Source organism: Bradyrhizobium sp. 61, from assembly GCF_023073075.1.
Taxonomy (GTDB): Bacteria; Pseudomonadota; Alphaproteobacteria; order Rhizobiales; family Xanthobacteraceae; genus Bradyrhizobium; species Bradyrhizobium barranii.
On the sequence record NZ_JADPIU010000072.1, the window covers coordinates 1 to 55,005 of the forward strand.

56 protein-coding genes and 1 riboswitch (1 of these 57 only partly in view) are annotated in these 55,005 nt (G+C 65.4%); of the genes, 33 read left to right on the plus strand and 23 right to left on the minus strand.

The genetic code is table 11. The features are described from left to right. Window positions 1–147: 147 nt before the first annotated feature. Together IVB46_RS27315 and IVB46_RS27320 are read right to left on the minus strand one after the other, a co-directional pair. On the minus strand, window positions 148–1,350 hold the full coding sequence (locus IVB46_RS27315; protein WP_247343869.1) for an MHYT domain-containing protein: 1,203 nt from the start codon (window positions 1,348–1,350) through the stop codon (window positions 148–150). Window positions 1,351–1,450: 100 nt separating this feature from the next. Beyond that, the gene (locus IVB46_RS27320) at window positions 1,451–2,008 is read right to left on the minus strand and encodes a 6,7-dimethyl-8-ribityllumazine synthase (protein ID WP_071909551.1); all 558 of its coding nucleotides are present in this window, start codon (window positions 2,006–2,008) and stop codon (window positions 1,451–1,453) included. A gap of 74 nt (window positions 2,009–2,082) precedes the next feature. Continuing rightward, window positions 2,083–2,257: riboswitch (FMN riboswitch) on the minus strand. Window positions 2,258–2,644: 387 nt separating this feature from the next. Here IVB46_RS27320 and IVB46_RS27325 point away from each other — a divergent pair. Further along, the gene (locus IVB46_RS27325) at window positions 2,645–3,145 is read left to right on the plus strand and encodes a YbjN domain-containing protein (protein WP_028151553.1); all 501 of its coding nucleotides are present in this window, start codon (window positions 2,645–2,647) and stop codon (window positions 3,143–3,145) included. A 191-nt stretch (window positions 3,146–3,336) separates the two neighbouring features. Beyond that, a complete protein-coding gene (gene proC / locus IVB46_RS27330) occupies window positions 3,337–4,173 on the plus strand; it encodes a pyrroline-5-carboxylate reductase (protein ID WP_247315453.1) in 837 nt (278 codons plus the stop codon). A 150-nt stretch (window positions 4,174–4,323) separates the two neighbouring features. Here proC and IVB46_RS27335 read toward each other — a convergent pair whose 3' ends face one another. From IVB46_RS27335 to IVB46_RS27355, 5 genes are all read right to left on the minus strand, one after another. After that, window positions 4,324–4,716: a hotdog domain-containing protein gene (locus IVB46_RS27335; protein WP_247315456.1), complete on the minus strand. Its 393-nt coding sequence runs from the start codon at window positions 4,714–4,716 to the stop codon at window positions 4,324–4,326. A 200-nt stretch (window positions 4,717–4,916) separates the two neighbouring features. Next, a complete protein-coding gene (locus IVB46_RS27340) occupies window positions 4,917–5,165 on the minus strand; it encodes a tautomerase family protein (RefSeq protein ID WP_071909549.1) in 249 nt (82 codons plus the stop codon). 55 nt (window positions 5,166–5,220) lie between these two features. Then, window positions 5,221–6,741, minus strand: coding sequence for a histidine--tRNA ligase (gene hisS, locus IVB46_RS27345; protein WP_247315460.1), 1,521 nt, complete (start codon window positions 6,739–6,741; stop codon window positions 5,221–5,223). 76 nt (window positions 6,742–6,817) lie between these two features. Further along, window positions 6,818–7,342, minus strand: coding sequence for a DUF2314 domain-containing protein (locus IVB46_RS27350; protein ID WP_247315463.1), 525 nt, complete (start codon window positions 7,340–7,342; stop codon window positions 6,818–6,820). A gap of 138 nt (window positions 7,343–7,480) precedes the next feature. Continuing rightward, the gene (locus IVB46_RS27355) at window positions 7,481–8,563 is read right to left on the minus strand and encodes a branched-chain amino acid aminotransferase (RefSeq protein ID WP_247315466.1); all 1,083 of its coding nucleotides are present in this window, start codon (window positions 8,561–8,563) and stop codon (window positions 7,481–7,483) included. A 336-nt stretch (window positions 8,564–8,899) separates the two neighbouring features. Between IVB46_RS27355 and IVB46_RS27360 the strand changes: the two genes are divergently transcribed. From IVB46_RS27360 to IVB46_RS27370, 3 genes are read left to right on the plus strand one after another with little or no spacing between them, the layout of a single operon-like run. Then, a complete protein-coding gene (locus IVB46_RS27360; protein ID WP_063985573.1) occupies window positions 8,900–9,442 on the plus strand; it encodes a MarR family transcriptional regulator in 543 nt (180 codons plus the stop codon). Then, complete coding sequence (locus IVB46_RS27365) at window positions 9,439–10,170, plus strand: response regulator transcription factor (protein WP_028169830.1); 732 nt, start codon at window positions 9,439–9,441, stop codon at window positions 10,168–10,170. The genes IVB46_RS27360 and IVB46_RS27365 overlap by 4 nt, the downstream gene beginning before the upstream one ends. 18 nt (window positions 10,171–10,188) lie before the next feature. After that, complete coding sequence (locus IVB46_RS27370) at window positions 10,189–11,577, plus strand: ATP-binding protein (RefSeq protein WP_028151545.1); 1,389 nt, start codon at window positions 10,189–10,191, stop codon at window positions 11,575–11,577. A 165-nt stretch (window positions 11,578–11,742) separates the two neighbouring features. On the opposite strand, the gene IVB46_RS27375 is transcribed toward IVB46_RS27370, so the two are convergent. Both IVB46_RS27375 and IVB46_RS27380 read right to left on the minus strand, forming a co-directional pair. After that, the gene (locus IVB46_RS27375; protein WP_247315471.1) at window positions 11,743–12,273 is read right to left on the minus strand and encodes a DUF3617 family protein; all 531 of its coding nucleotides are present in this window, start codon (window positions 12,271–12,273) and stop codon (window positions 11,743–11,745) included. A gap of 30 nt (window positions 12,274–12,303) precedes the next feature. Continuing rightward, a complete protein-coding gene (locus IVB46_RS27380; protein ID WP_247315473.1) occupies window positions 12,304–12,609 on the minus strand; it encodes a hypothetical protein in 306 nt (101 codons plus the stop codon). A gap of 183 nt (window positions 12,610–12,792) precedes the next feature. Here IVB46_RS27380 and IVB46_RS27385 point away from each other — a divergent pair, with 183 nt between their 5' ends. From IVB46_RS27385 to IVB46_RS27400, 4 genes are all read left to right on the plus strand, one after another. After that, window positions 12,793–13,254, plus strand: coding sequence for a hypothetical protein (locus IVB46_RS27385; protein WP_063985577.1), 462 nt, complete (start codon window positions 12,793–12,795; stop codon window positions 13,252–13,254). 122 nt (window positions 13,255–13,376) lie between these two features. Continuing rightward, a complete protein-coding gene (locus IVB46_RS27390; RefSeq protein ID WP_247315474.1) occupies window positions 13,377–14,096 on the plus strand; it encodes a ribonuclease T2 in 720 nt (239 codons plus the stop codon). 121 nt (window positions 14,097–14,217) lie between these two features. Beyond that, window positions 14,218–15,078 (plus strand): 23S rRNA (adenine(2030)-N(6))-methyltransferase RlmJ, encoded by an 861-nt coding sequence (gene rlmJ / locus IVB46_RS27395; RefSeq protein ID WP_247315476.1) that lies wholly within the window; start codon window positions 14,218–14,220, stop codon window positions 15,076–15,078. A gap of 254 nt (window positions 15,079–15,332) precedes the next feature. Further along, window positions 15,333–15,548: a cold-shock protein gene (locus tag IVB46_RS27400; RefSeq protein WP_063986700.1), complete on the plus strand. Its 216-nt coding sequence runs from the start codon at window positions 15,333–15,335 to the stop codon at window positions 15,546–15,548. 85 nt (window positions 15,549–15,633) lie between these two features. Here the strand turns inward: IVB46_RS27400 and IVB46_RS27405 are convergent, their stop codons facing one another. After that, window positions 15,634–16,257: an outer membrane protein gene (locus tag IVB46_RS27405; protein ID WP_014491976.1), complete on the minus strand. Its 624-nt coding sequence runs from the start codon at window positions 16,255–16,257 to the stop codon at window positions 15,634–15,636. Window positions 16,258–16,506: 249 nt separating this feature from the next. On the opposite strand from IVB46_RS27405, the gene uvrC reads away from it, so the two are divergent. The 7 genes from uvrC (at window position 16,507) to IVB46_RS27440 (ending at window position 22,802) form a co-directional block, all read left to right on the plus strand. Further along, complete coding sequence (uvrC, locus tag IVB46_RS27410; RefSeq protein ID WP_085403343.1) at window positions 16,507–18,570, plus strand: excinuclease ABC subunit UvrC; 2,064 nt, start codon at window positions 16,507–16,509, stop codon at window positions 18,568–18,570. Window positions 18,571–18,666: 96 nt separating this feature from the next. Then, entirely contained in the window at window positions 18,667–19,284 is a 618-nt protein-coding gene (gene pgsA / locus IVB46_RS27415; RefSeq protein WP_014491974.1) for a CDP-diacylglycerol--glycerol-3-phosphate 3-phosphatidyltransferase, read from the plus strand. Next, entirely contained in the window at window positions 19,281–19,532 is a 252-nt protein-coding gene (gene moaD, locus IVB46_RS27420; RefSeq protein ID WP_247315479.1) for a molybdopterin converting factor subunit 1, read from the plus strand. The genes pgsA and moaD overlap by 4 nt, the downstream gene beginning before the upstream one ends. A 3-nt stretch (window positions 19,533–19,535) precedes the next feature. Then, complete coding sequence (locus tag IVB46_RS27425; RefSeq protein WP_247343854.1) at window positions 19,536–20,033, plus strand: molybdenum cofactor biosynthesis protein MoaE; 498 nt, start codon at window positions 19,536–19,538, stop codon at window positions 20,031–20,033. Beyond that, on the plus strand, window positions 20,033–20,992 hold the full coding sequence (prmB, locus tag IVB46_RS27430) for a 50S ribosomal protein L3 N(5)-glutamine methyltransferase (RefSeq protein WP_247315482.1): 960 nt from the start codon (window positions 20,033–20,035) through the stop codon (window positions 20,990–20,992). The genes IVB46_RS27425 and prmB overlap by 1 nt, the downstream gene beginning before the upstream one ends. A gap of 90 nt (window positions 20,993–21,082) precedes the next feature. Continuing rightward, window positions 21,083–21,670: a phage holin family protein gene (locus IVB46_RS27435; protein ID WP_247315483.1), complete on the plus strand. Its 588-nt coding sequence runs from the start codon at window positions 21,083–21,085 to the stop codon at window positions 21,668–21,670. Between the two features lies 1 nt (window position 21,671). Then, window positions 21,672–22,802, plus strand: coding sequence for a YihY/virulence factor BrkB family protein (locus IVB46_RS27440; protein WP_085403345.1), 1,131 nt, complete (start codon window positions 21,672–21,674; stop codon window positions 22,800–22,802). 49 nt (window positions 22,803–22,851) lie between these two features. Here the strand turns inward: IVB46_RS27440 and IVB46_RS27445 are convergent, their stop codons facing one another. Next, window positions 22,852–23,691, minus strand: a complete 840-nt coding sequence (locus tag IVB46_RS27445; RefSeq protein WP_063985583.1) for a class I SAM-dependent methyltransferase — start codon at window positions 23,689–23,691, stop codon at window positions 22,852–22,854. 120 nt (window positions 23,692–23,811) lie between these two features. On the opposite strand from IVB46_RS27445, the gene IVB46_RS27450 reads away from it, so the two are divergent. The 3 genes from IVB46_RS27450 to IVB46_RS27460 all read left to right on the plus strand — a co-directional run bounded on the left by IVB46_RS27450 (window position 23,812) and on the right by IVB46_RS27460 (window position 27,947). Further along, window positions 23,812–25,374 carry a winged helix-turn-helix domain-containing protein gene (locus tag IVB46_RS27450; RefSeq protein WP_247315485.1) on the plus strand — a complete coding sequence of 521 codons (1,563 nt, stop codon included), beginning with the start codon at window positions 23,812–23,814 and terminating at the stop codon, window positions 25,372–25,374. Window positions 25,375–25,604: 230 nt separating this feature from the next. After that, window positions 25,605–27,077, plus strand: coding sequence for an EAL domain-containing protein (locus IVB46_RS27455; protein ID WP_247315488.1), 1,473 nt, complete (start codon window positions 25,605–25,607; stop codon window positions 27,075–27,077). 15 nt (window positions 27,078–27,092) lie between these two features. Then, window positions 27,093–27,947, plus strand: coding sequence for a TIGR01459 family HAD-type hydrolase (locus IVB46_RS27460; protein WP_014491965.1), 855 nt, complete (start codon window positions 27,093–27,095; stop codon window positions 27,945–27,947). Between the two features lie 209 nt (window positions 27,948–28,156). On the opposite strand, the gene IVB46_RS27465 is transcribed toward IVB46_RS27460, so the two are convergent. Continuing rightward, complete coding sequence (locus IVB46_RS27465; protein WP_007596883.1) at window positions 28,157–28,552, minus strand: response regulator; 396 nt, start codon at window positions 28,550–28,552, stop codon at window positions 28,157–28,159. A 230-nt stretch (window positions 28,553–28,782) separates the two neighbouring features. Here IVB46_RS27465 and IVB46_RS27470 point away from each other — a divergent pair, with 230 nt between their 5' ends. The 7 genes from IVB46_RS27470 to arfB all read left to right on the plus strand — a co-directional run bounded on the left by IVB46_RS27470 (window position 28,783) and on the right by arfB (window position 37,804). After that, window positions 28,783–29,754 carry a bifunctional riboflavin kinase/FAD synthetase gene (locus IVB46_RS27470; protein WP_208084509.1) on the plus strand — a complete coding sequence of 324 codons (972 nt, stop codon included), beginning with the start codon at window positions 28,783–28,785 and terminating at the stop codon, window positions 29,752–29,754. A gap of 218 nt (window positions 29,755–29,972) precedes the next feature. Beyond that, a complete protein-coding gene (ileS, locus tag IVB46_RS27475; RefSeq protein ID WP_247315492.1) occupies window positions 29,973–32,972 on the plus strand; it encodes an isoleucine--tRNA ligase in 3,000 nt (999 codons plus the stop codon). Window positions 32,973–32,981: 9 nt separating this feature from the next. Continuing rightward, entirely contained in the window at window positions 32,982–33,476 is a 495-nt protein-coding gene (lspA, locus tag IVB46_RS27480; protein WP_247315494.1) for a signal peptidase II, read from the plus strand. Between the two features lie 106 nt (window positions 33,477–33,582). Further along, on the plus strand, window positions 33,583–34,305 hold the full coding sequence (locus IVB46_RS27485; RefSeq protein WP_247315884.1) for a hypothetical protein: 723 nt from the start codon (window positions 33,583–33,585) through the stop codon (window positions 34,303–34,305). 207 nt (window positions 34,306–34,512) lie between these two features. Continuing rightward, window positions 34,513–35,904 carry a pitrilysin family protein gene (locus IVB46_RS27490; protein WP_247315887.1) on the plus strand — a complete coding sequence of 464 codons (1,392 nt, stop codon included), beginning with the start codon at window positions 34,513–34,515 and terminating at the stop codon, window positions 35,902–35,904. Then, window positions 35,901–37,268 (plus strand): pitrilysin family protein, encoded by a 1,368-nt coding sequence (locus IVB46_RS27495; RefSeq protein WP_247315496.1) that lies wholly within the window; start codon window positions 35,901–35,903, stop codon window positions 37,266–37,268. Before IVB46_RS27490 ends, IVB46_RS27495 begins: the two co-directional genes overlap by 4 nt. A 116-nt stretch (window positions 37,269–37,384) precedes the next feature. Further along, the gene (gene arfB / locus IVB46_RS27500) at window positions 37,385–37,804 is read left to right on the plus strand and encodes an alternative ribosome rescue aminoacyl-tRNA hydrolase ArfB (RefSeq protein WP_063985592.1); all 420 of its coding nucleotides are present in this window, start codon (window positions 37,385–37,387) and stop codon (window positions 37,802–37,804) included. A gap of 69 nt (window positions 37,805–37,873) precedes the next feature. On the opposite strand, the gene IVB46_RS27505 is transcribed toward arfB, so the two are convergent. Continuing rightward, complete coding sequence (locus tag IVB46_RS27505) at window positions 37,874–38,179, minus strand: hypothetical protein (protein WP_247343858.1); 306 nt, start codon at window positions 38,177–38,179, stop codon at window positions 37,874–37,876. Between the two features lie 303 nt (window positions 38,180–38,482). Here IVB46_RS27505 and IVB46_RS27510 point away from each other — a divergent pair, with 303 nt between their 5' ends. From IVB46_RS27510 to IVB46_RS27525, 4 genes are read left to right on the plus strand one after another with little or no spacing between them, the layout of a single operon-like run. Further along, a complete protein-coding gene (locus tag IVB46_RS27510; protein WP_175618155.1) occupies window positions 38,483–38,869 on the plus strand; it encodes a c-type cytochrome in 387 nt (128 codons plus the stop codon). Then, window positions 38,870–39,265 carry a VOC family protein gene (locus IVB46_RS27515; RefSeq protein ID WP_166103618.1) on the plus strand — a complete coding sequence of 132 codons (396 nt, stop codon included), beginning with the start codon at window positions 38,870–38,872 and terminating at the stop codon, window positions 39,263–39,265. Window positions 39,266–39,310: 45 nt separating this feature from the next. Continuing rightward, window positions 39,311–39,859 (plus strand): hypothetical protein, encoded by a 549-nt coding sequence (locus tag IVB46_RS27520; protein ID WP_063985596.1) that lies wholly within the window; start codon window positions 39,311–39,313, stop codon window positions 39,857–39,859. A 29-nt stretch (window positions 39,860–39,888) separates the two neighbouring features. After that, window positions 39,889–41,457 carry a GMC family oxidoreductase gene (locus IVB46_RS27525; RefSeq protein WP_247315502.1) on the plus strand — a complete coding sequence of 523 codons (1,569 nt, stop codon included), beginning with the start codon at window positions 39,889–39,891 and terminating at the stop codon, window positions 41,455–41,457. Between the two features lie 229 nt (window positions 41,458–41,686). On the opposite strand, the gene IVB46_RS27530 is transcribed toward IVB46_RS27525, so the two are convergent. After that, window positions 41,687–42,004, minus strand: a complete 318-nt coding sequence (locus IVB46_RS27530) for a ribbon-helix-helix domain-containing protein (protein ID WP_247315504.1) — start codon at window positions 42,002–42,004, stop codon at window positions 41,687–41,689. Window positions 42,005–42,245: 241 nt separating this feature from the next. Between IVB46_RS27530 and mutL the strand changes: the two genes are divergently transcribed. After that, window positions 42,246–44,057 (plus strand): DNA mismatch repair endonuclease MutL, encoded by a 1,812-nt coding sequence (mutL, locus tag IVB46_RS27535; RefSeq protein ID WP_247315506.1) that lies wholly within the window; start codon window positions 42,246–42,248, stop codon window positions 44,055–44,057. 106 nt (window positions 44,058–44,163) lie between these two features. Here mutL and rsmD read toward each other — a convergent pair whose 3' ends face one another. Both rsmD and IVB46_RS27545 read right to left on the minus strand, forming a co-directional pair. Then, on the minus strand, window positions 44,164–44,718 hold the full coding sequence (gene rsmD, locus IVB46_RS27540; RefSeq protein ID WP_247315508.1) for a 16S rRNA (guanine(966)-N(2))-methyltransferase RsmD: 555 nt from the start codon (window positions 44,716–44,718) through the stop codon (window positions 44,164–44,166). After that, on the minus strand, window positions 44,719–46,884 hold the full coding sequence (locus IVB46_RS27545) for a pseudouridine synthase (RefSeq protein WP_247315510.1): 2,166 nt from the start codon (window positions 46,882–46,884) through the stop codon (window positions 44,719–44,721). A gap of 119 nt (window positions 46,885–47,003) precedes the next feature. Between IVB46_RS27545 and IVB46_RS27550 the strand changes: the two genes are divergently transcribed. After that, window positions 47,004–47,462, plus strand: coding sequence for a nucleoside deaminase (locus tag IVB46_RS27550; RefSeq protein WP_038945284.1), 459 nt, complete (start codon window positions 47,004–47,006; stop codon window positions 47,460–47,462). A gap of 141 nt (window positions 47,463–47,603) precedes the next feature. Here IVB46_RS27550 and IVB46_RS27555 read toward each other — a convergent pair whose 3' ends face one another. From IVB46_RS27555 to IVB46_RS27575, 5 genes are all read right to left on the minus strand, one after another. Then, window positions 47,604–48,506 carry an alpha/beta hydrolase gene (locus IVB46_RS27555; RefSeq protein WP_247343861.1) on the minus strand — a complete coding sequence of 301 codons (903 nt, stop codon included), beginning with the start codon at window positions 48,504–48,506 and terminating at the stop codon, window positions 47,604–47,606. Between the two features lie 210 nt (window positions 48,507–48,716). Next, window positions 48,717–50,000: a phosphoribosylamine--glycine ligase gene (gene purD / locus IVB46_RS27560; protein ID WP_247315514.1), complete on the minus strand. Its 1,284-nt coding sequence runs from the start codon at window positions 49,998–50,000 to the stop codon at window positions 48,717–48,719. Window positions 50,001–50,222: 222 nt separating this feature from the next. Beyond that, window positions 50,223–50,522, minus strand: a complete 300-nt coding sequence (locus IVB46_RS27565) for a transcriptional regulator (RefSeq protein ID WP_208084494.1) — start codon at window positions 50,520–50,522, stop codon at window positions 50,223–50,225. Between the two features lie 3 nt (window positions 50,523–50,525). Next, a complete protein-coding gene (locus IVB46_RS27570; RefSeq protein ID WP_208084493.1) occupies window positions 50,526–51,080 on the minus strand; it encodes a hypothetical protein in 555 nt (184 codons plus the stop codon). Next, on the minus strand, window positions 51,077–52,087 hold the full coding sequence (locus IVB46_RS27575) for an alpha/beta fold hydrolase (protein WP_247315515.1): 1,011 nt from the start codon (window positions 52,085–52,087) through the stop codon (window positions 51,077–51,079). The genes IVB46_RS27570 and IVB46_RS27575 overlap by 4 nt, the downstream gene beginning before the upstream one ends. 136 nt (window positions 52,088–52,223) lie before the next feature. Here IVB46_RS27575 and xseA point away from each other — a divergent pair, with 136 nt between their 5' ends. Then, window positions 52,224–53,846 carry an exodeoxyribonuclease VII large subunit gene (gene xseA, locus IVB46_RS27580; protein WP_247315890.1) on the plus strand — a complete coding sequence of 541 codons (1,623 nt, stop codon included), beginning with the start codon at window positions 52,224–52,226 and terminating at the stop codon, window positions 53,844–53,846. A 182-nt stretch (window positions 53,847–54,028) separates the two neighbouring features. On the opposite strand, the gene IVB46_RS27585 is transcribed toward xseA, so the two are convergent. Together IVB46_RS27585 and IVB46_RS27590 are read right to left on the minus strand one after the other, a co-directional pair. After that, the gene (locus tag IVB46_RS27585; RefSeq protein ID WP_008130160.1) at window positions 54,029–54,178 is read right to left on the minus strand and encodes a hypothetical protein; all 150 of its coding nucleotides are present in this window, start codon (window positions 54,176–54,178) and stop codon (window positions 54,029–54,031) included. Window positions 54,179–54,450: 272 nt separating this feature from the next. After that, window positions 54,451–55,005: the 3' portion of a dienelactone hydrolase family protein gene (locus IVB46_RS27590; protein ID WP_247343864.1), read on the minus strand. 270 nt of this gene lie beyond the right edge of the window; the window shows 555 of its 825 coding nt (coding positions 271–825); the start codon falls outside the window, past its right edge; the stop codon is at window positions 54,451–54,453.

Here is a 55,005-nt window from a genome sequence, read left to right on the forward strand (position 1 = left end):
GGGTGGGGTGATCTCTCCACTCGGGGAGTATTCATCGCGGAGGGACCGTCACCCCACCCCGCTCCGCACTACGCTCCGCTCCATGCGAAGCGACCCTCCCCCTCCAGGGGAGGGTAAGAAAGAACGCGCCTCCCGTGCGGCCCGACTCTACGCGTGCCGCCTATTCGCCAGTCCCAGCCTTGCCTTCACCTCGGCAATCTTGGCCCGGCTGACCGGGACCCGATGCGGCGACGGGCCGTCGAGCTCGAGCACGGCGCCATCCCCCTCTTTCCGGACCAGCGCGACATGGGGGATCGCGACGATATGGCTGCGGTGCACCCGGAGGAACAGCGAGGGATCGAGCTGGGCCTCGGCCTCCGAGATCGACCAGGGGCACATTCGCTCGCGGGTGCCGTCGTGAACACGGGTGTAGTGCGCATCGGCCCGGACGCTGCGGACATTGGCTGTCTCGATGAAGTGCGTGCCATCGGCGCTCTCGACCGGCAACCGGGGAACCGGCGCGCGGGGCGGCTGGCCGAGACCGCCGAGCGGGGCCACCGGGCGCGGAGCTGCAGCCGGCGCAGCGATCAGCTCGATGGCGGCCGCCGCGACCGGCGAAGCAGCCGGTTCGGCAGCAACAGAGGTCGACGTCTGACGCCGCTGGTCGGGAACCAGCGACAGCAGGAAGCCGGCTGCGATGACGAAGCACAGCACCGCAACGATGATCGACAGGATTTGCTGCGACGCGGCAAGACCGCCGCCGGCGTGGTGATGCGCCGCACCGGTCAGCGGCTCGAAATGCATACCCAGCATCGCGGTGTAATGCATGCCGGAGACGGCGACGCCAAAAACAACCGAACTGACGATTAGCCGGACGCCCTCCTGCTGCGCCAGGAAGGCGCGCAAACCACCATAGGCGGTGACGATCGCGACCACGACCGAGAGCAGCACCATGGTCCGGTCGTGGACGATACCGAAATGACCGGCGAGGCCGTGGATGCCGACATAATGCATGCTGGCGATGCCGACGCCGAGCAAGACTGCGGACGACGCCACCCGCTTCAGGGACGGTTCGCCGATCGAGACAAAGAAAAGCGAGATGCCGACCACCAGCGCGCAGATCAGGAACGAGATGATGGTGGGAAGCACCAGATAGACCGTGTCCGGCGGCAGCGGCGCGGCCAGCATGCCGACGAAATGCATGGTCCAGATGCCCACGGCCAGAAACGCAGCCGCACCCGCGAGCAGAACGCGGTTGCTGACGCCGGGCGTGTTGCGGATGCGAGCAGCAAGCGCAAAGCCGGTATAGCCACCCAGACTCGCGACCGCCACAGAGAGCGCGACGAGATAGGGATCGTGTCCTTCGAACATGATCTTGTCGGCCGCCCGTCTCCACGGCACGGCCTCCTCCCGCCGCCGACTTTATAGGGACGGCGACGGGATTGACAATCAGCGGCGTGTGAGCGGACGGCTACACGATGCCCGCCGCGACCTGACCGCGCAGGCGCTCCAGACCGAGCAATGTCTCGGCACAGGCTGCGGCGACCTCGACGCCCTTGATCGCAAAATGCCTGCGGAAGAAATCGTAGTGCACCTCAGTCTCGTGGAATTGCTGCGGCGTCAGCACCGCCGAGAACACCGGCACCTCGGTGCGCAGCTGCACGTCCATCAGCGCCTTGATCACGGTGTCGGCGACGAACTCGTGGCGGTAGATGCCGCCGTCGACGACAAGGCCCGCCGCGACGATCGCGGTGTAGCGCCGCGTCTTGGCGAGGATCTGCGCATGCAGCGGGATCTCGAACGAGCCCGGCACCTCGAACACGTCGACATGATTGAGGTGACGCGCGGCCGCCTCCTTCACGAAGGCGATGCGGGCCTCCTCGACCACGTCGCGGTGCCAACAGGCCTGCACGAAGGCCACCCGCTGCGGTTTCGCGAAGCGCGGATGCTCGGGTGCCGGATCCTGCGGAACCGGCGGTTGGGTGACTTCGGAAGTTTCGGTTTGGGGATCTTGCAACATCTGATTCATGGCTTTCCTTCAAAGGACCAGAATCAGGGCACACGGAACGACAAGCAGCCGCACCTTGCGATGCGTCTGCCACCGACCGTTCTCTTTCATCCGGACTTTAACCGTCGGCTTCGGAGTTGCACCGAATCTGCTGACCCTTCCCTTCGGCAAATTCCTTTTCAGGAATATTCCTGGGGGAAGGCGCTCGCGGGCTTGGGCCTTGCGACCCTTACCGCCGGTGGGGACTTTCACCCCGCCCTGAGAACATCGGCCGCCCGGGATGAACGGCCTGACCGGAAATATGACGCCATCCGGCGGCCGCAGCAAGCGCGTTCCGCATGAAAAACCGCATGGTCCCATGCCGCCATGACGGGTGTGGCCTCGCCCGGCGGAATTAACGATTGGCGCGCCATCGGCGAATTCGATTCCGATTTGTTCTCATTCGTTAAGAATTGTGGCGGAGATGAGCTGTGGACGAACGAGTCCTGGCTTGTGGACGGACTCGGCAGCCAGTTGCGCAGATTCCGCAAATCACATCACTTGATCCGCGACAGGCTCGCGCTGATCCGAGGGGATCGCGACAGCGACGTTGAGGGAGCGCGCCGGGCCGACCGCGTGCGTATCAAAGACAACAAAAAGGCAAGAGGTCGAGACGGAATGTCCCTGCTCGAAGGCACTATCGATTCCAGAAATCACCCGCTCGCGGTGGTCGAGGACATCGCTGCCAGCAACAACTGGCCGTTCGAACGCTCCGGCGAAGACGAGCTCACGATTGTCTCCAAGGGACAATGGACCGACTATCAGATCTCCTTCACCTGGATGGGTGAGATCGAGGCGCTACATCTGGCCTGCGCCTTCGACATGAAGATTCCGGTTGCGCGGCGGGGCGAAGTGCAACGGCTGGTCGCCGCGGTCAATGAGCAGCTATGGGTCGGCCATTTCGACCTGTGGACCAACACCGGCATGATCATGCACCGCCAGGCGCTGGTGCTGCCGGGCGGGCTCACCGCCTCGACCGCGCAATGCGAAGCCATGCTCGCCGGCGCCATCCATGCCTGCGAGCGCTACTTTCCCGCGTTCCAGTTCGTGGTGTGGGCCGGCAAGACCACCGCGCAGGCGATGGACGCGGCGATGTTCGACACGGTGGGAGAGGCGTAAGGTCTCTCTCCAAGATGGTGAGGGGCGCGCGCGCCCTCCTCAGCGTCGTGCCGGACAGGCGGAGCGCAGATCCGGACCCATACCGTGTGATTTCTCCGTATCGCGCGATGCTTGTTGCTCCGCCCTCCATCCACTAGAACCGCCTGTGGTTATGGGTCCCGGCCTTCGCCGGGACGACACCTTTGTTTGTGGTGACCACAGTGGCAGACAGCAGCACTCTCAAGAACATCACCAGCACCATCCTCCTCGCCGGCGCCGGCAAGATGGGCGGCGCGATGCTGACCGGATGGCTTTCAGGCGGACTCGACCCGCGTCGCGTCGCGGTGATCGATCCGCACATCTCACCTGAGATCACCGCGCTTGCCGCCAACGGCGTTGCGCTCAATCCCGATGTCAGCGCCGCCGGCACGGTCGAGACTCTGGTCGTCGCGGTGAAGCCGCAGATGTTCCGCGAGGCCGGCGCCAGGCTGAAGCCATTCGTCTCGGACAAGACCTCGGTGGTCTCGATCATGGCGGGAACCACGATCGCATCGCTCGAAGAGGTCTGCGGTGGCGCAGTGGTGCGCGCGATGCCGAACACGCCGGCCGCGATCGGTCGCGGCATCACGGTCGCCGTCGCGGCGAAGAACGTCAGCACCACGCAGCGCGCGGTAGCCGATGCGCTGCTGCGTGCCACCGGCTCGGTCGAATGGGTCGAGGATGAAGGCCTGATGGATGCGGTCACCGCGGTGTCCGGCTCAGGCCCGGCCTATGTGTTCCTGCTCGCCGAAGAGCTCGCGCGCGCCGGCGTCGAGGCCGGACTGCCCGAGGCGCTGGCGACGAAGCTTGCACGCGAAACCGTCGCCGGCTCGGGTGAACTTTTGCATCAGTCGGAGCTTCCCTCCAGCACGCTGCGCCAGAACGTCACGTCGCCAGGCGGCACCACGGCCGCAGCACTCGGCGTGCTGATGGGTGAGCCGGGCCTGCGCGATCTGATGATCCGCGCGATCGCGGCCGCGACGAAGCGGTCGAAGGAACTGGCGAAGTAAGCAGGTGTCGTAGGGTGGACAAAGCGGCTTGTCCGCCGAAGCTCGACGAGCGAAGGCGGAAGCGTGCCCACCAACTTCGTTCGCGATCCCGAAAAAATGGTGGGCACGGCGCTTCGCGCCTTTGCCCACCCTACGGCATCGCGCTCGCCGCTACGCCCCGAGCCGCTTGTTGAACATCTCGACATTCACAAGCCCGCGCGCGTGGCGGCCTTCGCCGAGCCTGCGCGTGCCCTCGAACGCCTCGACCTCGAAGCGGATGACGCGGCGCTCGACCGCGACCACCTTCGCGGTGGTCCGCACCGTCGCGCCGACGAGAGCGGCTGCGAGGTGGCGGATATCGACTTCGGTGCCGACGGTGACCCAGCCCGGCTGAAGCGCGGCGCGGATCGCATCGCCCGACGTCATCTCCATCTCCAGGATCATCATCGGCGTCGCATAAACAAAAGGCATGCCGGGCACGAAATGCCCGACCGTCCGCTCAGCCGGCACCACCAGCGTGCGCTCGGCGCTCATGCCGATTGTGATGAAGTCGCGTGCGTCCATGGGGGCCTCACACACGGTGTCGTCCCGGACAAGCGCGCCTTAAGCGCGCGCCGATCCGGGACCCATAACCACAGGACGTCGTGGTTTCGGGGGACTCGGAGTTACCGCTTCACCGCATAACCACTCCCTGTGGTTATGGGTCCCGGATCTGCGCTTGCGCTTGTCCGGGACGACAGCGGAAAATGCCGCTACAGCTTTGGCTATTTCTTCGCAGCCGCCGCGCGCTCCACAAAGGTCTTGCCGCCCTTCATTTTGTGACGGAGCGGGGCTTCGTTGATCTGGATGACGACGGCATCGGCATCGACGCCGAGATTCTTCACCAGGGCCTGGGTGATGTCGCGCATCATGCCGGCCTTCTGCTCGTCGGTGCGGCCTTCGGCCATGCTGACGGTAATCTCAGGCATCGTTCTCTCCCGTGCGGCCGAACACCGGCCATTGACGGTCGCCATCAAACAAGACGTGGATGCCTGGGACAAGCCCGGGCGTGACGGCCTTCCGGAATGGCTATCCCCACTTTACGTCATGGCGGCCCAGGACTTCGCGCACCTTGGCGACGAGGTCGGCTTCGCTGCACGAGAACTGCGCCGGACGGCTCTCGCGCCACTCCTGGTTGGAGGCGATCGCGGCGGCGGCCTTGGCGCCTTCGATCAGATCCTTGATCTGCAGCTCGCCGCGCGCCTTTTCATCCGAGCCCTGGATGATCACGCAAGGTGAGTTGCGGCGGTCGGCATATTTGAGCTGGTTGCCCATGTTCTTGGGATTGCCGAGATAGAGTTCGGCACGAATGCCGGCAGCGCGCAAGGACGCCACCATCTTCTGGTAGTCGGCAACGCGGTCGCGATCGAACACGGTGACGACGACGGGGCCGAAGTCGGGCCGCGTGTCGAGCTTGCCGAGCAGCGTCAGCGCGGCCTGGAGCCTGGACACGCCGATCGAGAACCCGGTCGCCGGCACCGGCTCACCGCGGAAGCGCGAGACGAGGCCGTCGTAACGTCCGCCGCCACCGACGGAGCCGAAGCGCACCGGGCGGCCCTTCTCGTCCTTGGTCTCGAGCAGCAGTTCGACCTCGTAGACGGGGCCGGTATAATATTCGAGGCCGCGCACGACGGAGGGGTCGATCTTGATGCGGTCCGCGCCGTAACCCGACGCCGTGACCAGCTTGGCAATCTCTTCCAGCTCGCTCACGCCGGCCTGACCAATCTCGCTCTTGGCGAGGTAAGTTTCCGCCGCGGCGATCGCGTCTTTCCAATCGTCGCGCGGCTTGGTGATGGCGAGAACAACGTCGCCCTCGGCTTCGCTCAGATTGGCGCCCTTCGTGAAGTCGCCCTTGCCTTCTTCCCCGCCATCCCATCGTCCGGGACCGAGCAGCTTGCGCACTTCGTCGGCAGAAAACTTGTCGAGCTTGTCGATCGCGCGCAGCACGGTCAGCCTGCGGCCTGCGTTCTCGTCACCGCCGAGCCCGATGGCTTCCAGAACGCCGTCGAGCACTTTGCGGTTGTTGACCTTCACGACATAGGAGCCGCGCGCGATGCCGAGCGCTTCCATCGTGTCCGCAGCCATCATGCAGATCTCGGCATCCGCCGCCGGCGTCGCGGAGCCGACCGTGTCGGCGTCGAACTGCATGAACTGGCGGAAGCGGCCGGGTCCGGGCTTCTCGTTGCGGAACACATAGCCGACGCGGTAGCTGCGGTAGGGCAAGACCAGACCGTCGGTCCCGTAGCGCTCGCCGACGTAACGCGCGAGCGGCGCGGTCAAATCGTAGCGTAAGCTGATCCACTGCTCGTCGTCGTCCTGGAACGAGAACACGCCCTCGTTCGGACGGTCCTGATCGGGCAGGAACTTGCCGAGCGCGTCGGTGTATTCCATCGCCGGCGTTTCCACGGGCTCGAACCCGTAGAGCTCGTAGACGGCGCGGATCTTCTCGACCATCTCGCGCGTCGCCCGGATCGCGGCGGGATCGCGATCCTCGAGCCCGCGCGGCAGGCGCGCCTTCAGTTTCTGGGGTTTTTTGGGTTTCTCGGCCATGCGCGGCGTTTACCAGCCGACGCGCAAAGCGGCAACCGAAGTTCGCTTTACCTCGCCCCGCTTGCGGGGACAGAATTTACGGCTGCTCCATCCGGGCCCGCAGGGCATCCGCATCCGCCTTTGGCAGCGACTTCAGCGTCGGCTTGATGGTTTCGCCGCCGACGATCTTGCCGTTACGCATGAACATCCAGTCTGAAATGTCCGCTTCGCTGAACTTGACCGCATCGCCGGCCCGCTTGCCCGGCAGATCGCGCGGCTCGTTGGCGAAGAGGCCCGAATAGGTGCCGTTCGGCAGCTTCTTCACGTCGCCGATCCAGATATGCTCTCCGCCCCTGCGGGTCGAAAAGCGCACCTTCAAGGCGTGCCCGGTCTCCGACGGCTTTGGCGCGTCATAGGACGCCCAGAAGGTGGGAAGCGTGCCGCGGGCGCGCGCGATCGCGGTGTTCATCTCGGGATCGGTGGTGCGCACGTCGACGATCGGCGAGCGGTCTTGCGCTACGACCTCCGGCATGGGCCCGATGGTCAGGATGCCGAAAACGCTGAAGCCGGTGATTGCGGCGAGAACGACCCATTTCATGGGCTGGGAGAGTTTTGTTGCCATGTTCGCGATGTCCAGGATGCTTCGATGTCTCCTGGCTTTGTCGCGTGTCGGCAGCCGCACGTTCATAGCGCGAAAAGCCACAAACGTTGCGCGTTTCCCCTCTCCCTTGTGAGAGAGGGGAAACGTAATCGCCGTCGATCAAAACACCTTGCGGATCCAGTTGTGCGGATCGTTGGTGCGGCCGTACTGGATGTCGATGAGCTGCTTGCGCAGGCCCGTGGCGACGGGGCCGGCGGCGCCGCCGCTGATGTCGAAATCGCCGCTCACCGAGCGCACCTTGCCGATCGGCGAGATCACGGCAGCGGTGCCGCAGGCGAACGCTTCCTTCAGCTTGCCGCTTGCCGCATCCTTGCGCCACTGGTCGAGCGAGTACGGCTCCTCGCGCACCGTCTTGCCGGCATCCTTCGCGAGCGCGATGATGGAGTCGCGGGTGATGCCGGGCAGGATCGTGCCGAGCGGCGGCGTCGAGAGCGAGCCGTCCTCGAACACGAAGAAGACGTTCATGCCGCCGAGCTCCTCGATGTAGCGGCGCTCGACCGCGTCGAGGAAGACGACCTGATCGCAACCGTGCTGGATCGCTTCGGCCTGCGCACGCAGGCTCGCCGCGTAATTGCCGCCGCACTTGACGGCACCGGTGCCGCCGATCGCGGCGCGGGTGTAGTTCTCCGAGACCCAGATCGAGACTGGCGCAGGTCCGCCCTTGAAATAGGAGCCAACCGGCGAAGCGATCACCGCGAAGATGTATTCGGACGACGGCTTGACGCCGAGGAAGGTCTCGCTCGCGATCATGAAGGGGCGCAGATAGAGGCTGCCCTCGCCGCCCGGCATCCAGGCGCGGTCGATGCGCACGACCTGCTCGACCGCCTCGATGAAGACGTCCTCGGGCAGCTGCGCCATCGCCATGCGGTCGGCGGAATCCTTGAAGCGGCGCGCATTGGCGTCGGGGCGGAACAGGTTCACGCCGCCGTCGTCACGCTTGTAGGCCTTGAGGCCTTCGAAGATTTCCTGCGCGTAGTGCAGGACTGCGCCGGCCGGATCGAGCTGGAAGTTGGCGCGCGCCTCGACGCGTGCTTCGTACCAGCCGCCCTTGGCCTGGTTGTAGCGGACGATCGCCATGTGATCGGTGAAAACCCGACCGAAGCCGGGATCCACCAGCTTGGCGACGCGGTCCTTCTCGGATGTCGGATTGGATGCGGGCTGGATGTCGAATTTCATACTCATGTCCTTGCCTCCCGCTGCCGGTAGCGGCGCTGTTCTGGCGCCCGCCTGCCCTGTTTGGGCCCGGCTGGCTTGATTAGGTTGTGGCTGGACCGCCGCCAGCCTTGTTACGGCCGGTTTCCGTGGCCAGCATGTCGCCGAGGACATGCTTTTGCGGAAGGCGGAAGTCCAGTATGTTTTGCCGAAATGCCGCTCGACAATCGCACGGTAGATCTGCTTCGGCCGTCGCCGCCTGTCCGGCTCTCTCCGGCCGCTCCTAGAACTGCCACCCGACGCGAAGCGATCTAAAATTTCGTGCGGGTTGATCGTTTTGTAACATTGAACCCAAGATACGTCAATATGCCTGACATAAATTTCGCAACTCCCTCTCAAGACGCAGCCGAGCCGCGGCCGGCCGCAGGCGATGGAGGCAATTTGCGCTGGGATATCATCGAACTGCTGTTCTTCGCCTATCGTGATTTCGTCGGCGATCCCGACCAGGAGCTGGAGGCTTTCGGCTTCGGCCGGGCCCACCACCGGGTCATGCATTTCGTCTATCGTTATCCCGGCCTCAAGGTCGCCGACCTGCTCGATGTCCTGCGCATCACCAAGCAGTCGCTCGGCCGCGTGCTCAAGCAGCTCCTGGACGAGGGCTATATCGTGCAGAAGACCGGCGACAATGACCGCCGCCAGCGCCTGCTCTACGCGACGCCGAAGGGCGAGGCGCTGGTGCAGAAGCTCGCCGGGCTCCAGACCACGCGGATCACCAAGGCGCTCGCCGAGCTGGCGCCGCAGGATGCCGATACCGTCAAGCGTTTCCTGCGCGCGATGATCGACCGCGACGATCCGGACAAGGTGCTGGAGACGATCTTCGCCAACGTCAATCAGGACGGAAAGGAGTGAACGTGCCGTTCGCTGCCACGCTCGCCCGCCCGCCGGTAGAACCGGCCGACGATGCGCCGCATCTGCTGCTGGTCGACGACGACCGCCGCATCCGCGATCTGTTGTCGCGCTTCCTCGCCAGCGAAGGTTATCGCGTCACTACCGCCGCAAGCGCCGGCGATGCACGCTCGAAGCTCATGGGCCTGCATTTCGATCTCCTGATCCTCGACGTCATGATGCCCGGCGAGACCGGCTTCGATCTCGCCCGCTTCATCCGGACCTCCTCCTCGGTGCCGATCGTGATGCTGACGGCACGGCACGAGGCCGAAGCCCGCATCGAGGGCCTGCAGATCGGCGCCGACGATTACGTGGCAAAACCGTTCGAGCCGCGCGAGCTTGCGCTGCGCATCAACAACATCCTCAAGCGCGCCGCACCGCCGCCGCAAACCGCCGCGGTGGAGAAGATCGCGTTCGGCCCTTACGTCTACCATCTCGATCGCGGCGAGCTGCGCCAGGGCGAGGAGGTCATTCACCTCACCGACCGCGAACGCGAGATGTTGCGGATTCTCTCGGAGACCCCGGGCGAGACCGTGCCCCGCAGCGCGCTCACCGGCAATGGCAGCGTCAACGAGCGCGCCGTCGACGTGCAGATCAACCGCCTCAGGCGCAAGATCGAGACCGACCCCGCTAATCCGCTGTTCCTCCAGGCGGTGCGCGGCATTGGCTACCGCCTGGTGGCCTCGCCATAAAGCAGTGAAGCGCGACCGATGAGCACGATCGATACCGGCCTGACGCTGTTGAAGAGCGCCGCCGGCCGCGTCTCCGCCGCCAATGGCTGGATGGGCAACGCATTCAAAGGCTGGATGCCGACCGGCCTCTATGCCCGCGCGCTCCTCATCATGATCGTGCCGATGGTGATCCTGCAATCGGTCGTCGCCTTCGTGTTCATGGAGCGGCACTGGAACACGGTGACGCGCCGCCTGTCGGCTGCCGTCGTGCAGGACATCGCCGCGCTGATCGACGTCTACAAGGGCTATCCGCAGGACAAGGACCGCAACGAGATCCGCCGCATCGCCCAGCAGCGCCTCGGCCTCGTGGTGGACTTCCTGCCCGCCGGCGACATGCCGCCGCCGGGCCCAAAACCGTTCTTCTCGCTGCTCGACCAGACGCTGTCGGTGCAGCTCGGTCGCCAGATCGGACGCTCGTTCTGGATCGACACCGTCGGCCGCTCCAACCTCGTCGAGATCCGGATCCAGCTCGACGATGCCGTGATGCGCGTGTTCGCGCAGCGCAGCGCCGCCTATGCCTCGAACTCGGAGATCTTCCTGTTCTGGATGGTCGGCACCTCCTCGATCCTCCTGATCGTCGCCGTGCTGTTCCTGCGCAACCAGATCAAGCCGATCCTGCGGCTGGCAGACGCCGCCGAGAGTTTCGGCAAGGGCCGCGAGGCGCCGAACTTCAGGCCGCGCGGCGCGCGCGAGGTACGGCGCGCGGCGGTCGCCTTCCTCGAGATGAAGTCACGCATCGAGCGCACGATGGAGCAGCGCACCGCGATGCTTGCCGGCGTCAGCCACGATCTGCGCACCATCCTGACCCGCTTCAAGCTCGAGCTGGCGCTGATTGGCGACAACCCGGAGCTCGAGGGCATGCGCAAGGACGTCGACGAGATGTCGATGATGCTGGAGGACTACCTTGCGTTTGCCCGCGGCGATTCCGGCGAACAGTCGCAGCCGACCGACATGGCGCAGGCGCTCGAGGAGCTGCGCAGCGACGCCGAGCGCCACGGCCACACCGCGACCGTCGCGTTCCACGGTCTGCCCGTGGTGACCGTGAAGCCGGCCTCGTTCAAGCGCTGCCTCGCCAACCTCGTCACCAACGCGGCACGCTACGGCAAGAGCATCGCCATCAACGGCCAGCGCGATCACCGTTATTTGACTGTCACGGTCGAGGACGACGGCCCCGGCATTCCCGCGCACTTGCGCGAAGAGGTGTTCAAGCCGTTCCTGCGGCTCGACAACGCCCGCAACCAGGACGAAGGCGGCACCGGCTTGGGGCTAGCCATCGCCCGCGACATCGCGCGCTCGCATGGCGGCGACATCACCCTCGGCGACAGCCCGATGGGGGGATTAAGGGCGAGTGTCAGGATTCCGGTTTAGCTTTCCTTCACCTCGCCCCGCTTGCGGGGAGAGGTCGGATCGCTCTTGCGATCCGGGTGAGGGGGTACAGGTCCCTCAACGACCGCACGTGTGGAGAGAGGCCCCTCACCCCAACCCTCTCCCCATAAGAACGGGGCGAGGGAGCGCACCGATTTCGCGGTGAGCCTACTTCGGCAGCAGCGCCTTCAACTTGTCCATGTCGCGCACGTTCATCTTGAAGCCGCCGGGCATTACGACGTCGCCGGGCTTCTGGTCGGGCTTGCAGGCCCCCAGCCACTTGGCTTCGAGCTGCATCGTGGTGTCGCGGCCTGCTGCGCCGGCGGCGCCGCCTTGCGCATGCGACGAGGTCTTCACCGTATAGGCCGAGTTGAAATCGCCGGTGATCTCGGCATGCGAGGTCGTGCTGATGCCGGCGACGTTGCACTCGGAATCGCTGACATAGCCGGTCGCGGTCTTCTTGATGTCCTGCTTGGCGCAGATCTGCTTGGCCATCGGGGAGACGTTGTTGTTCATCTCCTTATCGACGGTCTCGTCGGTGCAGTGCTGCATGGTCATCTCGGGCATGGGCGTGCCGGTCCTGACCATCTTCATTTCCCAGAGACCGGCCTTGCGCACCGGCAGATCGTCGGCGCTGGCGCTGCCTGCCGACACCACAAGACAAAGGGCCGAGCCGAGCAAAGCGAGCTTGCGCGTCATGTGGGAAGCTCCCGACGTTCCGAAAGCGCCTCAGTACAGCGTACGGATCGGCTGTTGGGCAGCGCCATAGGGCACCCAACGGCAGGAGAACGAGATATAGCCGCCCTCAAAGGCCTGCACCGCGAGGAATTTCACGACCTTGCCGTAGCGCGCGCAGTGATCGACCGCGACCTGCCGCGCATCCGCCTGGGTCGCCAGCGAATAAGCGATGATGCCGCCGGTGTCGTTGCCCTTGAACGGAGGCACCGGAAGGAGATCGGCGCGTGCCGACTGGCTGGCCATCATTCCCGAGACAACCAGGCCGGCAAAAAGGCCCGCGGCCGCAATGATTCGCATTCCCGTCACTCCAATTGGTTGGCACCAGTTTACGGTGCCGGGAGGTCCATGAAAAGAACTGATGCCCCGCCGGCTGCGAGGTTAGGGTCAACTCTTGGCCAAGTGTTGCCGCGCTGCACTTGACCTGCCCCGGCCTTCGCGGCACCGTCCATCCTTCGCAAGACCCAGCTGTCCGGATTGCCCATGCGCGCCCTCCCCCTGAAATCGCTCCGCTTTGCCACCTTGCTTGGCCTCATGTTCGGAGCGCTGTCGCTCGGTGAGGCCAGGGCCGCCAATCCGCTGGAGCTGAACTTCTGGCTGAACGGGCCGCGCTATGACGGCGCCGTCGTCGATTGCGAGAGGGCGCTGCCGACCATCGCCACCCAGTTCTGGGAGAAGGAAAGCTCGTTCTGGAATTCCTCGTTGAAGATCACCGGCTTCGCCGCCGTTCACGAGATCGCGTTCCGGCCCTGGCAGTCTGACAACATTCCGCGCCGCTATTGCACCGGCGACGCCATGCTCAATGACGGAAAGGTGCGCAAGGTGCATTTCTCGATCATCGAGGATGGCGGCTTCTCTGGCTACGGCAATGGTGTGGAATGGTGCGTGGTCGGGCTCGACCGCAACTGGGCCTACAATCCGTCCTGCCGCGCCGCCAGGCCCTGAGCCTCGATCGAAAGGCCTGAATCGGACTGATCAGGCGCCTGACGGGCCGGCCCGAATTTTGTTCTTGAAATGTTCTTGTTGCCTGCTAGGCTGATTGCACAGTCTAGTTGAGGGGCGTCGCCATGTTTCATTTTAGATTGCGTTCGTTCACCCGTCTCGTGATCTCACTGACCCTCCCCCTGGTTCTGGCCGCCGGGCTGGTCGCGCTGCCGGGCGGCGCGAAGGCCCAGGACAAACGGCAGAACGCGCCCGGCGAATTCGACTTCTATGTGCTGTCGCTGTCATGGTCGCCCTCGTTCTGCGAGGAGGCGTCCGAGCGCAACCGCGGCGGCGGCGGTGGTCGCTCGCAGATGCAGTGCAGCGGGCGGCCCTACGCGTTCGTGGTGCACGGGCTGTGGCCGCAATATGAGAATGGCTTCCCTGAATATTGCCAGCGGCCGTCGCCACGCCTGAACCGCAACATCGTCTCTTCGATGCTCGATTTGATGCCGGCGCCGGGGCTGATCTTCAACGAGTGGGACAAGCACGGCACCTGCTCCGGGCTCGACAGCCGCAATTATTTCGAGATGATCCGAAAGGCGCGCGCCGCGATCAAGATCCCCGCGGAATATCTCGAACTGTCACAGGCCAAGACCGTGGCGCCGGGCGAGGTGGAGGAAGCCTTCATCAAGGCCAATGCGGGCCTGAGCAACGCGGCCATCTCGGTCACCTGCAATCGGACCCGGCTCTCCGAGGTCCGCATCTGCCTCAGCAAGGACCTGCAATTCCGGGCCTGCGAGGAGATCGAGCGCCGCGCCTGCCGCCGCGACCAGGTGACGATGCCGCCGATCAGAGGTGGCTAGTCCAAGTGTTTGTGCCCCGGACGCAGCGCCGGTTCGGCGGTGCGCTGCAGATTCGGGGCCCATGCCGGCACAGGCGCGCATGCCGCTTTGCTCAAGCCGTGACGTAGCGTAGTCCTGTCTCATGAACTACCGTCACGCCTTCCACGCCGGAAACTTCGCCGATGTCATCAAGCACATCGTGCTCGCGCGCATCATTACCTACCTCCAGGACAAGCCGGGGGCATTCCGTGTCATCGACACCCATGCCGGCGCCGGCCTCTACGATCTCGAAAGCGACGAGGCGCGCCGTAGCGGCGAATGGCTGACCGGCATCGCGCGGCTGATGCAGGCGCGCCTGTCGAACGACGCCGTGGCGCTGGCCAAGCCCTATCTCGACATCGTTCGCGCCTACAATCCGAAGGGCGAGCTCAAGGCCTATCCGGGTTCGCCGCTGATCACGCGCGGCCTGCTGCGGCCGCAGGACCGCCTCGTTGCCTGCGAGCTCGAGCCGAAGGCGCGCAAGGCGCTGATCGGTGTGCTGCGCCGCGACGAACAGGCGCGCGTGGTCGATCTCGACGGCTGGGTCGCGCTGCCGGCCTTCGTGCCACCGAAAGAACGGCGCGGGCTCGTGCTGATCGACCCGCCGTTCGAGGCGAAAGACGAGTTCGAAAAGCTCGGCGACGCCTTCGCGGCGGCTTTCACCAAATGGCCGACCGGTATCTATGTAATCTGGTATCCGGCCAAGAGCCGGCGCGCCACCGACACGCTGGTGCAATCAGTGGCGCGGCTCGCAGCCGCAGCAAAACCACCAGGAAAATGTCTGCGTCTCGAATTCAGTGTCGCGCCGCAGCTTGATGGCGCCACCCTCACCTCCGCCGGATTGTTGATCGTCAATCCGCCGTACACGCTGCATGGCGAGCTCAAGACGATCCTGCCCGAGCTGGAGATACCGCTCGGACAGGGCGGAGCTGCCAGATTCCGATTAGAGGTGCCGAGGCCGTAACACACCGGCATTCTTGGGAAAAAGATGCAGGAGCGGTAGTCAATCTGCAGAGAACCGTATTATGCTGTTTCCGTGACTGGCTTTACGTTCCGCTTCCGCGAATGGTTGCGGCGGAGTGAAGGCCTAAGAAAGATCCGATCGGACCGAAAGAAAGGTCCGCCCAAGGATGGCCAGCTCCCGGGCTTCGTAAGGCCCGGTCATGTCGTGACGTGAGTCTGCGTCGCGACGGAGGAGCAATGAGGGGGAGTTTCCCGATGGCCATGACGGGAACGGTCAAGTTTTTTAACGGCGAGCGCGGCTACGGTTTCATCAAGCCCGACGACGGCGGGCGCGACGTCTTCGTGCACATTACTGCTGTGGAGCGGGCGGGACTGAAAGATCTCGCCGAAGGACAGCGCATTACTTTTGAAGTCGAGCCGGACAAGAAGGGGAAGGGACCAAAGGCAGTCAATTTGGTCATCGTCTCCTAGAGCGTTTTCGAGCGAACACCTGGCGAAAAAAATCCCGGCCGCGAGCGGCCGGGAGGCTGTTGTCCGGTATTTTCTTCTTCAACTATCAGAAGTGATAGTTCACGCCTGCGCGCACAACGCTGGCGCTATAGCCGTTTGACACGCCGGTAATTGCGAACTGGCTCGTCGACAGATCGATGTAGAGATATTCGAGCTTGGCGCTCCAGTTCGGCGCGAAGCCGACTTCCGCGCCGGCACCGATGGTCCAGCCTGCGGTGGTGTGCGACTCCGTCCAACCGAATGTCTGCGCGCGCAGCTCGCCGAAGGCGAGGCCGGCGGTGCCGTAGAACAGCACGTTGCTGAACGCATAGCCGGCGCGGCCGCGCAGCGTGCCGAACCAGGGGTTGGAGAACTTCCACGGCGCGAAGGTGTCATCAGCGCCTGCGGCCTGGATATCGCCCTCGACGCCGAACACCCATGGACCGTTCTGAAAATTGTAGCCGGCCTGCACACCGCCGACGAAACCGGAGGGCTTGACGGGCGAATTACTCACCGAGCCCCACTCATAGCCGAGATTGGCACCGAGATACGGACCGGCCCAGCTATACGCATTGAGCGGCTGATTGACGGTGTAGGGCGCACCCTGCCCGTAATTGAGATCGGCGGCCTCTGCCGAAGCTGTCCAGCCGGCTGCAACCAACACGGCTGCGCCTACAACGAACCCCCTCATCGGTACTCTCCAACGCAACGGCCGCCCCCCGCGATGCCTGCGCCGCCGCGCAAGGCAAAATCGCATGGTTACGGAACCTCCTCTTTTTCGCGTAAGATTTATCGAGAGTTTTAAGTTAAAGGCCTGTTAAGCCGGGTTACCACGCTCTTAACAGGCTTAAGCAAGTGTTACCCGGAACCGCGCCGCCATCCTGTGTGTGCCGCAAGGCTGGAACTTCAAATCGGCACCCCCAGCGCTTAAATTCGCATCATGGCTCACGATTCCACCGACAATCCGGACGACGCACGCGCGCGCAAATCTCCGCGCGGCACGACGGCCGACGCCCCGCCGGAGAGCCTGGCGCCGCCGGACCTCGATCCCGCCACCACCGCTGGCGAGGACGAGGACGACGCGCTGCTGCCTGACATCCTGGAGGAGAGCGGCGCGGTCGGCGAAGAGCCGCTGGCGACCGGCCATGAAGCGATCGAGCGCGCGGTCCGCCTCGCGCCCACCTCGCCGGGCGTCTATCGCATGCTCAGCGCCAATGCCGACGTGCTCTATGTCGGCAAGGCCAAGAACGTCAAAAAGCGCCTGTCGAACTACGCGCGCCAGAGCGCGCCGCAACCGGCGCGCATCCTGCGCATGATCGCAGCCACGGTGACCGTGGAGATCGTCTCGACCAACACCGAGACCGAAGCGCTGCTGCTGGAAGCCAACCTCATCAAGCAGCTCCGGCCGCGCTTCAATGTGCAGCTGCGCGACGACAAATCGTTTCCCTACATCCTGATCACCGGCGACCATTGGGCGCCGCAGATCCTCAAGCACCGCGGCGCGCAGTCGCGGCCCGGCCGCTATTTCGGCCCGTTCGCTTCCGCCGGCGCGGTCAACCGCACCATCACCGCCTTGCAGCGCGCGTTCCTGATCCGCTCCTGCACCGATTCCTTCTTCGAGAGCCGCTCGCGGCCCTGCCTGCTCTACCAGATCCGCCGCTGCGCCGGCCCTTGTACCCGCGAGATCGATTTCCCCGGCTACACGACGCTGGTGCGCGAGGCGACCGACTTCCTCTCCGGCAAGAGCCAAGCGGTGAAGCAGGAGCTTGCCGGCGAGATGGAGAAGGCCTCCGGCGAGCTCGAATTCGAGACCGCGGCACTCTACCGCGACCGCCTCGCCGCGCTGTCGGCGATCCAGTCGCAGCAGGGCATCAATCCGCGCACGGTGGAAGAAGCCGACGTGTTCGCCATCCACCAGGAGGGCGGCTTCTCCTGCGTCGAAGTGTTCTTCTTCCGCACCGGACAGAACTGGGGCAACCGCGCTTATTTCCCGCGCGCGGAGAAGACCTATACGCCGGAGGAAGTGCTGGGGTCCTTCCTCGCCCAGTTCTACGACGACAAGCCGCCGCCGAAGAACATCCTGCTCTCGCACGAGATCGAGGAAAGCGAGCTGCTCGCCAATGCGCTGTCGATCAAGGCCGGCCACAAGATCGAGGTCACGGCGCCCAAGCGCGGCGAGAAGAAGGAGCTGGTCGCCCACGCGCTGACCAATGCGCGCGAGGCGTTGGGCCGCAAGCTCGCGGACACCGCGACACAGAGCCGCCTGCTCGACGCCATGGCCACGACGCTGAGCCTGCCGCATTCGCCCAAGCGCATCGAGGTCTACGACAACAGCCACATCCAGGGCACCAATGCGGTCGGCGCCATGATCGTCGCCGGGCCCGATGGTTTCGTGAAGAACCAGTACCGCAAGTTCAACATCAAGTCGGAAGGGCTCACGCCGGGCGACGATTACGGCATGATGAAAGAGGTGCTGGAGCGCCGCTTCAAGCGCCTGATCAATCCGCCCGAGGACGCCGCCGGCAAGGCCAAGGACGACGACTTCCCGCAATGGCCCGACCTCGTGATCATCGACGGCGGTCGCGGCCAGCTCAACGCCGTCCGGGAGATCTTTACGAATCTCGGCCTGACCCAGGTGTCGCTGATGTCGGTCGCCAAGGGACCGGACCGGGATGCCGGCCGCGAAACCCTGTTCATGCCGGAGCGCGAGGCAATCAAGCTGGAGCCGCGCGATCCCGTGCTTTATTTCATCCAGCGCCTGCGCGACGAGGCCCACCGCTTCGTCATCGGCTCGCACCGCAAGCTGCGCAAGAAGGACATCCGCGAGGCCGGTTTGCAGGAGATTCCGGGCATCGGCCCGTCACGCAAACGTGCCTTGCTGCACCATTTCGGAACCCTGAAGGAGATCGAGCGGGCCTCGATCGCCGATCTCGGCAAGGTTCCGGGGGTGAGCGCCGAGAGCGCTCGCAGGATTTTCGACTATTTCCATCCCCAGCCGGGGTGAACTAAGGGAGCCGCGGTCATATGGTCGTCGCATGCTGCACCTCATTTGGGGAGCGGGACGGTTGACCTTCAGGCACGAGCGGTATTGGTAGGACGGATGAACATCGCCACGACACGAGGGACGACCAGCCGCGCGATGTCCCTCCCGAACATCCTGACTTATGGCCGGATCGCCGCGATCCCGGTCGTGGTCGGGTGCATCTATGCGCAGTCGATTCTGGATCAGCCGCTGTGGCTGCGCTGGGTCGCGGTCGCCATCTTCATCGCGGCAGCAGTGACCGATTACCTCGACGGCTATTACGCGCGGATCTGGAATCAGCAATCGGCGTTCGGCCGGATGCTCGATCCGATCGCCGACAAGCTGCTGGTCGCCTCCTGCCTGCTGATGCTGGCCGCCGACGGCATCATCCATGGCTGGTCGCTATGGGCCGCCATCGTGATCCTGTGCCGCGAGATCCTGGTCTCGGGCCTGCGCGAATATCTCGCGGCGTTGCGGGTGAGCGTTCCCGTGACAAAGCTTGCGAAGTGGAAGACGACCGTTCAGCTCATCGCCATCGGCTTCCTGCTCGCTGGCCCGGCCGGCGACGAGGTGGTGCCCGTGGTCTCGATGATCGGGCTGGCGCTGCTCTGGGCCTCGGCGATCCTCACCATTTACACCGGCTACGACTATTTCCGCGCCGGCATCCATCACCTCATCAAGGAGGATGAGGCATGAAGGTGAAGTACTTCGCCTGGGTGCGCGAGCGCGTCGGCAAGACCGAGGAGACCATCGAGCCGCCGGCGACCGTGCGCACCGTCGAGGAGCTGATCGCCTGGCTGTCCGGCCAGAGCGAGGCCTATGCCTACGCCTTCGAGAAGCCGAAGGTGATCCGCACCGCGATCGATCATGCCCACGTCAAATCGGACGCCGTGATCGCGGGCGCCCGCGAGATCGCGTTTTTCCCGCCGATGACCGGCGGCTAGGCCATGACCTCCCCCGTCACCGCCTCTCCCGTCACCCCCTGCCCCGTCACCATCCGCATCCAGCAGGACGATTTCGACATCGCGCGCGAGATCGCGATCCTGACCGGGAGCCGCACCGACATCGGCGCGGTCGTGAGCTTTTCCGGCATCTGCCGCGGCGACGAGAACAGCGCGAAGATCGCCGCCCTCACGCTCGAACATTATCCCGGCATGGCGGAAGAAGAGATCAAGCGCCATGCCGACGAAGCTACATCGCGCTGGCCGCTGAACGGCGTCACCATCATTCATCGCGTCGGGCGGTTCATGCCCGGGCAGAATATCGTGCTGGTGCTCACGGCCTCGCAACATCGCCAGGCGGCGTTCCAGGCGGCCGAGTTCCTGATGGACTATCTCAAGACCAGCGCGCCGTTCTGGAAGAAGGAAGAGAGCGCCACCGGCACCGGCTGGGTCGAAGCCCACGCCCGTGACGACGAGGCCGCCGCACGCTGGACCCGATCCTGATGGCAAGAGCATCCAAGAAGACCACGCGCGGCCGCGCCGCGCCAAAGCTCGCGAAGGTCGGCCGCGGCGAGTTGCTCACGCTGATCGATTTCGTGCGCTACGCCGTGAGCCGCTTCACCGAGGCGAAGCTCGCCTTCGCCCATGGTACGACCGACCCGGTCGCGGAAGCAGCCTTCCTGGTCTGCGAAGCCCTGCATCTGCATCCCGACCAGTTCGAGATCTTTGCCCATGCCTGCGTCACGTCGGCGGAAGGCAAGACCATCGTCGACCTCATCCATCAGCGCGTCACCACGCGCAAACCGACCGCCTATCTCGTCAACAAGATCTACATGCGCGGCCTGCCCTTCTATGTCGACGAGCGCGTCATCGTTCCGCGCTCCTTCATCGGCGAGCTGCTGGAGTCGCATTTCGGCGGCGACGGCGAGGCGGGCTCGCTGATCGACGACCCCACGGCCGTCGAACGCGTGCTCGATCTCTGCACGGGCTCGGGATGTCTCGCCATCCTCGCCGCGCATCATTTCCCGAATGCCACCGTTGATGCCGTCGACATCTCCAAGGGCGCGCTCGAAGTCGCCACGCGAAATGTCGGCGAATTCGGGCTCGATGACCGGATCAGCCTGCATCGCGGCGACCTGTTCGCCCCGCTCGGCGACAACAGATACGACCTCATCATCACCAATCCGCCTTACGTCGATGCGGAAGGCATGGCCGCCCTGCCGCCGGAATGCCGGGCCGAACCAAAGCTCGCCTTTGACGGCGGCCCCGACGGTCTCGACGTGGTGCGCCGGATCCTGCGCGATGCGCCCGATCACCTGACGCCGGATGGCGGCTTGATCTGCGAGATCGGCCGCGGCCGCGACCTGGTCGACGAGGCCTTTCCGGAACTGCCGCTGCTCTGGCTCGACACCGAGGAGTCCGAGGGCGAGGTGTTCTGGATCGCGGCCGCCGATCTCGGCTGATCCGTCCCGGCAGCCGCGCTCCGCGCGGAACAAGTCAAATTCCGCCACGTTCATCCCCCGACGATTTTTTCGTTCTCGGAGGATGTCCGCATGCTCGCGCCATCGGGCGAATTGCTGCGCGCCGGCATGGCGCTCAAGATCAATCATCTCAAGCGCGCCGCGCGATCGTACTTGCGCGACCGCACCAATCAGGCCACGGGCCGCGCGACGTCCTATGCGGTCGCGGCAGGACTGTTCGCAATGGCCGGGCTGTTCCTGATCGCCACCCTCTTTGTCGGCCTGATCGCCCTTTATCGTTGGGTCGCAATCACCCAGGGACAATTCTGGGGCTTTGGTGCCGTCGCGGCCGTGCTCCTGGTGCTGGCCGTAGCCTGCGCCGGCGTGGCTCAGGCTCAAATGAAGCGTCGGGACAAGCCGATCGTGCCGCTTGCCAGCCGTATGCGCGTCGCGATCGCCACCCCGCGGATCCCGCGCGGAACGGTCAAGCAGGCGGTGAAAGAGGTCGCAACGACGATTCCGCTGGTGTCGCTCGCACCGGGCGAACGTGGCCGTGGCGGCAACGCCGTGTCGGCTCGGACCAACCGGCCCGTGCAGCTGGGTCTGATGCTCGCAGCCGTCGGGCTGCTGGGCTTCACGGCCGCACGGCGGCGGCGGCACGGCCACAGATTGGACGCTTGAAATGCGCGCGCGGCGCACCGAGCACCTCGACAGTTGGTTGCTGGTCGCCGCCACGGCCGTCTTCGTGCTGTCCGCGGAACGCTACTTTCAGGAGTCCGGCCCCATCCGGCCGGGGCCTCCGCAAGACCATCGCAATAATGAAGCAAACTCGCCGGAAACGAGCCCGGCCGGCGCGGCGATGCAGCTTGGCCACGGCCGGCACGCGAAAAGCCCTTTCGCGATCCCGTGGGCGGGCTGGAAAGACATCTTCTGGCGCACCTATCAGCGCATCGACGACGATCGCCTGCTCGCGACTGCGGGCGGCGTCGTCTTCTTCGGGCTGCTCGCGGTCTTTCCCGCCGTGACCGCGCTGGTCTCATCCTACGGCCTGTTCGCGGATCCCTCGACGATCAGTTCCAACCTGCATTCGCTCGCGATGCTGCTGCCCGAGGGCGCGTTCCAGATCGTCGAGGACCAGGTTACGCGCGTGGTGTCCAACGGCAATACCGCCCTGGGTGTCACCTTCCTGTTTGGCCTCTTGCTCGCGATCTGGAGCGCCAATGCGGGCGTCAAAGCCATCTTCGATGCCCTCAACGTCGCCTATGAGGAGCGCGAAAAGCGCAGCTTCGTCCGGCTGAACACGGTGTCGTTGGCTTTCACCGTCGGCGGCATCGCGGCGTTGCTGCTGATGGTGGGCACCGTGGTCGCCTTCCCGCTCGCGCTCAACCATCTCGGCATCGCGCCGGAAAGCAGGCTGATCGTCGCTCTCGCGCGATGGCCGGTGCTGTTCGTCATCCTGCTGGCAGCGCTTGCCGTCCTCTATCGCTTCGCGCCCAGCCGCGACGCGCCGCGCTGGCAATGGCTGAGCCTCGGCGCGGTGACGGCCGCCATCCTCTGGATCGCCGGCTCGGCGCTCCTGTCCTGGTATCTCTCGGAATTCGCCAATTACAACGCGACCTACGGCTCGCTCGGCGCGGCGATCGGCTTGATGATGTGGATGTGGATGTCGGCGATCGTCATCATGTTCGGGGCCGAGCTGAACTCGGAGATCGAGCGGCAGACCCTTCGGGATACGACCACCGGACCGCCCAAGCCGCTCGGCACCCGGCAGGCCGTCTCGGCCGACACGGTCGGCGCAGCCGCGCCATCGTGATTGCCGGCGGTCAGGCCGGGGCTCGGCCTGACCGGATCACGACGGCAATTCAGCGCTTGCTGATCACGACCTCCAGATACTCGCTATGCACCACCACCGTACCGTCGTCGGCACGGTTGAATTCGCCGAGCAGCGCCATGAGATCGCGCCGCAGCGCGGCCTGGCCGGTCTCCTCCAGCGCCACGAACGCTTTCAGCATCGGCCCGTAATAGGATTTGAAAACCTCGAGCCAGTGCTCCGGCGAGCGATAGCGGAAGGCGAACATGCGCGGCTCGGCGGCGATCTCGGAGGCTTGGCTGCCGAACATCTCCTCAAGCCGTGCCGGCGTGCCCCACAAGGCCGGCGACTTCACGCCCGCTGGCGGCGGCAAGTGCCTGCCGATGGTCTTGAAGAGCTGACCGATGAAGCCCTGGGGCGTCCAGTTGGCGAGGCCGATCTTGCCGCCGGACTTGCAGACCCGCGCGAGCTCGGACGCCGCCTTGTCCTGATCCGGCGTGAACATGACACCGAAGGTCGAGAGCACGACGTCGTAGCTGGCATCCGCAAACGGCAGCGCTTCGGCATCCGCTTCACGGAATTCGACCATCAGATGCTCCGCCGCGGCCCGTTCGCGTCCCCGCTTGAGCAACGCTGGAACATAATCGGTCGATGTGACGTCGCACCAGCGCCGCGCGGCGGCCAGCGTCGCATTGCCGTTGCCGGCGGCGACATCAAGCACCTTGCTGCCGGCGCGCAAGTCGAGCGCCTCGCAGAGTTGCTCGCCGACGATCTGCAAGGTGGTGCCGACAATGGCATAGTCGCCGGATGACCAGGCGCTGTGCTGGCGCTGCTTGACGGCGGCGAGATCTGGTTGGGCGAGGGCCGGCTTGAGCGCGGCGGATGTCGACATGGCAATTCTCCTGCGGTTGAAGACGCCGGGACGATAGGGCGCATGCGGCTCGCTGGCCTTGAGAGTGGCGTTATTTTACGCTGAGAACACCTTGATTTCCCCGCGCGAGCCGAGGGCGGCGTGACATTTCATTTCGAGGATTTCGTGCTCGACCCCGCGCGCCGCGAATTGCGGCGGGCGGAGACGCTCGTCGCGCTCGAGCCCCAGGTGTTCGATCTCCTGCTTTATCTGGTCCGCAACCGCGAGCGTGTGGTGACGCGGGACAACATGCTCGACGCGATCTGGAATGGCCGCGTCGTCTCGGAATCGACGCTGACCAGCCGGATCAACGCGGCGCGGCGCGCGGTCAATGACAATGGCGAAGATCAGCGGCTGATCCGCACAGTCGCGCGCAAGGGCGTGCGGTTCGTCGGCGAAGTGACCGAACGCTCCGCCGCAGCCTCATCGTCGGCGCCGGGCAAGCCGCCCGACCCAACACCGACGGAATTGCCACTGCCCGATCGTCCCGCAATTGCCGTCCTGCCCTTCACCAACATGAGCGGCGAGGCCGAGCAGGATTATTTCTCCGACGGCATCAGCGAGGACATCATCACCGCGCTGTCGAAGCTGCGCTGGTTCTTCGTGATCGCGCGCAACTCGTCCTTCATCTACAAGGGCCGCACGGTTCACCTGCGGCAGGTCGCCGAGGAGCTCGGCGTGCGCTACGTCGTCGAGGGCAGCGTCCGCAAGGAGGGCGATCGCGTCCGCATCACCGCGCAGCTCAACGATGTCGCCACCGGCAGCCATCTCTGGGCCGAACGCTACGACCGCGAGCTCGCCGACGTCTTCGCCGTACAGGACGAGATCACCGAACGCATCGTCGCCGCGATCGAGCCGCAGCTCTATGCCGCGGAGAATTTTCGCGCCGAGCGCAAGCCGCCCGACAGCCTGGACGCCTGGGACCTTCTGATGCGCGCCCTCTCCCATTACTGGCGCGTGACGCGGCAGGACCACGTCGCGGCGCGAGCCCTGCTCGAAAAGGCCATCGCGCTCGATCCGAACTACGGCAAGGCACTTGGGCTGCTCGGCACCAGCTACATGTTCACGGCGCATATGGGCTGGATGGAGATGGCCGCGGCGCTGCCGGTGGCCGAGCGCGCAGCGCGGGCCGCGATCCGCGCCGACGACCAGGATGCCTGGGCGCATAACGCGCTCGGCCATGTCGATCTGTTCGCACGCCGGTTCGAGGATTCGCTTGCCGAATTCGAGACCGCGCTACGGCTCAATCCGAACTTTGCGCTGGCGCAGGGCTATTATGGCCTGACGCTTAGCTATTGCGGCCGCTGGCGGGATGCCGACGACGCCGCGCGGCGGGCGATCCGCCTCAGCCCGCGCGACCCCTATGCACCCGTCTATTTCGGCATCGCCGCCTTTGCCCGCTTCCTCGGCAGGGACTATGCGGAAGCGATCCGGCTCGCACAGGAGGCCCTGCGCCAGCGCAGTGACTTCGTCGGCGGGCACCGGGTGCTGACCGCGGCCGCGGCGATGGCCGGGCAAACCGAGACCGCCCGCGCGGCGCTGAAGGAACTCCAGCGTGCCCAGCCCAACGTCTCGCTCGCCTGGATCGCCGAGTTCATGCCGATCAAGCTCGCCGCCGACCGCGAGCACTACCTCGAAGGCTTTCGCCGGGCCGGCCTGACCTAGACTGTCTGGGCATGATCTCCGCGACAAACGCGTTCCGCGTTTGTCGCGAGGGAAAACCGTTGCACACTTTCCGGATCATGCTCCGGCGCCGCGAACAGGCCGCTATCCCCTCGAATCAACAATGATGTTAAGGTCGCCTTGCTTAGGGGAGCATGAGGCGTGACGGGTTCGCACACTGACCCGTGTTTTCCCGGATGAGGCAGTCAGCTCTTTGAGGCGTAACGCGCGGCATGATTCGCATTTCGACGATCTTCATCGCCATCTGCATGGTTCTGGTCGCGGCCTCGCTCGGGCTTGTCCTCTACTCGGTCGCCGGCATCAGCGGAACCGAATCCGCCATCGTGGCGCTGACCGCGCTGACCTTCCTGATCCTCTACAACGCGGTCTCGATGCGGCTGCGCGACCGCAGTGACGTCGGCGGCCAGATCGCCGACCTCTCGCGCGGCACCGCCGACCTCGCCCGCCAGGTCGCCGAGTTCGGCCGCCGGCTCGCGGCGATGGAGGGGCGCATCGCCTCGGCCAATTCGACCAACTCCGACCGCATCCAGTCAGTGGTCGGCGAGATCAACGAGCTCGGTGGGCTGGTCAGGCAGCTCGCCACCACCGTGTCAGCCCATGAAGACCTCTTGGCCGGGGCCGCACCGACACCCGCCCCCGCTCCGGTCGCCCGGCCAGAGCCGGAGGCGCCGCTCGACCTGATTGCGGCCTTCGAGGAGCGGCCGGCCGCCCCTCCGCCGCTGCCCGCACCGCCGCCGCGGCCAACACCGGCGATCCAGAGCCAGGCCGCCGTTCCGGTTCAGACGGCCAATGGCCGCAACCCGACCCAGTTACTGGCGACACTGCGCAACGCCATCGACGAGAACCGCATCGACATCTTCCTCCAGCCGATGGTGACGCTGCCGCAGCGCAAGGTGCGGTTCTACGAAGCCGTGACGCGCCTGCGCGACGAGCGCGACCAGCTGATCGCCGCCGAGGAATTCATCAGCATCGCCGAAGCCTCGGGTCTGATCGGACGCATCGACAACATGGTGATGCTGCGCTGTGTGCAGGTGCTGCGGCGCCTGATGGTGCGCAACAAGGATGTCGGCGTGTTCTGCAACGTCGCGGCCTCCACGCTCGGCAATTCCACCACCTTCGCGCAGTGCCTCGACTTCCTCGAAGCCAACCGGGCGCTGGCGCCCTCGCTGGTGCTGGAGTTCAAGCAGTCGACCTTCCGCAATCTCGGCCCGGTCGAGACCGAGAACCTCGCGGCGCTCGCCCAGCGCGGTTTCCGCTTCTCGATCGACCATGTCACTGACCTCAGGATCGAGCCGCGCGAGCTCGCCGATCGCGGCGTGCGCTTCATCAAGGTGCCGGCGTCCCTCCTGCTCGACCCCAGGCAGGCCTCGACCTCGGACATCCACCCTTCCGACCTCTCCGACCTGCTCGGCCGCTTCGGCATCGACCTGATCGCCGAACGGATCGAGGGCGAGCGCGCAGTGGTCGATTTGCTCGACTTTGACGTGCGGTTCGGTCAGGGGTTCCTGTTCGCGCCGCCCCGGCCATTGCGGCCTGAAGGGGCATCTGCTACCGGCGGGGCCTCGCCGAACCCGCAGGAAATTCAGGGATCCAATGGCTCCGCTTCTCCCAGCCCAGGCGCCACGTCTTCAGCGCCTCCAGCCCAACGTATCACCGGCAACGCGGCGCTCGCGCGCCGGATTTGATCGGCCGCACGCATCATGACCACGCTGCATTTCGCCGAAAGCCTGCGCGAGCTCGTGGGCGGCGTTGACGTTGTGCTCAGCGACATCTGGGGCGTGGTTCACAATGGCCTGGAATCCTTCCCCGAGGCCTGCGAGGCGCTGCACACCTATCGCAGCCGCGGCGGTACGGTGATCCTGATCACCAATGCCCCGCGCCCGGCCGACTCTGTCCAACGGCAATTGCGCAAGCTCGGCGTCGCGGACGAGACCTATGACGCGATCGTCTCGTCGGGCGACCTGACGCGGCTCTATGTCGCCGAGCATCCCGGCCGCAAGATGTTCTGGCTCGGACCCGAGCGCGACAACTCGATCTATCGCGGCCTTGATGCGACAACCGCGCCGCTGGAAGAAGCCGACTACATCGTCTGCACCGGCCTCTATGACGACGAGACCGAGACGGCGGAAGACTATCGCGGCATGATGCTGAAGGCGCGCGAGCGCAAGCTGACGCTGGTCTGCGCCAATCCCGACATCGTGGTGGAGCGCGGCGACCGGCTGATCTATTGCGCCGGCGCGATCGCGGAACTCTATCGCGAACTCGGCGGCGAGGTGATCTTCTACGGCAAGCCGCATCGCCCGATCTACGAGCGTGCGATGATGCTCGCCGGCGAACGCCAGGGTCACATGATCGACCGGAAAAAGGTGCTGGCGATCGGCGATTCCGTCCGCACGGACCTCACCGGCGCGCGCGAATTCGGCATCGACTGCCTGTTCGTCACCCGCGGCATCCATGCCGAGGAGTTCGAGGGCCTCGACCAGCTCGACCCGAAATCGGTGATGGAGTTGTTCGGCCACCCGCCGAAGGCGCTGATGCGCGAATTGAAGTGGTGACGGCTGCGGCTTGAACCGACGCCGGCTTAGACGAATTGCTAAGCCCCAATCGTCGTCATGGCCCGGCTTAGCCGGCCGAAGGACGGCGTCGCTTCCGCGCACCTATGCGCCGACCATCCACGCCTCTGGCATCCACAAACACGGATGCCCGGGACAAGCCCGGGCACGACGTTCCAAAATGGAAGATTATTGTCCGGCGAAGAGCGCGCTTACGCGCTCGCCATGTCCGGGAAGACCGCTTCGATCTTGGTCTTCAGCGTCGCCGCGTTGAACGGCTTGACGATGTAGTTGTTCACGCCGGCCTTCTTGGCCGCGATCACGTTCTCGGTCTTCGATTCCGCGGTGATCATGATGAAAGGCGTGGTGGCGAGGTTCGGATCGGCGCGCACTTCGCGCAGCAGGTCGTAACCCGTCATCGGCTCCATGTTCCAATCGGAAATCACGAGCCCGTACTTCTTGCCACGCATCTTGTTCAGCGCCGCCGAACCGTCGCTTGCATCATCGATATTCTCGAAGCCAAGCTGCTTCAGGAGATTCCTGATGATACGGATCATGGTGCTGTAGTCATCAACCACCAGAACCGACATCGACAAATCAACCGCCATCTCGACTCCCCCAACGCAAACCCAGGAAATATTACGATCGGACCCACCGGAGCCGGAGCCCCGCTGTTCCACATTTCAAGGACTAGCACCAAGGCGTTAAACAGCGCGTTAACTGGGGGCGCCTCCGAAGGACTGAAATCACGTTCATGCGGCCGCTCCCCCTGCCGCTTGACTTCGTCCGGCCGGTCAAGCCACGGTCCGCAGGTCCTGCCGCTTCGAGAATTCCCCTGATGGTCCCGCATTTTACCGTTATCCGCGACACAACGCCGGATTCCGCGATTTTGAGGGGCGCCGTGGTCGCCATGGGCAATTTCGACGGCGTTCATCTTGGTCATCGCGCGGTGATCGCAGCCGCCCTGGAAATGGGCCGGGCGCATGGCCACCCTGCGCTGGCATTGACCTTCGAGCCGCATCCACGCCGGTTTTTCAGCCCGAACACCCCGCAATTCCGCCTGACGGACGAGCCGGCCAAGTTGCGGCTTTTAGCCGGCACCGGGCTCGCCGGCGCCGTGGTCATGACCTTCGACAAGGCCAGGGCCGGGACCAGCGCGCAAGACTTCATTCACCATGACCTGATCGGACGCCTCGGCGTCAGCGGCATCGCGGTCGGCTACGACTTCCATTTCGGCAAGGGTCGCGTCGGCTCGCCGAGCCTCCTGGTCAACGAGGCGCCTCGACTCGGCATCGAGGTTGACGTGCAGGCCCATGTCGACATCGACGAGCGGCCGGTCTCCTCCAGCGCCATCCGGATCGCGCTCGCCGAGGGCCTCATCGACGAGGCCACCACCATGCTGGGCGCGCCCTGGTTCATCACCGGCGAGGTGATCCACGGCGAGAAGCGCGGCCGCGACCTCGGCTATCCCACCGCCAACATCCGCCTCGATGCCAATTGCGGCCTCAAGCACGGCATCTATGCGGTGCGGGTCGGCCGCGGCGCCGAGCGGCTGGACGGGGTGGCAAGCTTCGGCCGCCGTCCGACCTTTGATAATGGCGCGCCGCTGCTGGAAATCTTCCTGTTCGACTTCAAGGGCGACCTCTACGGACAAGCGCTCGACTGCGCCTTCGTCGGCTTCATCCGCGAGGAGCTGAAATTCGACAGCCTGGAGGCCCTGATCCGCCAGATGGACGACGATTCCGCCCGCGCCCGCGCCGTGCTGGCCGCCGCCCCGGACGCGTTTCCGCGGCTTGGCGTGATCGATTGAGGCCCAAATCCGGCCCGCCGAACCTTTTGCGCTTCTACCTTTTGCGCTTCCCTTGGGCCCCTGCTATGGAGAGCCCATGTTTGCGCGGCGCATCATAGGGATTAGCGGCCCGGCTTCCGCCTGAGCCTGAAGGCTCGGCGCAAGACCGGGATTTCGTCGTTTCACCCCGCGATTCCAGTCGCTATCCGTTTCCGCGCCCTTCCGAGCCAGTCAGCCCCATGTCCGAAAAGCCGCAAAAGTCCGACGCCAAAGACTATTCCAAGACCCTTTATTTGCCGCAGACGGATTTCCCGATGCGCGCCGGCCTGCCGCAGCGCGAACCGGAACTGCTGAAGTATTGGAACGACATCGGCCTCTACGACAAGCTGCGCCGGGAAGCCCAGGGCCGCGCCAAATTCGTGCTGCATGACGGCCCGCCCTACGCCAACGGCAACATCCATATCGGGCACGCGCTGAACAAGATCCTCAAGGACGTCGTGACCAAGAGCCAGCAGATGCTCGGCTTCGACTCCAACTACGTGCCGGGCTGGGACTGCCACGGCCTGCCGATCGAATGGAAGATCGAGGAGGAGAACTACCGCAAGAAGGGCAAGCAGAAGCCCGATTTCCGCGACTCCGCCGCGATGGTGGCGTTCCGCAAGGAATGCCGCGCCTACGCGACGCACTGGATCAACGTGCAGCGCGAGGAGTTCAAGCGGCTCGGCATCATCGGCGACTGGGATCATCCCTATCAGACGATGAGCTATCCGGCCGAAGCGCAGATCGCCCGCGAGCTGATGAAGTTCGCGGCTAACGGCACGCTGTATCGCGGCTCCAAGCCGGTGATGTGGAGCGTGGTCGAGAAGACCGCGCTTGCGGAAGCCGAGGTCGAGTACGAGGACTACACCTCCGACATGGTGTGGGTGAAGTTTCCCGTCACGTCACCGGCGCATGGCGCACTCGCCAGTGCCTCCGTCGTGATCTGGACCACCACGCCCTGGACGCTGCCCGGCAACCGCGCGATCTCGTTCTCGCCGAAGATCGCCTACGGCCTTTATAAGGTGACGGATGCGCCCGCCGACAACTGGGCCAAGACCGGCGATCTGCTGATCCTGGCCGATGCGCTCGCCGCAGAGGTGTTCAAGCAGGCGCGCGTCACGTCCTATGAGAAGGTGCGCGACATTCCCGGCGACACGCTGGACGCCGTGGAATGCGCCCATCCCCTGCGCGGGTTCGGTGGCGGTTACGAGTTCATCGTGCCGCTGCTCGCCGGCGAGCATGTCACCGACGACACCGGCACCGGCTTCGTGCACACCGCGCCGAGCCACGGCCGCGAGGACTTCGACGTCTGGACGGCCAACACCCGCGAGCTCGATGCGCGCGGCATCCCGACCGCGATCCCCTACACCGTCGACGAGAACGGCGCCTACACCGCGCAGGCCCCCGGCTTCACCGGCAAGCGCGTGCTCAACGACAAGGGCGAGAAGGGCGATGCCAACGAGGCCGTGATCAAGGCTCTGATCGAAGGCGGCAAGCTGCTCGCACGCGGCCGCCTCAAGCATCAATATCCGCACTCCTGGCGCTCGAAGAAGCCGGTGATCTTCCGCAACACGCCGCAATGGTTCATCGCGATGGACAAGGACATCAGCGATGACGGCCATGCGAAGAAGGGCGACACGCTGCGCGCCCGCGCGCTGCACGCGATCTCGGTCACGCAATGGGTGCCGCCGTCGGGCGAGAACCGTATCAACGGCATGATCGCCAATCGCCCGGACTGGGTGATCTCGCGCCAGCGCGCCTGGGGCGTGCCGATCGCCGTGTTCGTGCGCGAGAAGAGCGACGGCTCGGCCGAGATCCTGCAGGACGAGATCGTCAACCAGCGCATCGCCGAAGCCTTCATGGAGGAAGGCGCCGACGCCTGGTACATGGACGGCGCCCGCGAGCGCTTCCTCGGGTCCCGCGCGAGCGAGGACTGGAAGAAGGTCGACGACATCTGCGACGTCTGGTTCGATTCGGGCTCCACGCACGCCTTCGTGCTCGAGGATCGCCAGAATTTCCCGCAGCTCGGCAACATCGTCCGCAAGATCGACGGCGGCAACGACACCGTGATGTATCTGGAAGGCAGCGACCAGCATCGCGGCTGGTTTCATTCCTCGCTGCTGGAAAGCGCAGGCACGCGGGGCCGCGCGCCCTACGACGTCGTGCTCACCCACGGCTTCACGCTCGACGAGAACGGCCGCAAGATGTCGAAGTCGCTCGGCAACACCGTCGAGCCGCAGAAGGTGATCAAGGATTCGGGCGCGGACATCCTGCGCCTGTGGGTCTGCGCCACCGACTATGCCGACGACCAGCGCATCGGCCCGGAGATCCTGAAGAACACCATCGAGACCTATCGCAAGCTGCGCAACTCGATCCGCTGGATGCTCGGTACGCTGCATCACTTCAAGGCGAGCGAGAAGGTCGCCTATGCCGAGATGCCCGAGCTCGAGCGGCTGATGCTGCACGAACTGGCCGGCCATGCCGAAACCGTTCGCAAGGCCTATGCCGCCTTCGACTACAAGACCGTGGTCGCGAGCTTGGCAGCCTTCATGAACTCCGAGCTGTCGGCGTTCTACTTCGATATCCGCAAGGACACGCTCTATTGCGACCCGCCGTCCTCGGCGGCGCGCAAGGCCGCGCTCACCACGATCGACCTGTTGTGCGATGCCCTCCTGAAATGGCTTGCGCCGATCCTGAGCTTCACGACCGATGAAGCCTGGCGCATGTTCCGGCCGAACGCGGAGCCTTCCGTCCATCTGACCCTGTTTCCCGAAGGCATCGAGACGCTCCGCGACGACAGGCTCGCCGCGAAGTGGGAGACCATCCGCAACGTCCGCCGCGTCGTCACCGGCGCGCTGGAGCTTGAGCGCGCCGCCAAGAACATCGGCTCGTCGCTCGAGGCCTCACCGGCGATCTATGTCGCCGACCGCGACATGCTGGCGACGCTGTTCGACACCGATCTCGCCGAGGTCTGCATCACCTCGAACTACGAGGTGCGTGAGGGCGAGGCGCCTGCGGGCGCGTTCCGTCTCGATGCGGTGCCCGGCGTCGCGGTCGTCGTCGAGAAGGCGGTCGGCACCAAATGCGCCCGCTCCTGGAAGATCTCGCCCATGGTCGGTGAAGACCCTGAATACCCCGACGTCACCCCGCGCGACGCCCAGGCGCTGCGCGAATGGAAGGCGCTGGGGGTGGGGGTCTGATCCCCGGCCATGACCCCGCTTCGCGCCGGCATCCTCGCGGCCCTGGTCACGCTGGTGGCCGACCAGGCCTCAAAGCTGTGGCTCCTGAACGTGTTCGACCTTGCCCGCCGTGGCGTGGTGAAGGTGATGCCGTTCTTCGACCTGGTGCTGGCCTGGAACATCGGCATCAGCTTCGGCTGGCTCCAGAACGACGGCCAGTCGGCGCAGATCGCGCTGATGGCGGTCAAGGTCGTCGCTGTCGTCGCCCTGGCGATCTGGATGGCCCGCTCGCACACCCTGCTCGCCACGGTCGCACTCGGGCTGATCATCGGCGGCGCGATCGGCAACGGCATCGACCGCTTCGCCTACGGCGCGGTGGTCGATTTCGCCCTGTTCCACATCGAGATCGCCGGAAATACCTATAATTGGTATGTGTTTAACCTCGCGGACGTGGCCATCGTTGTCGGGGTGGCGGCGCTATTGTATGATTCCTTCCTGGGGGTACCCGCCGCAAAAGCGCCCTGATCCCGGCCGATACGGACCGGCAGGTGGAACCCTGCTTTTTGCGAGGATTGGCCGCGTGCGAGCGGCAAAGTGCAGCAATCTGCCACAATATGGAACAGGTACAGTGATGCGCAGCTTCGAGACCAGCGGTTCGATGGTTCGAGACCCCAAAGCAGGGTTCTGGCGGGCGTTGAAATTGTCCGCGGTCGTGCTCGGCATCGGCCTCGTCATGTCGGCAGGCCCGGTCCGTGCCGGTGACGACGACGATGATGATGACGGGATGACCTTCGAAGAGAAGATCATCGACAATCTGATGTCCGGCATCGGTGCCAAGAGCATGGAAAAGCCCGGCATCGAATACCGCGAGCGCTCGCCGCTCGTCGTGCCGCCCAAGCTCGACCTGCCGCCTCCGGCAACCCAGGCCAAGAATGCTCCGAACTGGCCGAAGGACCCCGAAGAGAAGCGCCGCAAGGAAGCCATCGCAGCGCGCAAGAAGGCGACCAAGGCGACGGAGAACTGGCAGGCGGCCCAACCGCTGACGCCCGCCGAGATGAAGGCCGGCGAGGTCGCCGCAGCCCCCCGCACCAGCAACGATCCGATCCAGCCGGGCACCAACGGCAACCCGTCGCTCAGCCCCACCGAGCTCGGTTACGCCGGTGGTCTCTGGAACATGATGAAGGGCGGCAACAGCTCCGAAGAGAAGAAATTCACCAGCGAGCCGCCGCGCTCGTCGCTGGTCGAGCCGCCGCCGGGCTACCAGACGCCGTCCCCGAACTACGCCTATGGCGCCGGGCCGGACAAGTCGCGCCGGACCTATTTCGACATCATGTCGGGCAAGGAAAAGGAATAATAGCGCTCCTGCCCCACCGCGACATCCTGACAGGCGCATCCTGGCACCGGCGGCTTACGCACGCCGGACGCAGTCTGCATATTGCTTATCAGTAACTTGCCAGCGCGTTGAGTTCTCTGCTTCGTGACGCGAAGCCTCAGCCGCACGGTGTAGCATGCCGTGCCTCCGAGCCGGACATCCGGGTTCGGCCTTTTCATAAGGATTATGATGTCCTCTTACCGATCGGCCGCCTGCCTCCTTGCCGCGCTGCTTTCGACGAGTGTCCTCTCAGCCAGCGCCGCCCTCGCCCAGACCACGGTGACATCGGCCCCGCCCGCCAGCTTCACGCTCGCCAACGGCATGCAGGTCGTGGTGATCCCGGACCACCGCACGCCCGTGGTCACGGAGATGATCTGGTACAAGGTCGGCTCGGCCGACGAGACCCCGGGCAAGTCCGGGCTCGCGCACTTCCTCGAACATCTGATGTTCAAGGGCACCTCGAAGCATCCGGTCGGCGAATTCTCCCAGACCGTGCTCCGCGTCGGCGGCAACGAGAACGCCTCGACCTCGGTCGACTACACCAACTACTACCAGCGCGTGCCGAAAGAGCAGCTGCCGACCATGATGGAGTTCGAGGCCGATCGCATGACCGGCCTGATCCTCAAGGACGAGAACGTGCTGCCCGAGCGCGACGTCGTGCTCGAAGAGTACAACATGCGGGTCGCCAACAATCCGGACGCGCGGCTCAACGAGCAGATCATGGCCGCGCTCTATCTCAACCATCCCTACGGCCGGCCGGTGATCGGCTGGCACCAGGAGATCGAGAAGCTCGACCGCGAGGATGCGCTCGCCTTCTACCGCCGCTTCTACGCGCCGAACAACGCGATCCTCGTGATCGCCGGCGACGTGGAAGCCGCCGACATCCGCCCGCTGGTCGAGCGGAATTTCGGCTCCATTCCGGCCCAGCCCGCGATCCCGGAGCGCCGCATCCGTCCGCAGGAGCCGGAGCCGGCGGCGCCGCGCACGGTCACGCTGGCCGACCCGCGCGTCGAGCAGCCGAGCCTGCGCCGCTACTATCTCGTACCGTCGGCGACGACCGCCGCCGCAGGTGAAAGCGCCGCCCTCGACGTGCTGGCGCAGCTGATGGGCAGCGGCAGCAATTCCTATCTCTACCGCGCGCTCGTGGTCGACAAGCCGCTCGCGGTGTCCGCCAGCGCCAGCTATTCGAGCATCTCGCTCGACCCGACCCAGTTCGCGATCTCGGCCTCGCCGAAATCGGGCGTCAGCTTTGCCGATGTCGAGCAAGTGGTCGACGGCGTCATCGCCGACATCGCACAGAACCCGATCCGCGCCGAGGACCTCGAGCGGGTCAAGACCCAGCTCATTGCGGAAGCGATCTACGCCCAGGACAACCAGGCGGTGCTGGCGCGCTGGTATGGCGGCGCGCTGACCACGGGCCTCTCGATCGAGGACATCAGGAGCTGGCCCGACCGCATTCGCGCGGTCACCGCCGAGCAGGTTCGCACCGTCGCGCAGAAATGGCTCGAGAAGAAGCGCTCGGTGACTGGCTATCTGATCAAGGACACCAGTGCCGCCAAGCGCGAGGAGAAGCGTTCGTGACCTATCCCTTCCTTCGACGTGTTGCATTCTCGCTTGCCACCGGCGCGGCACTCGCGCTGGCTACGGTCTCGCCGTCACAGGCGGCTGCAAAAATCCAGCACCTGACTTCGCCGGGCGGCGTCGAAGCCTGGTTCGTACAGGATGCGACGGTGCCGCTGATCGCCATGGAATATTCCTTTGCCGGCGGCTCGGCGCAGGATCCCAAGGACAAGTCCGGCGTCGCCAATCTGGTCGGCGATCTCCTCGACGAAGGCTCCGGCGATCTCGACTCCAAGACCTTCCATGAGCGGCTCGACCGCCGCGCTATCGAGCTCTCCTTCAGCGCCACCCGCGATACGTTCCGCGGCAGCCTGCGGATGCTGCGCGACAACAAGGACGAAGCCTTCGACCTGCTCAGGAGCGCGCTGACCTCGCCGCATTTCGACACCGCCGACGTCGAGCGCATTCGCTCACAGGTGATCTCGGGCCTGCGCCGCGAGACCACCAATCCGTCGTCGCTGGCGAGCCGCAAGTTCCTGGAGGTCGCGTTCGGCGACCATCCCTATGGCCGGCAGACCAATGGCACGCTGGACAGCGTGCCGACCATCACGGTCGCCGACATGAAGGATTATGTCGGCCGCGTGATTGCGAAGGACGGGCTGAAGATCGCGGTGGTCGGCGACGTCGATCCGGCCACCCTCGGCAAGCTGCTCGACCACACTTTTGGTAGCCTGCCCGCAAAAGCCAATCTCACGCCGGTCGCCGACGTCGAGGCGGCAAAACCGCCGCAGCGCGCCTTCGTGCCGCTCGACGTGCCGCAGACCGTCATCACCTTCGGCGGCCCCGGCGTGAAGCGCAACGATCCGAACTTCATGGCCGCCTATGTCGTCAACCACATCCTGGGCGGCGGCGGATTGTCCTCCCGGCTCTATCGCGAGGTGCGCGAGAAGCGCGGGCTGGCTTATTCCGTGTTCGAATCGCTGCTCTGGATGGAGCATTCGGCGGTCTTCATCGGTAACACCGGCACGCGCGCCGACCGGGCCGGCGACACCATCGACGCCATCGACAAGGAAGTGCGCCGCATCGCCGAGGAGGGCCCGACGCAGAAGGAGCTCGACGAAGCCAAGTCCTACCTCAAGGGCTCGCAGATGCTGGCGCTGGATACCTCCTCGAAGCTCGCGCAGGCGCTGCTGCAATACCAGCAGGACAAGCTGCCGATCGACTATATCGAGAAGCGCAACGCCATCGTCGATGCGGTGACACTGGACGACGCCAAGGCGGCCGCCAAGCGCCTCTGGAGCCAGGGCCTCCTGACCGTGGTCGTCGGCCGCGCCCCACAGGCCGCCGCGCAACCGGCCGCGGCACCGGCGACGAAGTCGAACTGACGTCCCCTGACCTTTCCTGAAATGGCCGGGCTCGCCCGGCCATTTGCGTTTCCAGGATGCGCCATTGCCGAACGTGGACGTCCGCGATATGTCCGGACATCACGAATGGTGCCATCATGCTGCGGATATCCCGCGATCTCGTCATCGACGAGGACGACATCGAGATCGGCTTCGTCCGCGCCTCCGGCCCGGGCGGGCAGAACGTCAACAAGGTCTCGACCTCGGCGCAGCTGCGCTTCGACACGCGCAAGCTGACCCTGCCGGAGGATGCGGTAATCCGGCTCGCCCGCATCGCCGGCCAGCGCATGACCAAGGACGGCGTGATCGTGATCCACGCCCAGCGCTTCCGCACCCAGGAGCGCAACCGTCAGGACGCCATCGACCGGCTCACCGAGATCCTGACCGAAGCGATGATACGGCCAAAGCCGCGCCGCGCCACGCGGCCGACCTTTGGCTCCAAGCAGCGCCGGCTCGACGGCAAGAAGCGCCGCAGCGACATCAAGGCAGGGCGCGGCGGCGGCCGCTTCGACGACTAGCAAAGCAGACCGAGTCAAAAAAACTCCGGCCGCAGGGCGACCGGAGTCTGCTTGCTTCACCCGGCGGGACTAGTAGCGCTTGGCCGGGTCTGCACCGCCCGTCGCGGAATCGTCGGCGGTTCCCTTATGCGCAGCGCTACCGGTGGTGCCGACCGTGCCCCTGGTGCCTTTGGTCGATTTCATGCCCGTCTTCTCGCCCGCCGCGCCCGGCTGAGCATTCATCTCCTCATCCCCGCTGCCCATTGTGCTGCCTTGCATCGGTTTGCCTTGGACGGTGCCGCCTGTCTTGGCGGGTGGCGCGCCTTGCGCGAGAACCGGCGTCGCAATGAGAGCCGACAGAGCGCATGCGATCATCGAGGTCTTCACCAACTTCATCCATTTCTCCTGGATTTTTCCGCGACGAATGGCTCGGCTGCATCCTGCGCCGCTCACCTGCACCGGGTCATTGCATCGCGTAGAGAGTTCAAGCGGCGCGGTCGTCATGCAATGCGCATGGTGTGGTGATCGTTTAGGGATTTGACGGCGGTTTCGCGGAATTGTGCTCCGCATATAAGGCATTGCGGAACACACGCGGCCACCAGTGTCTCCGCGCGCATCGAAACAGCCCGCTACTACCACCGCATCTTTGACGCCGCCTAGAGTTTGCGCACGTTGATGTGGATGGGCGGATTCTTGGCGATGCGCGCAGTCGTGCTTGGATTGTGCACCGCGATGGTGCTGGTGACGCGGGTTGCCGATGCGCAAATGCCCCTGCCGGCCGCCAAGCCGCCGGATGGCGCGACGCTGTTCAAGCAGCAATGCGCGGTGTGCCACACGACAAGCCTGTCAGAACCGGCGCGGCAAGGCCCCGCGCTGGTGAAGGTCGTTGGCCGTCCCGCCGGCAAGACCGAAGGTTTTAAGTACTCGGAGGCGCTGTCGAAAGCGGACTTCGCCTGGGACGAGACCAGGCTCGACGCCTGGCTGAGCAATCCGCAAGCCGTCATTCCCGGCGTGACCATGGTCTACCGGCAGGCAAAGCCGGAGACGCGCGCCGCCATCATCACCTACCTGAAGGAGCTGAACTGAATGGCAAAGCCCGTTCATTCCATGATCCGCGTGTTCGACGAGGCCCGCTCGCTCGACTTCTACAAGCGCGCCTTCGGCCTGGAGGTCGCCGACCATCTGAAATTTTCGGACTTTGCCCTGATCTATCTGCGTCATCCCTCCTCACCTTTCGAGGTCGAGCTGACGGTGAATTTCGATCGCAAGGAGCCGTACCAACTCGGCGACGGCTACGGACATATTGCCGTGGTGGTCGAGGATCTCGATACCGAACATGCCCGCTTCGAGCGCGAGAAGCTCGCACCGGGACCGCTGCGCGACTTCAAGCACGACGGCAAGACGCTGGCGCGCTTCTTCTTCGTCAGCGATCCCGATGGCTACAAGATCGAGGTGATCCAGCGAGGGGGTCGTTTCGGCTGATCAAAATCACAAAAATCCAAATCACAAAATCTACGGAGGAATGCCATGAGAGAAGTCGATCGTCGAAGCAAGCACAGCCGCCGCGTCTTTCTCAAGGGAGCGGCGACCGCCGTTCCGGTCGTCGCTGTCGCGACCAGCGTCGCCGTCAGCATCGAGGATGCCTGGGCGGATGATGCCAGCACGCTCTCGCCCGCAACGATGAAGACGCTGCTGAAGGTCGCGCGCGACATCTATCCGCACGACGTCCTCGGCGACAGCTACTACATCACCGCGATCAAGCCGTGGGACGGCAAGGCGGCCAAGGACCCCGCCGTCAAGTCTCTGATCAGCGACGGCATCACGCGGCTCGATCAGAACGCGCGGGATCGCCACAAGGTGGCTTACGCCGAAGTGCCATGGGAAGCCGACCGCGTGGTGCTGCTGACGGAGATCGAGCAGAGCGACTTCTTCCAGAAGGTGCGCGGCGACCTCGTCGTGTCGCTCTACAACCAGAAAGAGGTCTGGCCGCGGTTCGGCTACGAAGGCTCCTCCGCCGAGCACGGCGGCTACATCAACCGCGGCTTTGCCGACATCGACTGGCTGCCGAAGGCTTAAGGCTCACCCAACGGTTCAGGAGAACGCATATGGCAAAATTCGATCTGAACGACTCCAGCGTTGTGGTGATCGTCGGCTCCGGTGCCGGCGGCGGCACGCTGGGCAACGAGCTCGCGCAGAAGGGCGTCAAGGTCGTCATCCTTGAAGCCGGCCCACGCATCGAGAACCAGGATTTCGTCAACGACGAGTGGGAGAGCTTTTCCCAGCTCGCCTGGACCGACGCGCGCACGACGTCGGGAACATGGCGCGTCGCCAAGGACTTCTCTGGCCTGCCCGCCTGGATCGTCAAGGCGGTCGGCGGCTCGACCACACACTGGGCCGGCGCATCGCTGCGCTTCGACGAGCACGAGTTCAAGGTGAAGAGCACCTACGGCAATATCCCCGGCGCAAACCTGTTAGACTGGCCGGTGACGCTCGCCGAGATAGAGCCATGGTACGCCAAGGCCGAGAACAAGATGGGCGTGACGCGCACCAACGGCATTCCCGGACTTCCCGGCAACAACAACTTCAAGGTACTCGAAGCCGGCGCAAAGAAGCTCGGCTACAAGACCGTGCACACCGGTAATATGGCGATCAACAGCCAGCCGCGTGACGGCCGCGGCGCCTGCCAGCAGATCGGCTTCTGCTTCCAGGGCTGCAAATCCGGCGCGAAATGGTCGACGCTCTACACCGAAATCCCCAAGGGCGAGGCGACCGGCAATCTCGAGGTCCGGCCGAGCAGCATGGCGGTCAAGATCGAGCACGACGCCTCCGGCAAGGTGACCGGCGTTGTCTATGCCGACGAGAGTGGCGCGATGCAGCGCCAGAAGGCGCGCATCGTCGCGGTCGCCGGCAATTCGATCGAGAGCCCGCGGCTGCTCTTGAACAGTGCCTCGACCATGTTCCCCGATGGCCTCGGCAATTCATCCGGCCAAGTCGGCCGCAACTACATGCGACACATGACCGGCAGCGTCTACGCCGTGTTCGAGAAGTCGGTGCACATGTATCGCGGCACCACCATGGCCGGCATCATCCGTGATGAATCCGCCAACAATCCGAAGCGCGGCTTCGTCGGCGGCTACGAGATGGAGACGCTGTCGATCGGTCTGCCGTTCATGGCGGCGTTCCTCAATCCCGGCGCCTGGGGCCGTCCGTTCACCGCGGCGCTCGACGGCTATCCCAGGATGGCCGGCATGTGGCTGGTCGGCGAGGACATGCCGCAGGAGACCAACCGCATCACGCTCGATCCCGTCGTCAAGGACAAGTTCGGCCAAGCGGTCGCGAGCGTGCATTTCGACGATCATCCCAACGACCTCGCGATGCGCGCACATGCCTACAAGCAGGGTGCGGCCGTCTACGACGCCGTCGGCGCCACCGTGACCTATCCAACGCCACCCTATCCGAGCACGCACAATCTCGGCACCAACAGGATGAGCGAGAAACCGCGGGATGGCGTGGTCAACAAGTTCGGACAGAGCCACGACGTCAAGAATCTGTTCGTCTCGGATGGCAGTCAGTTCACCAGCGGGGCGGCGTGCAATCCGACGCTGACCATCGTCGCGCTCGCGATCCGGCAGGCTGATTACATCGCCGGCGCGATGCAGAAAAAGGAGATCTGACGTCGGGCGTTATCCCGTCTGATTGGAAGAACGTGGCAGGCATTTCGCTTGCGGCCATCCTTCGAGACGCCCGCCTACGGCGGGCCCTCAGGATGAGGCCGTGTTGCGCGGCGAGATATCAGACCCTCATGGCGAGGAGCCCGCCGAGGCGGGCGTCTCGAACCATGCAGGCCGAGAACGTTTCGCATGACGGCATTGAGAATGCGGATGCGGGCTGCCACGGCAACGGCTACTCGGCCGCATCAAGGATCGGCGCGACGGTTCCCTTGAACTCCTGCACCGGCACCATGCTCCGGGAGCGGTAGATCAGGCAGGAGCAGCGCAGCAGCGAGGCGAAATTATTGACCTCGCCGTGATGGTCGAGCACCTCGTTGTAGAGCGTGGTCAGGAACTTTCCGACGCTCATGCTCTCCTTGGCCGCGATCTCCTCCAGCGTGTCCCAGAACGCCATTTCCAGCCGGATCGAGGTGCAGTGCCCGCCGATCCGCAACGAGCGGGTCTGGGATTCGTAGTTGCGTTGGGGCTGGTGCGCGAAGAAATTGCACATGGCGTCCTCCCGTCCTGTTGCCATTTTTTCACGATGCTACACCGCTGTCCGGCCCCCCACAATCAGGACGGCAGCAGGGCAACCGCTCCGTCCCGGTTGCGCAATTTTCTCGAACGTCCAATCCCTTCAATGTGATAGGCATCCCTCTTCCCCAGGCCGCCACACGGCTGTTGCCCAACACATGCTTTTGACGCAACACGGCCTAGAATAGCGCCGTCAGCGAATCCAGATCGAAAGCCCCATGCCCGTCCGCCAGCTGCCAGAGCAAATCGTCAACCGCATCGCCGCCGGCGAGGTGGTCGAACGTCCGGCAAGCGTGGTCAAGGAACTGGTCGAGAACGCCATCGATGCCGGCGCGAGCCGGATCGACGTCTTCACCGATGGCGGCGGGCGGCGGCGGATCGGGATCACCGACGACGGCGGCGGCATGACCGCGAAGGACCTCGCGCTCGCGGTCGAACGCCATGCCACCTCCAAGCTCGACGACGAGGATTTGCTCCAGATCCGCACGCTCGGGTTCCGCGGCGAGGCGCTGCCCTCGATCGGCTCCGTCGCGCGTCTCTCCATCACGACGCGGCACGCGAGCGAACCACATGCCTGGGCGCTGTCAGTCGAGGGCAGCGATAAGTCCGAGATCATGCCGGCGGCGCTAGCGCATGGCACGCGCGTCGAGGTCAACGACCTCTTCTATGCAACGCCCGCGCGGCTGAAATTCCTGAAGACCGATCGCACCGAGGCGGAGGCGATCCGCGAGGTGGTCAGGCGCCTTGCCATGGCGCGGCCCGACGTCGCCTTCACGCTGGCCGGCGAGGAGCGCGCGCCGGTGACCTGGACCGCCGCGCTGCCCGGCGCCGCCGGACGGCTGACGCGGCTCGGCGACATTCTGGGCGCAGAATTCCGCAGCCACGCCATCGAGGTCCATGCCGAGCGCGAGGGCGTCGTGGTCGCCGGCTATGCCGCGGCGCCGGCGCTGACCAAGGCGAATGCGCTCGGGCAATATCTCTTCGTCAACGGCCGTCCGGTGCGCGACAAGCTGATCCTCGGCGCCGTGCGCGGGGCCTATGCCGACTATCTGCCGCGCGACCGCCATCCGGTGCTGGCGTTGTTCGTTACGCTCGATCCGCGCGAGGTCGATGCCAACGTGCATCCGGCCAAGACCGAGGTGCGCTTCCGCAATGCCGGCCTCGTGCGCGCGCTGATCGTGCACGGATTGAAGGACGCGCTCGCGCGCGAGGGCCGGCGCACGGCCGCCAACAGTGGCGAGAGCGCGTTGTCCTCGTTCCGGCCGGCGTTTACGCCGCGGCCGGCGAGCTGGGACTGGCGCGCCTCGCCATCCGCCCCGGTCGCGCCGATGCCGTCGTTCGACGGATTGGCTGCGCCCGTCTTCGCCGAGCGCGCACAGGCGGCATTCGATGTCGGCGCGCCCAGTGCGGACGTGCGGATCGAGACCCAGCCCGTCAGCGACCTCGTCGACCGCCCGCTTGGTGCTGCGCGCACGCAGATCCACGAGACCTACATCGTCTCGCAGACCCGCGACGGCCTGATCATCGTCGACCAGCACGCCGCGCATGAGCGCATCGTCTATGAGCGGCTGAAGGCCTCGCTCGCCGCCAACGGCGTGCAACGGCAGATCCTCCTGATCCCCGAAATCGTCGAGATGGACGAGGCCACGGTGGAGCGCCTGCTGGAGCGCAGCGAAGAGCTCGCATCGTTTGGCCTCGCCATCGAGTCCTTCGGCCCCGGCGCGGTCGCGGTGCGCGAGACGCCGTCGCTGCTCGGCAAGACCAATGCAGGCGGGCTGCTGCGCGATCTCTCCGAGCACATGGCCGAATGGGACGAGGCGCTGCCGCTGGAGCGCCGCCTGATGCACGTCGCCGCCACCATGGCCTGTCACGGCTCGGTGCGCGCCGGCCGAAGGCTCAGGCCCGAGGAGATGAACGCCCTGCTCCGCGAGATGGAGGACACCCCGAACTCCGGCCAGTGCAATCACGGCCGCCCGACTTATGTCGAGCTGAAGCTGAGCGATGTGGAGAAGCTGTTCGGGCGGAGATGATCTTCGTAGGGTGGGCAAAGGCGCAACGCGCCGTGCCCACCATCTCTTCATGATCGCGATAGAAGTGGTGGGCACGCTACGCTTTGCCCACCCTACGGCAGCGAGACTACGGCGTCTTCAAAAACACGAACTCCGTGTCGTCATACGCCCGCCGCTCCAATTCCTCGAAACCTTCCGGCGTCACGAACTCCGCGGCCTTCGCCTCTTCCACCACGAGCAGCGCACCCGGCGTGAGCCAGCCGCCGTCGCGCAAGCTCGCGAGCGCCTTCTCCGCAAATCCTTGGCCATAGGGCGGATCGAGAAACACAAGTGAGAACGGCTCGACGGGGTGCGCAGGCCCGAGATCGGTCGCGTCGCGGCGATAGACCTTGGTCACGCCGCCAAGGCCGAGCGTCTCGACGTTGTTACGCAGCAGCGCGCGGGCCTCGGCGCCGTTGTCGACGAACAGTGTGAACTTTGCGCCGCGCGAGGACGCCTCGATGCCGAGCGCGCCGGTTCCGGCGAAGAGATCGAGCACGCGCGCGTCCTCGATCGGATCGTCATAGGCGTGCACGAGGATGTTGAACACGGACTCGCGCAGCCGGTCCGCCGTGGGGCGGATGTCGCGCGAGGACGGTGAGGCGAGATTGCGCCCCTTCAAACGACCGCCGACGACGCGCAATCAGTCCTCCCGCGGCGTCAGGTCGCGCTTGCCGTGATAGCCGCGCTTGGGGCGGCGCGGCGGGCCGTAGCCGTTGGCCTCGGACTCGTTGCGCTCGCGCGCTTCCTCGCTGCCGGTGCGCTGTACCAGCACGCGGCGACCCTTGCGATCGTTGATCACGTCACGCTTGCTGGCAGGCTTCTTCTCGCGCGGCGCTTCGCCGTCGGGTGAAGAAGATTTCTTCGGCACGTCGAACTGCGCGCCCGACTTCTCGATCACCTTGTCGCCGAGCTGATCACGCAGCACGCGCGACTTGATCTCCTCGACCTGGCCTTCGGGAACCTCGCCGAGCTGGAACGGTCCGTAGGACACGCGGATCAGCCGGTTCACCTCGAGCCCGAGATGGGCGCAGACGTTGCGCACCTCGCGGTTCTTGCCCTCGCGGATCGCGAACACCAGCCAGACATTGGCACCCTGGTCGCGCTCCAGCGTCGCCTCGATCGGACCGTATTTGACGCCCTCGACCTCGATGCCGTTTTTCAATTCGTCGAGCTGCGCCTGGGTGACGTCGCCATGGGCGCGGACGCGGTAGCGGCGCAGCCAGCCGGTGTCCGGCAGCTCGAGCGTACGCGCGAGCCCGCCGTCGTTGGTGAGCAGGAGCAGGCCTTCGGTGTTGAAGTCGAGGCGGCCGATCGAGATCAGCCGCGGCAGGCCTTCGGGCAGATTGTCGAACACGGTCGGACGGCCCTCGGGGTCGTCATGCGTCGTCATCAGCCCGCGCGGCTTGTGGTAGAGGAACAGCCGCGTACGCTCGCGCTCCGGCAACGGCTTGCCGTCGACAGTGACGACGTCGTTCGAGGTGACGTCGAGCGCGGGCGAATTGATGACGCGACCGTTGACGGCGACGCGCCCCTGCGTGACCATCTCCTCGGCGTCGCGGCGCGAGGCGAGGCCCGCACGCGACAGCACTTTTGCGATACGCTCGCCGGCCTTCTTCGGCTTCGGTGCTTCGTCACGGCGCGGACGGCCCTCGAAATCCCGATCACGGTCACGATAGGCGCCGCGGCCACCGAAGGCGGGGCGCTTCTCGAAGATCCTGCTCTCATCCTCGTTTTCACGGCGCGGACGGTCGCCGAAGCGGCCTTCGCTTCGCGGATGCTCGTGCCAGTCGGAGCGGCCCTCGGAGCGCTCGCGCGGACGATTGAATTTGGGACGGTCACCGCCGCGGTCGCCATCGCCATCGCGACGGGGCCGATCGAATTTGGGACGGTCGTCGCGCGGGCGATCGAACTTGGGCCGATCGAACTTGGGTCGATCGAACTTGGGCCGCTCGCGGAACGGACGATCGCCGGACGCGCGATCGTCGCGCGAGCGCGAGAAACGCGGACGGTCATCGCCGCCACCCTGCCGATCGTCGCGCTTCTGCCAGGGCTTGTCTTCGCTGCGGTCACGGCCGCCGAAATCCTTGCGCGGACCCTTGCTGAAGTCCTTACGCGGCGGACGATCGCCACGCGGACCCGCGTCGCGCTTCTGCCACGGCTTTGAATCGCTGCGCTCGCCACGATCGCGCGGGCGGTCACCGAAGTCACGCGGGCGATCGCTGCGATCCCCACGGTCGCGCTCGCGATCCGGTGCGCCGCGCGAAAACTTCCGCTCGCCGTCGAACTTGCGTTCCGGGCGGTCGCCACGCGGCGCGTAGGGCCGCTTGTCGCCGAACTTCTTGTCACCGAACCGGCCGGCGGGACGGGAATCGTCGCGATCCCGGCTGCGCGGCGGACGGTCGTCTCGGCCATAGGACGGGCGATCACCGCGCGGCTTGAACGGCCGCTTCTCGCCATCGCGCGCGCCGCGATCGGAGAACGGGCGGTCGCCGCGCGGCTTGAAGCTGCGCTCCTCACCACCACGGTCGTCGCGCTTGAATTTCGGACGGTCGCTGAAATCGCGGCGCGGGGCATCGCCCTCCTCGCGGCGGCGGAACGGACGATCCCCGCGGTCGGCGCGAGGCGGACGGCTGTCGCGGTCGCCACGGGGCGGGCGGGCGTCGCTCCTGCCCTCAGGGCCGCGCTTGGCGAATTTCTTCTCAGGGCCACGCGGCTTGCCGGACCGGCCCTTGGGCGGGCCACCCCTGCCCGGGCCTCGATCACGCCGGCCGCGGGAATCGTTGTCTTTGTCGCTGTCGCGAGGCATGAATAAACTCACTTAGGGGGTGGCCAGAAAGCATTGTGCGCGCTCGTTTCGAGCCGCATGCTCAGGCAAATCCGGTATTCACTCTTGCTGAAGGCGGAGCTACTAGCAGGTTTCTGGCGATGATACGAGGCTTGAAAGCCCCCTCTTTCATGGATTTGGCGCTCAAAACGGCCGAAAATGCCGGAAAGGCGGGCGAAGTTCCGATCGGATGCGTCGTGGTCCGCAATTACGAGGTCATCGCCACCGCGGCGAACCGGACGCTGACCGATTACGACCCGACCGCCCATGCCGAGATCATTGCGCTGCGCGAGGCCGCCAAAAAGATCGGCAGCGAGCGCCTGGTCGACTGCGACCTCTACGTGACGCTGGAGCCCTGCACCATGTGTGCGGGCGCGATCTCCTTTGCAAGGGTCAGGCGACTCTATTACGGCGCCGCCGATCCCAAGGGCGGCGCGGTCGAGTCCGGCGTGCGGTTCTTCGCTTCCCCCACCTGCCATCATGCGCCGGATGTCTATTCCGGGGTCGGCGAGAGCGAGGCGGCGCGGCTGCTCAGGGACTTCTTTCGGGAGCGGCGGTAGATTCACATATTCCGCCGTCATGCCCGCGAAGGCGGGGCATCCAGTACGCCGCGGCCTGTCGATCAACCACCACCGTCTCGGGGTACTGGATCGCCCGGTCAAGCCGGGCGATGACAGTTGTGTGTGTCGCGACAGCTTAGTTCAGCCTGCGAAGAACTCGCGCAGCGCCTTTGCGGTGACGTCCGGATTCTCCTCGGTGAGGAAATGGCCGGAGTCCACCGGCATGCCGTCGACGTTGGTCGCCCATTGCTTCCACGTATCGAGCGGCGTGGCGGCGGCCTGGGCGATATCTGCGCCACCCCACAAGGCCAGCATGGGAACCGTGATCTTCTTGCCGGCTTCGAAATCGGCCTTGTCGAGGTCGTAATCGAAATAGGCGCCGGCGCGGTAGTCCTCGCACATCGCATGCACGCGGGCGGGATCGCGGAACGGGGCGATGTAATGTTCCAGTGCGCGCGCGTCGATGGCGTCCAGCGTCTTCGACTTGGTCTGGCTCGCCATCTTGAAGCGCAGGAAGAACTCGCCATTGCCCGAGATCAGCGTCTCCGGCAGCGGTGCGGGCTGGGCGAGGAAAGTCCAGTGATAGATCTTCAGCGCGTAGGCGCGGTTCATCCGCTCCCAGTAATTATAGGTCGGCAGGATATCGAGCACGGCGAGCTTCGACAGCCGGCCGGGATGGTCGAGCGCGAGCCGATACGACACCCGGCCGCCGCGGTCGTGGCCGGCGAGCGCGAAGTGGACGTGGCCGAGTTGCTCCATCGCCTCGACCATGGCCTTGGCCATCGCGCGCTTGCTGTAGGGGATGTGCTGCGCATCGCTCTCGGGCATGTCGGACCAGCCATAGCCCGGCAGATCGGCGATGATCAGCGTGAACTTGTCGGCGAGCTGCGGCGCCACGCGGTGCCACATCACGTTGGTCTCTGAGAAGCCGTGCAGCAGCAGCAGCGGCGGCCCCTTGCCGCCGACGCGGGCGAAGATGCGGCCCAAGGAGGTGTTGATCCATTCGGAGGCGAAGCCGGGGTAGAGGTCGGCGAGATCGGACATCTTCTGCATCCTTATCTGGTCAGTCCTGTCTGGTCAGGGCTGCCTCGAACAAAAATGTCGAAAACAACCCCATGCACAGTAGCACGATGGTCACCTGTGAGGGTTGCTAAGCCCAACAGGCGATTGCGCAATTTTGGAATGTCGATGTGGCGGGGCGGAGGCGCGCGGCAATCTTGATGCCACCATGCGCGTATTCCGGAAAAAAGCCTGTCAGCCCCGGGCCTTCTCGGCTTCCACCGCCTGCCAGCCGATGTCGCGGCGGCAGAAGCCTTCCGGCCAGTTGATGCGGTCGACGGCCTGATAGGCACGCGCCTGCGCCTCGGTCACGGTCTTGCCGAGCGCGCACACGTTGAGCACGCGGCCGCCATTGGCGAGGATCGCGCCGTCCTTCTCAACCGTGCCCGCATGGAAGATTTCGGCGGTCTCGACCTCTGCGGCGTCATCGAGCCCTTCGATGCGCGTGCCCTTCTGATAGTCGCCGGGATAGCCCTTCGCCGCCATCACCACGGTGAGCGCGGAGTCCGGATGCCAGCGCAGGTCGAAGTGCTTAAGCTCCCCGTCACAGGAGGCGAGGAACGCCGGCACGATGTCGGATATCATCCGCAGCATCAGCACCTGACACTCGGGATCGCCGAAGCGAACGTTGAACTCGAACAGTTTTGGGCCCTGCGTCGTCAGCATAATCCCGGCGTAAAGGATGCCGCGGAACGGCGTGCCGCGCTGCTTCATGCCGGCGACCGTCGGCAGAATGATCTTTGCCATAATCGCGTCGTGGATCGCGGGCGTGACCAAAGGCGTCGGCGAATAGGCGCCCATGCCGCCGGTGTTCGGGCCGACGTCGTGGTCGAACACCCGCTTGTGGTCCTGCGCGGAAGCCAGCGGAATGGCGGTCTCGCCGTCGCACAGCGCGAAGAAGCTGATCTCGCGGCCCGGCAGAAATTCCTCGATCACGACCTCGGCGCCGGCGTCGCCAAAGGCGCCCTCGAACATCATGGCGATGGCGTCCTCGGCCTCGCGCACGGTCTTGGCGACCACGACGCCCTTGCCGGCGGCAAGGCCGTCGGCCTTGACCACGATCGGCGCACCCTGGCTCTGGACGTAGGCACGCGCATCATTGGCGTTGGTGAAGCGCTTGTAGGCGCCGGTCGGAATGCCGAATTCGGTGCAGAGCGCCTTGGTGAACCCCTTGGAGCTTTCGAGCTGCGCCGCCACCCCGCTCGGCCCGAACGCCTTGATGCCGGCGGCGGTGAGATCGTCGACGATGCCGGCGGCCAGCGGCGTCTCCGGGCCGACCACCACGAGCTCGACCGCATTCGTCTTGCAGAAGTCGATCACGGCGGCATGGTCGGCGACATCGAGCGCCACACATTCCGCCTCCCGCGCGATGCCGGCATTGCCGGGCGCGCACCAGAATTTGGTCACCAGGGGGGAGGCTGCGATTTTCCACGCCAGGGCATGTTCGCGGCCGCCGGAACCGAGCAGGAGAATGTGCATCGAAGGCTCAGAATAAGGGGTTTGCTGGGGCCGGAGGTCGCACGAATCGCGACGGGTCTCAAGGGGAAACGCCCACACTCCCCGTCATTCCGGGGCGTGGCGAAGCCGCGAGCCCGGAATCCATAACCACCATCGTGAGTATGGATTCCGGGCTCGCGCCCAAGGGGGCGCGCCCCGGAATGACGTCGGAGAGAGGGGAACGCCCGAGAACGACAATCGCCGCTAAACCTGCTTCCCCGCAATGATCTCCTGCAACGTCGCCACATGCCGCGCGAAGGCGCCGCGGCCGGCGGCGGTGGCGGTGACTGTGGTCTGCGGTTTCTTGCCGACAAAGGCCTTGTCGACCGAGACGTAGCCCGCCTTCGCCAGCGTCTCGATGTGTGCGCCGAGATTGCCGTCGGTGGCGCCGGTCAGCTTTTTCAATCGCGAGAACTCCAGGCCGGTGGAGACCGGCAGCGCGTTGAGCGCCGCCATGATCTTCAGCCGCAGCGGCTGGTGGATGATGTCGTCGAGCTCGGCCATGCGCTAGATCCGCCGCATCCAGAGCCCGCCGAGGATCAGACCGCCGCCATTGACGAACGCCATCCAGAGCGGGAACGCCTCGCCGATGTAGAAGAAACCGATCAGCGTCAGCGCAGCGATGCCGAGACCGATCGCGACGAAGGCATAGCCGAACCAGAGACCTGCGAGCGTATAGAACAGCATGAAGTAGAGCGGCCAGAACGCGCCGAGCTGGCGTGGACCGAAATGGCCAACGACGTTGGTGCAGAGATAGCCGAAAGCGAAGAACAGCACGAAGACCAGAACGAGCCTGACATCGAAGGCGGCACCATGCGGACGGGGCGATGGATTGAGCAACCGGATTCCGACCAGACCGCCGACGCCCAGAATGTCCACGGCAACCCAGGCGTGGACCGCGTAGACCGGCCAGAGCCAGGTCACGAGATTGCCTGCGAACACCAGGACTCCCCACCAGACCGCTGCGAGGCTTGCGAGCTCGTAGAGCTGCGATTGCTTCACGCGCTGGACGATGTCGTCGATGTCGGCCAGCGCTGCAGACGCCTCCTTGCTGTCGATCATGACTGCCCTGCCCCGCGCGTTGCCACGTCCTCAGCGATCGCATTGACCGCCTTCGGATTGGTGACCAGGCCCATGTGATTGACGCCGTCGATCATCTTGACGTCGACCGACGGCTTCACCGCCTGCACGGTCTCGGCATATTTGTCCGAGATCATCATCTCATCGTCGGCGCCGCCGAAAATCGTCATCGGGTGTGTCACCCCGGGCAGATCGAGCCGGTAGCCGCGTGTCGCAAAGTTGCGCATCAGGCGGTCGGAATAGGTGGAGGTGAGGTACTTGGCCGAATTCGCCGGCACGGCGAAGGCGAGCACCGGAAGCTGCGCACAGCATTCGATGCCGAGCTTGCGCAGCGCCGCCAGCCCGAAGTAGCGCGGCAGGTCAGCATTGGCCCAACCGCCGGCGTGCGGTTTGTTGGTCGGCGCGTCGTAGCCGAGATAGGGCGCGATCAGGACAGTGCGGACGAACAGGTCCTGCATGATCGGCGTCGCGGCAACACGCAGCGAGAAGCCGGCGCCGGCGGAATGACCGATCAAGGTCAGTGGCAAATCGGGCGCGCTCTTGCGGACATGGGCGACGAAGTCGACCAGATCGTCCTCGAGCTGGCCGACATAGCCGATATCACCGCGCGTGCCGGAGGCGCCGTGGCCGCGCGTATCGAGTGCCCAGGTCTCGACGCCGTGCGCGGCGAATGCCGCCGTCAGGGCATGGTTCACGGTGCCGGAGGAACCGGACGATCCATGGATGAAGATGGCGCCGCGGTCGGTGGCCGTCCCCTTCGGCGCGTAGTGCCGGAAGCCAAGCCAGGTACCGTCGCGGGCCTGGAACCGCTCCAGCGGCGGGAGGGTGGACCAGTCGATCCCCTTGGCGGAGTCCGAGACCGAGCGCATCTCGGCAGGCCGCTCCAGCGGCGTCGCGATCAGGGCGGTGAGCAGCAGCGCAACTGCGCCAACCGCGCACAGGCCCCATTTCAACAGGCTTAGAGAACCCCGCAGCAACCGCATCGCCATCGCAAACTCCCTCGAACTGATCGTTTATAGATAACTCTATATCACAGAGTACTCTCCATTTCAATCCCAGGATTGGCGCCGCGCGGCGAAAATCCTTAACGTCGGGTCTGACCCCAAAATGCCGAATCGTTTGCCGATGCCGCCTGCGGAACCACTGCTCAACGCCCCCGAATTCACCGTCTCCGAGCTCTCGCAGTCCCTGAAGCGGACCGTCGAGGACGCCTTTGGCCATGTCCGGGTCCGTGGCGAGATTTCCGGTTTCCGCGGCGCCCACTCCTCCGGCCACTGCTATTTCGCGCTCAAGGACGAGAGCGCCAAGATCGAGGCGGTGATCTGGAAGGGCGTGCACGGGCGGATGCGCTTCAAGCCCCAGGAAGGGCTCGAGGTCATCGCCACCGGCAAGCTCACGACCTATCCGGGCTCCTCCAAGTACCAGATCGTGATCGAGGCGCTGGAGCCGGCCGGCATCGGCGCGCTGATGGCGCTGATGGAGGAGCGCAAGAAGAAGCTCGCCGCCGAGGGCCTGTTCGACGAGGCGCGCAAGCAGTTGCTGCCCTGGCTGCCGGAGGTGATCGGCGTGGTGACATCGCCGACCGGCGCCGTCATCCGTGACATCCTGCATCGGCTGGAGGACCGCTTTCCCCGCCACGTGCTGGTGTGGCCGGTCAAGGTGCAGGGTGAAGGCTCGGCCGAGCAGGTCGCGGCCGCGATCCGCGGCTTCAACGCGCTGCCCGAGGGCGGCAAGATTCCGCGGCCCGACGTCCTGATCGTCGCGCGCGGCGGCGGCTCGCTGGAGGACCTGTGGTCATTCAACGAAGAGATCGTGGTGCGGGCTGCGGCCGAGAGCATGATCCCGCTGATCTCGGCGGTCGGGCACGAGACCGACATCACGCTGATCGACTTCGTCGCCGACAAGCGCGCGCCGACGCCGACGGCAGCGGCCGAGATGGCGGTGCCGGTGCGCAGCGATCTGTTCGTCGAGGTCGCCGATCTCGCGCGGCGCACCCGCGCCTATTGGCAGCGTGCCCATGAGAGCCGCCGAAGCGAGCTGCGCGCCGCCGCGCGCGCCCTGCCCGCGGCAGGCGATCTGCTCGCGATCCCGCGGCAACGGCTGGATTCAGCGGGCGCGTCGCTACCCCGCGGGCTCAAGGCCAACACGCACGCGCATTTCCGCCGGTTTACCGCGGCGAGCGCAAAGCTGACGCTGCGGGTGCTGCACGGGCAGATTTCGCAGGCCGATCACCGCCTCACCGTGTGCGGCGAGCGGCTCGGCCTGTCCGCGCGCTCGCTGCTGCGGCAACGGCGCGACCGTTTCGCCGGGCTGGAGGTGCGCTTGCGCGCCTCGAAACTTTCGAATGCGCAGGCGCAGCGCAACGCAATTGCCCGCCAGCGCGAGCGCACGCATCGTCTGGCCGAGCGCGCCAACCGCGCGCTTGTCACGCTGTTGCAGCGGCTGGATGCCCGCATCGAGAACAGCGGCAAGCTGCTCTCGGCCTTGTCGTATCGCGGCGTGCTCGCGCGCGGTTTTGCCTTGGTGCGGGATGAAGCCGGCCATCCCCTGCATGCGGCGGACGCGATTGGTCCCGGCGCACGCGTCGAGATCGAGTTTGCGGACGGCCGTGTCGGCGCGACGGCGGATGCGGATCGCCCGGCGCCGACGGCAAAGCGTGCGCCGGCGCAAGCAAAGCCGGCCGCACAAGACGCAAAACCCGCGCCGAAGCGCGCGGGCAAGCCGGTGGATCAGGGCACGTTGTTCTGAGCGCGAGGATAGCGCTCCACTCTCGGGGTCATTCCCCGCGAAAGCGGGGAATCCAGTACGCCGCGGCGTCTCGGTGAATCACTGACGTCTCGGAGTACTGGATCGCCCGGTCAAGCCGGGCGATGACAGCGAGTGTGGGGGACGCGTGTCGCCACAACCTCGTCATTGCGAGCGCACCCCGCCTACCGGCAGGACAATCCCGCGTCGATCGTGGTCCAGAAGCCGCAATGTTCCGGCGCGATCATCGGCGCGCCGGCGTGGGCTTCGAACAGGAAGATCGCGACGGTGAAGACGATCAGTGCGGATGAGAACAGGACGAAGCGGTTGCGCATGAGGACTGCGTTTAATCGACATCGTGGTCGAACTAAGGCGCCGTCACCTGCTGAAACCGCCGCGACGCCCGATACGTAGATTCACGGTCGGCCATACTCCGTGCAGGGCGGTGGTCGATGCGGGGCTGTCCGCCTAACGTTGTTCCTCGGGCGGCCCCGCTTGCGAATCCGTAGCCCGGATGGAGCGCAGCGTAATCCGGGGTTCGTGCCGCGTCTCGAGATTCCCGGATTGCGCTGCGCTCCATCCGGGCTACGAAGCTACAGGACGGCTCTCACCGCGCCAGCCACTCCGCGACTTCCCGCTGCGACTCCTCGCGCGCCTCTGCGTCCGTGCCGAGATGGCCGTGCTCGGGCGCGGCGGCATCGGTGGTGCCGGCAGCTGCGTGCAGCGGCGTATTGGCGCGGTCGAAATCGTGATAGGCGCCGGGATAGACCACGATGCGCGTGAGCGCGCTGCGGCCGCGCGCGCCGTCGACCATCTGGCGGCAGGCCGGCGGCGACGAGACGTCGTCATTGGCGCCGATCAGCACCAGGGTCGGCACCCGCGCGCTCCAGCCGAGGCCGGCGGAGATCCGGCAATCCGGATAGAACGCGATCGCCGCGCGAAAGTCCGACCCGGCTTCGCGCGCGGCGCTCTGCGGACGCACGGCCCAGAGCAGCGCGCTGGCACCGTTGGCCCAGCCGATCAGGCTGACGCGGTCGCGCGCGACCCAACTCTGCTTCATCAGCCAGGCGCGCGAGGCCGCGATGTCGGCGACGCGCTCGCGCCGCGCCTTGATGTGCATCTCCTTGACGCGGCATTGCGGCCCGAGCTCGCGCGAACCGTA

Excerpts from the sequence above, each read along its gene's own strand:
- IVB46_RS27315 (WP_247343869.1), bottom strand. The coding sequence starts at position 1,350 with ATGTTCGAAGGACACGATCCCTATCTCGTCGCGCTCTCTGTGGCGGTC.
- IVB46_RS27320 (WP_071909551.1), bottom strand. The coding sequence starts at position 2,008 with ATGAATCAGATGTTGCAAGATCCCCAAACCGAAACTTCCGAAGTCACC.
- IVB46_RS27325 (WP_028151553.1), top strand. The coding sequence starts at position 2,645 with ATGTCCCTGCTCGAAGGCACTATCGATTCCAGAAATCACCCGCTCGCG.
- IVB46_RS27335 (WP_247315456.1), bottom strand. The coding sequence starts at position 4,716 with ATGGACGCACGCGACTTCATCACAATCGGCATGAGCGCCGAGCGCACG.
- IVB46_RS27340 (WP_071909549.1), bottom strand. The coding sequence starts at position 5,165 with ATGGCGACCGTCAATGGCCGGTGTTCGGCCGCACGGGAGAGAACGATG.
- hisS (WP_247315460.1), bottom strand. The coding sequence starts at position 6,741 with ATGGCCGAGAAACCCAAAAAACCCCAGAAACTGAAGGCGCGCCTGCCG.
- IVB46_RS27350 (WP_247315463.1), bottom strand. The coding sequence starts at position 7,342 with ATGGCAACAAAACTCTCCCAGCCCATGAAATGGGTCGTTCTCGCCGCA.
- IVB46_RS27355 (WP_247315466.1), bottom strand. The coding sequence starts at position 8,563 with ATGAGTATGAAATTCGACATCCAGCCCGCATCCAATCCGACATCCGAG.
- IVB46_RS27360 (WP_063985573.1), top strand. The coding sequence starts at position 8,900 with ATGCCTGACATAAATTTCGCAACTCCCTCTCAAGACGCAGCCGAGCCG.
- IVB46_RS27370 (WP_028151545.1), top strand. The coding sequence starts at position 10,189 with ATGAGCACGATCGATACCGGCCTGACGCTGTTGAAGAGCGCCGCCGGC.
- IVB46_RS27375 (WP_247315471.1), bottom strand. The coding sequence starts at position 12,273 with ATGACGCGCAAGCTCGCTTTGCTCGGCTCGGCCCTTTGTCTTGTGGTG.
- IVB46_RS27380 (WP_247315473.1), bottom strand. The coding sequence starts at position 12,609 with ATGCGAATCATTGCGGCCGCGGGCCTTTTTGCCGGCCTGGTTGTCTCG.
- IVB46_RS27385 (WP_063985577.1), top strand. The coding sequence starts at position 12,793 with ATGCGCGCCCTCCCCCTGAAATCGCTCCGCTTTGCCACCTTGCTTGGC.
- IVB46_RS27390 (WP_247315474.1), top strand. The coding sequence starts at position 13,377 with ATGTTTCATTTTAGATTGCGTTCGTTCACCCGTCTCGTGATCTCACTG.
- rlmJ (WP_247315476.1), top strand. The coding sequence starts at position 14,218 with ATGAACTACCGTCACGCCTTCCACGCCGGAAACTTCGCCGATGTCATC.
- IVB46_RS27400 (WP_063986700.1), top strand. The coding sequence starts at position 15,333 with ATGGCCATGACGGGAACGGTCAAGTTTTTTAACGGCGAGCGCGGCTAC.
- IVB46_RS27405 (WP_014491976.1), bottom strand. The coding sequence starts at position 16,257 with ATGAGGGGGTTCGTTGTAGGCGCAGCCGTGTTGGTTGCAGCCGGCTGG.
- uvrC (WP_085403343.1), top strand. The coding sequence starts at position 16,507 with ATGGCTCACGATTCCACCGACAATCCGGACGACGCACGCGCGCGCAAA.
- pgsA (WP_014491974.1), top strand. The coding sequence starts at position 18,667 with ATGAACATCGCCACGACACGAGGGACGACCAGCCGCGCGATGTCCCTC.
- moaD (WP_247315479.1), top strand. The coding sequence starts at position 19,281 with ATGAAGGTGAAGTACTTCGCCTGGGTGCGCGAGCGCGTCGGCAAGACC.
- IVB46_RS27425 (WP_247343854.1), top strand. The coding sequence starts at position 19,536 with ATGACCTCCCCCGTCACCGCCTCTCCCGTCACCCCCTGCCCCGTCACC.
- prmB (WP_247315482.1), top strand. The coding sequence starts at position 20,033 with ATGGCAAGAGCATCCAAGAAGACCACGCGCGGCCGCGCCGCGCCAAAG.
- IVB46_RS27435 (WP_247315483.1), top strand. The coding sequence starts at position 21,083 with ATGCTCGCGCCATCGGGCGAATTGCTGCGCGCCGGCATGGCGCTCAAG.
- IVB46_RS27440 (WP_085403345.1), top strand. The coding sequence starts at position 21,672 with ATGCGCGCGCGGCGCACCGAGCACCTCGACAGTTGGTTGCTGGTCGCC.
- IVB46_RS27445 (WP_063985583.1), bottom strand. The coding sequence starts at position 23,691 with ATGTCGACATCCGCCGCGCTCAAGCCGGCCCTCGCCCAACCAGATCTC.
- IVB46_RS27455 (WP_247315488.1), top strand. The coding sequence starts at position 25,605 with ATGATTCGCATTTCGACGATCTTCATCGCCATCTGCATGGTTCTGGTC.
- IVB46_RS27460 (WP_014491965.1), top strand. The coding sequence starts at position 27,093 with ATGACCACGCTGCATTTCGCCGAAAGCCTGCGCGAGCTCGTGGGCGGC.
- IVB46_RS27465 (WP_007596883.1), bottom strand. The coding sequence starts at position 28,552 with ATGGCGGTTGATTTGTCGATGTCGGTTCTGGTGGTTGATGACTACAGC.
- IVB46_RS27470 (WP_208084509.1), top strand. The coding sequence starts at position 28,783 with ATGGTCCCGCATTTTACCGTTATCCGCGACACAACGCCGGATTCCGCG.
- ileS (WP_247315492.1), top strand. The coding sequence starts at position 29,973 with ATGTCCGAAAAGCCGCAAAAGTCCGACGCCAAAGACTATTCCAAGACC.
- lspA (WP_247315494.1), top strand. The coding sequence starts at position 32,982 with ATGACCCCGCTTCGCGCCGGCATCCTCGCGGCCCTGGTCACGCTGGTG.
- IVB46_RS27485 (WP_247315884.1), top strand. The coding sequence starts at position 33,583 with ATGCGCAGCTTCGAGACCAGCGGTTCGATGGTTCGAGACCCCAAAGCA.
- IVB46_RS27490 (WP_247315887.1), top strand. The coding sequence starts at position 34,513 with ATGTCCTCTTACCGATCGGCCGCCTGCCTCCTTGCCGCGCTGCTTTCG.
- arfB (WP_063985592.1), top strand. The coding sequence starts at position 37,385 with ATGCTGCGGATATCCCGCGATCTCGTCATCGACGAGGACGACATCGAG.
- IVB46_RS27505 (WP_247343858.1), bottom strand. The coding sequence starts at position 38,179 with ATGAAGTTGGTGAAGACCTCGATGATCGCATGCGCTCTGTCGGCTCTC.
- IVB46_RS27510 (WP_175618155.1), top strand. The coding sequence starts at position 38,483 with ATGCGCGCAGTCGTGCTTGGATTGTGCACCGCGATGGTGCTGGTGACG.
- IVB46_RS27515 (WP_166103618.1), top strand. The coding sequence starts at position 38,870 with ATGGCAAAGCCCGTTCATTCCATGATCCGCGTGTTCGACGAGGCCCGC.
- IVB46_RS27520 (WP_063985596.1), top strand. The coding sequence starts at position 39,311 with ATGAGAGAAGTCGATCGTCGAAGCAAGCACAGCCGCCGCGTCTTTCTC.
- IVB46_RS27525 (WP_247315502.1), top strand. The coding sequence starts at position 39,889 with ATGGCAAAATTCGATCTGAACGACTCCAGCGTTGTGGTGATCGTCGGC.
- IVB46_RS27530 (WP_247315504.1), bottom strand. The coding sequence starts at position 42,004 with ATGTGCAATTTCTTCGCGCACCAGCCCCAACGCAACTACGAATCCCAG.
- mutL (WP_247315506.1), top strand. The coding sequence starts at position 42,246 with ATGCCCGTCCGCCAGCTGCCAGAGCAAATCGTCAACCGCATCGCCGCC.
- IVB46_RS27545 (WP_247315510.1), bottom strand. The coding sequence starts at position 46,884 with ATGCCTCGCGACAGCGACAAAGACAACGATTCCCGCGGCCGGCGTGAT.
- IVB46_RS27550 (WP_038945284.1), top strand. The coding sequence starts at position 47,004 with ATGATACGAGGCTTGAAAGCCCCCTCTTTCATGGATTTGGCGCTCAAA.
- IVB46_RS27555 (WP_247343861.1), bottom strand. The coding sequence starts at position 48,506 with ATGTCCGATCTCGCCGACCTCTACCCCGGCTTCGCCTCCGAATGGATC.
- purD (WP_247315514.1), bottom strand. The coding sequence starts at position 50,000 with ATGCACATTCTCCTGCTCGGTTCCGGCGGCCGCGAACATGCCCTGGCG.
- IVB46_RS27565 (WP_208084494.1), bottom strand. The coding sequence starts at position 50,522 with ATGGCCGAGCTCGACGACATCATCCACCAGCCGCTGCGGCTGAAGATC.
- IVB46_RS27570 (WP_208084493.1), bottom strand. The coding sequence starts at position 51,080 with ATGATCGACAGCAAGGAGGCGTCTGCAGCGCTGGCCGACATCGACGAC.
- IVB46_RS27575 (WP_247315515.1), bottom strand. The coding sequence starts at position 52,087 with ATGGCGATGCGGTTGCTGCGGGGTTCTCTAAGCCTGTTGAAATGGGGC.
- xseA (WP_247315890.1), top strand. The coding sequence starts at position 52,224 with ATGCCGCCTGCGGAACCACTGCTCAACGCCCCCGAATTCACCGTCTCC.
- IVB46_RS27585 (WP_008130160.1), bottom strand. The coding sequence starts at position 54,178 with ATGCGCAACCGCTTCGTCCTGTTCTCATCCGCACTGATCGTCTTCACC.